Raw genomic sequence first — 52,671 nt, 5'->3', positions numbered from 1 at the left:
GTGCGTGGACCTGAGGGGATTTGAACCCCTGGCCCCCTCGATGCGAACGAGGTGCGCTACCGGACTGCGCCACAGGCCCTTGCAACGAGTGAAACTTTAGCATCCCGATCGGGGTGCTTGGAAATCCGCTCCCTCACTGGTCACAGCGCGGGTTTCCGGAGGGGCGCTCACAGCTCGGGGCGCCCCGGCAAGGGAGGCGAGGTCACTCGTTGGCCGCGCGCGGGCGGTCGCCGTCCTCGTACTGATCGAAGAGGGGCGTGCGTCCACGCTCACGCGCCCGGCGCGCCGCGGCGGCACCAGGGGCTCCTCCGCGCGAGCGGCTCCGCGCGTTGGGCAGCGCGTCACCGCGGCCGTCCTCCCGCTTGCCCCCGGCCGCGGGCGCCTTCTCGTCCGCCCCGGCCTGCGGCGCCCGGCTCGACCCGCGCTCCGGCGCGACCGAGCTGGAGCGCGCCGAACTCCAGGTGTCAGGCGCCCCCAGATCCACATCGGACGTGGCACGCGGCGCGACCGGCGCGGTCACGTACGTCGGCAGCGGCACCGGCACCGGGTCCCAGCTGTCCCCGCCGGGCCGCCGCTGCCGCTCGCGCTGCTGATCGACCCACTCGGCGTGATCCGTCTGCTCGACCAGCGCGCGCCGGTCCGCGGCGAGCGCGGAGAGACCGGTGTCCGTGTGGGCGTCCGACGCCTCCTCCGATTCGTCCGCGCCAGGGCCCGCGTCGAGGGACGCACGCCGACGCGGCTGTCGCTCCCGCAACCTCTGCGCTGCGACCTCGGCACGCCGACGGTCCATCTGGTAGGCGAAGCGACGGCGTTCCTGGGAGCGCAGGTACGCGATGTACGCGCTGAGCAGCACGGCCGGTACTGCGGGCACCCACAGCAACGTAAGTCCGCCGATGGCGGCGGCTACAGCGCCCAGCGTGAAGCCGATGAAGAGCATCACAGTCGTGCGCCTGCGGCGCGCGAGCACCTTCGAGCGCCGAGCGCGCGCTGCCGCCGCCTGTGCCGAGGAGGCACGCCGTGCGGGCGACACCTGCTTCGGCGCGGGCGCGGAGCCGGATGCGGGCACCGGGCCGGATGTAGGCGCCGAGCCGGGTGGAGGCGCGGAACTGGGCGCGGGCGCGGACTTGGGCGCCGGTACGGCGGCCTGTTCGCGTGCCGGTTCCGTCCTCCTCGGCGCCCCGACTTGGTCGTCGGCGTGCACCTGCCGGCGGGTCGGAGGCATGGCAAAGGCTCGGACGTCCACCGAGTCGGTGACGGCGTCCGGATCGCCGGATTCCGGCTCCCCCTCCTGGGTGGAGCGCGCCCGCAGGTCCTTGGCGTACCGGCGCTCCATTCCCGCCTTACCGGACAGCAGCCGGATGGCGGTGCTGAAGCGTTCCGTCGGACGGGCCTCGTTCAGCTCGTCCTGCCTACGGAGCCACATCGGCACCAAGTAGGCGGCCCAGGCCCCGACAATGACTGCGTAGATGAGGCCGCTGCTGCTCACGTCTCACACCGTAGAGGGGTTTGCGTGAGGCCATCCGCCAATTGGGCCGGTGTGTCGCACGATCTGGCTGATATTTCCAGCATTTTTTGCGATCGATGCGATCAGCGAGCCGCCACGGCCGCGAATTTCAATGCCCCGAGACGGTCGACACTCGACCAATTTCGAACATGTATTCAATTTCTGAGGGCTAGGCGGGATTCCCCGGCGTGTTCTGGGGATTGCGCGCCGGGTCGGGTGCGCCCGGCGCCCCCGCAGCACCACCCGCGCCCTCTCCACCGGTCGGGCGCCCGGTGCGCCGCTCCGCCTGAGAGCGTGCCCGCTTCCACCGCGCGAGCAACCCGTCGGGCACCTCTTCCGCAGTGAGCGCGAACACCAGATGGTCGCGCCAGGCCCCGTCGATGTGCAGATAGCGCGGCCGCAGCCCCTCCTCGCGGAATCCGAGTTTCTCCACGACCCGGCGGCTCGGCCGGTTCTCGGGACGAATGCATACCTCGATGCGGTGCAGTCCGACGGTGTGGAAACAGTGATCCACGACGAGCGCCACGGCCGTCGGCATCACCCCGCGCCCGGCCACCGCCTCGTCCACCCAGTAGCCGATGTGCCCCGAGCACATCGAACCCCAGGTGATGCCGGCGACCGTCAACTGCCCGACAAGTCGGCCCTCGTGCTCGATGACGAACGGCAGCATCCGGCCCGCGTTGGCCTCGGAACGCAAGTGCCGGACCATCTGGCGATAGGTCGGGCGGTGCGCGATCGGCCCGCTCGGCGTGGGTGGCGGAATGGTCGCCTCCCAGGGGCGCAGCCAGTCCCGGTTACGCCGGTTCACCTCGCGCCAGGCCCGTTGGTCGCGCAGCCTTATCGGCCGGAGGACGACATCGCCGTCCACCAGCGCGACCGGCCATGATGGGCTGTTCAGCTCGCACCCCCACTACTGGGTCTGGGGTGGTCGCCGCCGCGGATCTGGTCGACGGCATGGACCAGCAAGGGCTCGAGCACGGCGAGACCGTCCTTCACCCCGCCCGTGGAGCCCGGCAGATTGACGATCAGGGTCCGCCCGGCCACTCCGGCCAGGCCTCGCGAGAGGGCCGCGGTCGGCACCTTCCCGCGCCCGAAGGCCCGGATGGCCTCCGCAATGCCCGGCACCTCGCGGTCGATCACCGCACAGGTCGCCTCCGGCGTACGGTCGGTGGGCGAGATCCCGGTGCCACCGGTGGTGACGATGACGTCGTACCCGGCGTCGACTCCTGCACGCAGTGCCGCCTCCACCGGATTCCCGTCCGGCACGACCTCGGGGCCGTCCACGTCGAAACCGAAGCCCTTCAGGCCGTCGGCGATCAGCGGGCCGCCCTTGTCCTCGTAGACACCCGCGGCAGCCCTGTTGGAGGCGGTGACCACCAGCGCGCGGTAGGTCATGCCCGGCTCCAGTCGCCCGACTTGCCGCCCGTCTTCTCTTCCACCCGCACGTCTGTGATGACCGCTCCCTTGTCGACCGCCTTGACCATGTCGATCACGGTGAGCGCGGCGACCGTCACAGCGGTGAGGGCCTCCATCTCGACGCCCGTACGGTCCGTCGTCTTCACGGTGGCCTGGATCTCCACGGCATCGTCCGCAACCGACAGATCCAGTTTCACACCGGACACCGACAACGGGTGGCACAGCGGGATCAGGTCCGGAGTGCGCTTGGCACCCATGATGCCGGCGATACGCGCGGTGGCGAGGGCGTCCCCCTTGGGCACCCCCTCGCCGCGCAGCAGCTCGACCACACGGGGCGAGACGAGGACGCGCCCGCTGGCACGGGCGGTGCGCGCGGTCACGTCCTTCCCGGATACGTCGACCATACGAGCCGCGCCCGCCTCGTCGATGTGTGTCAGTCCGTCCTGCGTACTCATGGTGTGCGCCGCTCCCGGTCCGGGCCCGTCACAGTGCGGTGCGCGGGCCTGTTGTGCGCGACACGGTACCGCCATGTCCGCGCAGGCACCGGCTCAGGACCCCGTGGGACCCGCCGCACACGCACGCGTGCGTGCGTGCCTCAGCCGAGCAGCACGACCTCCACCTCGGCGCCGGGCTCGACGGACTCCACGTCCTCGGGGAGGACGATCAGCGCGTCGGCGTGTGCCAGCGCCGCGATCAGATGCGAGCCGGAGCCGCCGACGGGCGTCACCTCGCCGTCGCCGTACACCCCACGCAGGAACTGCCGGCGCCCCTTGGGGGAGCGCAGCGCCTTGTCCGCCTTCAGGGCGGCCAGGGCCCGGGGCCGGTTCACGTCCGTGAGGCCCATCAGGGCACGGATGGCGGGACGGGCGAACAGCTCGAAGGAGACGTACGACGACACCGGGTTGCCCGGCAGGGCCAGCAGCGGTGTGTGGTCCGGGCCGATGGAGCCGAAGCCCTGGGGCTTGCCGGGCTGCATGGCGAGCTTGCGGAAGTCCACACCGCTGCCCGCCTCGTCCTCGTCACCGGCGTACGACAGCGCCTCCTTGACGACGTCGTACGCCCCCACGCTCACCCCGCCGGTGGTCACCAGCAGGTCGGCGCGGATGAGCTGGTCCTCGATGGTGGCGCGGAGGGTCTCGGCGTCATCGGCGACGGCGCCCACCCGGTAGGCGATGGCGCCGGCGTCCCGCGCGGCGGCGGTGAGGGCGAAGCTGTTGGAGTCGTAGATCTGGCCGTGGGCCAGTTCCTCGCCGGGCTGGACGAGTTCGCTGCCCGTGGACAGGACGACCACGCGCGGGCGCGGGCGCACGCGTACTGTGCCACGGCCGATCGCGGCCAGCAGCGCGATCTGCGGCGGGCCGAGGATCGTGCCGGCCTCCAAGGCGCGGTCGCCGGCCTTGACGTCGCTGCCCTTGGCGCGCACGTGCGCGCGTGCCTCGGCCGGGCGGTGCACGCGCACCTGCCCCTCGGCGCCCTCGGGGGCCAGACTGCGAGCCCGCATGCCGCTCACAGGCCCCTCGCCGAGCCCGCCGTCGGTCCACTCGACGGGGACCACGGCCTCGGCGCCGGGGGGCAGCGGGGCACCGGTCATGATGCGGGCGGCCTGGCCGGGGCCGACTCGGACCGGGTCGACCGCGCCCGCCGCGACGTCGCCCACGACCTCCAGGACGGCCGGGAACTCCTCACTGGCGCCCGCGACGTCCGCGACCCGCACCGCGTACCCATCCATGGAGCTGTTGTCGAACGGCGGCAGGGACACCGGCACCGTGACGTCATCGACGAGGATGCAGCCCTGGGCGTCGAGCAGTTGCAGCTCGATGGGTTCGAGGGGGCGGACGGTCTCGAGGATGTCCTCCAGGTGCTCGTCCACCGACCACAAGTGGTCCGGGCCGGCGGGGCGGGTCGCGGCGCTGCTCAAGATTGCTGCATCTCCTCGGCTACGTAACTGCGAAGCCAGGTCCGGAAGTCCGGGCCCAGGTCTTCACGTTCGCACGCGAGTCTGACAATGGCACGCAGATAGTCGCCGCGGTCGCCGGTGTCATAGCGGCGGCCCTTGAAGACGACGCCGTGCACCGGTCCGCCGACCTTCTCGTCCGTCGCGAGCTGCTGCAGAGCGTCGGTGAGCTGGATCTCGCCGCCGCGGCCCGGCTCGGTCTTACGGAGTATGTCGAAAATGTGCGGGTCCAGAACGTAGCGCCCGATGACCGCGTAGCTCGACGGGGCGTCCGCCGGATCCGGCTTCTCGACCAGTCCGGTCACCTTCACGACATCGGTGTCGCCGGTCTTCTCCACGGCCGCGCAGCCGTAGAGGTGGATCTGCTCGGGCGCGACCTCCATGAGGGCGATCACGCTGCCGCCGTGCTGCTCCTGGACCTCGATCATGCGCTGGAGGAGCGGGTCGCGCGGGTCGATCAGGTCGTCACCCAGGAGTACCGCGAAAGGCTCGTGACCGACGTGCGGGGCGGCGCACAGCACGGCGTGTCCGAGACCCTTGGGGTCGCCCTGGCGCACGTAGTGCATGGTCGCCAGGTCGCTGGACTCCTGCACCTTCGCGAGCCGTGCGGCGTCGCCCTTCTTCCCGAGCGCCGACTCGAGCTCGTAGTTGCGGTCGAAGTGGTCCTCAAGGGGACGCTTGTTGCGTCCGGTGACCATGAGGACATCGTCGAGCCCCGCCGACACGGCCTCCTCGACCACGTACTGGATCGCCGGCTTGTCGACGACCGGCAGCATCTCCTTGGGAGTGGCCTTGGTAGCCGGCAGGAACCGGGTGCCGAGGCCGGCCGCGGGAATGACAGCCTTGCTGATCCTGGGGTGCGACTGAGTCATGCCCGCAACCTTATCCGGTGCCTTTGTAGAGAAACTATGGCTCCGGTTGGTTGACCCTTTATGACTGCTTTCAAGAAGGGCGCGAGAACGACCAGTGGTACACGACGGACGCGCGAGCGAGCCTGACAAGCGAATGTTGCGCCGGGAGCTCCTCTCGGTGAGGAACAGGTTGACGGACGATGACGTCGACGAGACGGGCCGCGCGCTGGCGGAGCGAGCCCTGGAGCTGCCCGAGCTGGCGCATGCGCGCACGGTGGCGGCGTATGTCTCCGTGGGGAGCGAGCCCGGCACGCGAGCGCTACTGGACGCGCTGTGCGCGCGGGGCGTACGGGTCCTGCTCCCCGCGCTCCTGCCTGACAACGACCTGGATTGGGGCGAGTACGCGGGCTCGCACTCTCTCGCACGGGTCCAACACCGCGGGAAGATAGCGCTTTTCGAACCGCCCGGCGCACGCCTCGGCCCGGACGCCGTGACGGGCGCGGACGTCGTCCTACTGCCCGGGCTCGCGGTCGACGCGCGCGGGATGCGCCTGGGGCGCGGCGGAGGGTCGTACGACCGCGTGCTGGCTCGCCTGGAGCATGCGGGCGCACACCCCTGGCTCGTGGTGCTGCTGTACGACACGGAGATTGTCGCGCGCGTCCCGGCGGAGGCGCATGACAAACCGGTGCACGCGGTGGTGACGCCCTCGGGCGTGCGCCGCTTCCCGAGCGCTTGAACGGATGCCCCACGCTCCGGTGGGCGACACTGCGTGCCCACCACCAGCACGTCGCTGCCTGATACTGCGCTGCCCCATACAACGAAGCGGCCCTCCACGCGTGCGCGTGGAGGGCCGCTTTCCGTGCCGTGTTGTCAGCGGCTCACGGCTTGAGGACGAGTGAGTCGCTCGTACTTTCGTCGACCGCCTTGTCCGAGAACGACCAGGGCAGCAGCTCACCCTTGGCCCACAGGTTCGTCTGGTCCGTGTAGTGCGCGCTGAAGGCGTGCCCGGAGGCGCCGGTCAGGTTGATCCACTTGGACTTGTCGAGATCGGCCAGGTTGACGACCATCCGCATGGACGGCACCCAGACGACGCCGTAGCCGCCGGCTGCGTTCCAACCCGTCGCGTTCACCGTGGCCTCGCCGCCGCTGAGCTTCCAGGGGCCGCGGTTGAGGATGTACTGCAGCGCCTTGGGGCCGTCGGTGCCGAGCGTCTGGTTCTTCAGGAACAGGCGGTGCAGCCGGCCCCAGCTCCAGGTGTCGATGTCCTTGCCGAGCTTGGCGGTCAGCTCCCAGCGGGCGTCGATCATGGCGCGTGCGAACAGCTGGTCCATGTTGTTCGCCGCGGGACGGGTCCCCGACTTCGGCGTCTTCCACCAGTCGCTGTTCGGCTTGTCCATCAGGGTGCGCACGACCTCGAACCAGCGGTCCCCGCCGTCCGGCTGCGCCTGGTCGGCATCACGCTGGCCGCACTCGCGCACCTTGGCGTCGTCGTCGACCGGGCCGGTGCTGTCGATCTTGTCGACCGACAGGCACTGTCCCTTGACGCGCAATTCCTTGGGGAGCTTGTTGCCGAAGGCGAGCTTGAGAACATTGCGCCAGACGGCGTTGAAGTAGGCGGCCGCCGCGGAGTCGGCGTCCTGGGTGTAGTCCCAACCCTCAAGCAGCTTCTGCGCCTCGCGCACGTTCTTGTCGTCGAGGTTGATCTTCAGCAGCTTGGGCACCAGGAGCTTGGCGATCTCGCTGCTGTTGTCCAGCTGCATCTGCCGCATGTCGTCGGTGGAGATCTTGCCACCGTTCTTGATCTTGGACTCGATCAGGTCGGTGATGCGCTGGCTGCGCGTGCCGTAGCCCCAGTCGGTGGTGAGCGTGTACGGGTACTTGGCCTTGTCGACCACGGCCTGGTTGGCGGTGACGATGTAGCCGCGCTTGGGGTCGAACTCGTAGGGCAGCTCGTTCTGCTTGATGAAGCCGGTCCAGCGGTACTTCGAGTCCCAGCCGGGGGCCGGGATGGAGCCGTCGTCGACGGAGGAGCGTGTGGGGATCTTGCCGGGCAGGGTGTAGCCGATGTGGTCGTCGGTGTCGGCGTAGATCAGGTTCTGCGACGGCACGTCGAACAGGGCGGCAGCCTGCCGGAAGTCATTCCAGTCCGCCGCCCTGTCGATGGCGAAGATGGCGTCCATGGAGGTGCCCGGGTCGAGCGCGGTCCACCTCAGGGCGATGCCGTAGCCGTCACCGCGGTCGGGCGCGGCGGTGTTGACCGCAGCCTTCTTGCCGACCTGGACGAGTTCGTCGTCACGGTCGGACAGCAGTGGCATCCCGTCCTGGGTCTGGCGCACGACGATCGTCTTGGAGGCGCCGCCGGCGACCTTGATGGTCTCCTCGCGGGTCTTGAACGGCCGGACCTTGCCGTCGTACAGGTAGCCGTTCGCGCTCACCTTCTCCAGGTAGAGGTCGGTGACGTCCACCCCGGAGTTGGTCATGCCCCAGGCAATGTTGGCGTTGTGACCGATGATCACACCGGGCATTCCGGCAAAGGTGTAGCCGGTCACGTCGTACTGGCACTTACTGGAGACGCTGCGGCAGTGCAGGCCCATCTGGTACCAGACGGACGGCAGTGACGCCGACAGGTGTGGGTCGTTGGCGAGCAGCGGCTTCTTGGTGATCGTGTACTTCCCGGACACGACCCACGAGTTGGAGCCGATGCCCTGGCCGTTCACGCCGACGGCGGTCGGGACGTTGTCCAGAACCTTGTTGAGACCCGCCAGCTGGCTCGTGAGCGACGATCCGGTCGCGGAGGAGGTGGAGGAGCCAGTCGCGCCCGTCGTGCCCCCAGAGGCGCCTGCAGAGCCCGTGGCGCCGCCGGTCGTACCGGACGTGCCGGTGATGCCGGCGCCCTGAGAGGCGCCGGTGCCGCCGCCCTGTTGGAAGGACTTGGTCAGCTCGCTGTACTGGCCTTCCTGCACGATCGGCTTGTTACGGCTGTACGGGTACTCCGGGTACAGGTCCTGGATCTGCTGCGGGCCGAGCCGGCTGGTCATCAGGGCGCGGTCGATCTCGTCCTGCATGTTGCCGCGCAGGTCCCAGGCCATCGCCTTCAGCCAGGAGACGGAGTCGACGGGGGTCCACTTCTCCGGCTTGTAGTCGTTGCTGAAGCTCAGAGCGGCGTACTCCAGGGAGATGTCCTTGCCGTCCTTGCCCTGGAGGTAGGCGTTGACACCCTTGGCGTACGCCTGGAGGTACTTCTTCGTGGAGGCCGACAGCTTGGTGTCGTACTCCTGCTTGGCGACCCGGTCCCAGCCGAGGGTGCGCAGGAACTCGTCGTTCTTGACCTGGCCCTTGCCGAACATCTCCGACAAGCGCCCGGACGTCATGTGCCGGCGCACGTCCATCTCGTAGAACCGGTCCTGCGCCTGGACGTAGCCCTGCGCCATGAACAGGTCCTCGTCGGAGGACGCGTAGATCTGCGGAATGCCGTTGCCGTCCCGCTTGACGTCGACCGGCCCGGACAGGCCTTCGAGCGTGATCGTTCCCTTGGTCTGCGGGAAGGAGGCGCGGACGGTGCTGATCGACCAGTACGCCCCGTAGGCGATGCCTCCGATGATGGCCAGTACCAGCACCAGCACGATCAGTCGGGCTTTGCGCCCCTTCTTCCTGCCGGACTTGGCGGGCTTGTCACCCGTTGTGGCGGTGGTGTTGGGGGGCATCGCTGTCCTTGCTGTCCTAACGCGAGCGGCAGGTCGGGCTGTGACTTTGAATGAGCGCTGGAGCAACCATAGGCGCAGGGCCCTGTGCCGCTTGACGCGGAGTCGGGAACAAGCGCGTACGGGCGTTCGATCTTGACTCTATAAGCGTCAAGAAAGCGTCAAGAGTTAGGTAAAGTAACGAAGTACTTGGGTGCGGTGCGCCGCAGCCTCGGGTCTTGTGTACGTGAGCTCGCGCCCCCGGAGCGCGGGCCAAGGAAGGGAACCGCCGCTGACTGTTCACCATCTCAACCAGCTCTTGCTCGTCTGCTCCGTGGTCCTGCTCGTCGCCGTCGCGGCCGTTCGGATCTCCTCCCGCAGCGGGCTCCCCAGCCTGCTCGTCTACCTGGCGATCGGCATCCTCATGGGCCAGGACGGCATCGGCGGGATCCACTTCAACAGCGCCGCAGTGACCCAGGTCATGGGGTACGCGGCCCTGGTCGTGATCCTCGCCGAGGGCGGTCTCGGCACGAAGTGGAAGGAGATCAGGCCAGCCCTGCCGTCGGCCTCGGTCCTGGCGACCTTCGGCGTCGCCCTCAGCGTGGGTGTCACCGCGGCCGGCGCGCACTATCTGATCGGGCTGGAGTGGCGGCAGGCGCTCATCATCGGCGCGGTGGTGTCCTCGACGGACGCGGCGGCGGTCTTCTCGGTACTGCGCAGAGTTCCCCTCCCCGCGCGCGTGACGGGCACGCTGGAGGCGGAGTCCGGCTTCAACGACGCCCCGGTGGTCATCCTGGTCGTCGCCTTCTCCACGGCGGGCCCGGTCGAGCACTGGTACGTCCTGCTGGGCGAGATTGCTCTGGAGCTGGCCATCGGCGCCGCCATAGGGCTCGCGGTCGGCTGGATCGGCTCCTGGGGGCTCAGGCACGTGGCCCTGCCCGCGTCCGGCCTCTACCCGATCGCGGTCATGGCTATCGCCGTCACGGCGTACGCCGCCGGCGCCCTGGCGCACGGCAGCGGCTTCCTGGCCGTCTACCTGGCCTCGATGATGCTCGGCAACGCCAAGCTCCCGCACTGGCCGGCCACGCGCGGCTTCGCCGAGGGGCTCGGCTGGATCGCCCAGATCGGCATGTTCGTCCTGCTCGGCCTGCTCGTCACTCCGCATGAGCTGGGCGACGACATCTGGCCGGCTCTGGTCATCGGGCTGGTCCTGACCATGGTGGCCCGCCCGCTGAGCGTGATGCTCAGCCTGGCGCCGTTCCGTGTGCCGTGGCAGGAGCAGACGCTGATGTCGTGGGCGGGACTGCGCGGCGCCGTGCCCATCATCCTGGCCACCATCCCCATGGTGAACGGCGTCAGCGGCAGTCATCGCATCTTCAACATCGTCTTCGTGCTGGTCGTGGTCTACACCCTCGTCCAGGGGCCGACCCTGCCCTGGCTCGCGCGCAAGCTGCGCCTGGGCGAGCAGGGCGAGGCGTCCGACCTCGGCATCGAGTCGGCGCCCCTGGAGCGGCTGCGCGGGCATCTGCTGTCCATCTCGATCCCCGAGGGCTCCCGGATGCACGGGGTGGAGGTCAATGAGCTGCGCCTGCCGCCAGGAGCCGCCGTCACCCTTGTCGTCCGCGATGAAAAATCGTTCGTTCCGCTCCCCACGACCGTGCTGCGCCGAGGCGACGAGCTGCTCGTCGTCGCGACCGATCCGGTGCGCGACGCGGCGGAACGGCGCCTGCGCGCGGTCGCCCACGGCGGCAAGTTGGCAAGTTGGCTCGGCGCGAACGGAGCGAGCAGCGCGCGTTAAGAGAGCGTTCACCAGGTTCACATTCCGTGAAATCCCAGGTGTCCACCCCCGTGGTGCTCGCTTTCACAGACAGGGCCAGCAATGTTCCCTGTACCATGAAGGCGCACGTTGATCGAACCAACTCTGCCTGACGCAGAGCTGGCGCGACCGTATGGCGGCCGCGTCGCCCCCACCCGCAGTGGGCGCCGGCATCTACCGCAGTCCGCGCAAGAGGACAGCTCTCGGCGCCTCGGCCCACCCGTGAGGCCCGCGCTACCAGGCGGCAGAAAGGCACGGGCCGTGGGATCCACGGTCTCCACCACCGAACCGGAGAAGAACTCGCCGGCTTCGTCCCGCCCGGGATACGGACAGCTGCTGCGCACCCGCGGGGCCTGGACGTTCCTGCTCCCCGGCTTCGCCGCGCGCCAGCCGTTCGCGATGCTCACCCTCTCCATCGTGCTGCTGGTGCAGCACACCACCGGCTCGTACGGCGCCGCGGGCGCCACCGCTGCCGTCACCGGTGTCTCCATGGCGCTGTTCGCGCCGTACAGCGGCCGCCTCGCAGACCGCTACGGCCAGCGCGTCGTGCTGATACCCGGTGTTCTGGTGCACACGCTGGCGGGCCTGTCGCTGACGGCTCTCGCGCTGGCGCACGCGCCCCTGTGGGTGCTGTTCCTGGCGGCCGTCCCGACCGGCGCCTCGGTGCCGCAGGTCGGCCCCATGGTGCGTGCGCGCTGGGGCGTGAAGCTCCAGGACTCACCTCTGATGACGACCGCGGCGGCGTTCGAGTCGGTCACGGACGAGCTGACCTTCGTCGTCGGTCCGCTGCTGGCGACCGCGCTGTGCACCACCGTGGCACCGGCGGCCGGCCTGATCACCGAGGGCGCACTGACCCTCGTCGGCGGCCTGCTGTTCGCCGCGCAGAAGGGCACGCAACCGCCGGTGAGCGGTGCGAATGGGCACGCGCGCGTGGAGCACGCCTCCGCGCTGCGCATACCGGGTGTGCGCGTGCTGGTCGTGACCTTCCTGGGCATCGGTTCCGTCTTCGGCGGCATGCAGGTGTCGCTGGCGGCGTTCACGGAGTCGATCGGCGATCCCGGCTTGAACGGTGTCCTGTACGGCGTCTTCGCCGCCGGAAACATGCTGTCCGGCATCGTCTGCGGCGCGATCGCCTGGAAGGCCGCCCCCCAGCGCCGCCTGGTCGCCGGCTACACGGCGCTCGCGATCACCGCGTCGGCCCTGTGGACGGCGCACTCGGTGCTGCTGCTCGCCGGGCTGGGCCTGCTGGTCGGCATGTGCATCGCGCCGGCGCTGATCACGGGCTACACGCTGGTCGACAGCCTGGTCCCGGCCGGTGCCCGCACGGAGGCCTTCACCTGGCTGACCGGCGCGGTCGCGCTGGGGCAGGCGGCCGCCGTCACGGTCGCCGGACAGCTGGAGGACCGGCTGTGGGGCGGCGCGGGATTCCTGGTGCCGATGGCCGGCACCGTGCTCGCGCTGGCGACCCTGCTGGCGCTGCGGTCGAGGCTGGTCACGCGGCAGCAGAACCGTACCGTCGCACGTGGCGTCGGTCACCGCGTGCCGGTGACGGTGGACTGATCCCCGGGAATACGTCACTATGGACCGTCGTTAGCACTCATTGAGTCAGAGTGCCAGGAGGAAGACAGTGCCGACCTACCAGTACCAGTGCACCGAGTGCGGCGAGGGCCTTGAGGCGGTGCAGAAGTTCACCGATGACGCCCTGACCGAGTGCCCCAACTGTGGTGGACGCCTGAAGAAGGTGTTCTCCGCGGTCGGTATCGTCTTCAAGGGTTCCGGTTTCTACCGCAACGATTCCCGTGGCTCCACGTCGAGCAGCAGCCCGGCGTCGAAGTCCTCGAGCACGTCGTCGACCGGCTCCTCCTCGTCCGACTCGAAGTCGTCCTCCGACTCGAAGCCGTCCTCGTCGAGTTCTGCCAGCAGCTCCGCGGCCTGACATCTCTTCCCCGGACCCTGCCGTCGCACGACGGCGGGGTCTTCGGCGCCTCCCGGCACCGGCTCCCCTGCTGTTTCATCGCCCGCTAGTGTGCTGGTCATGGCGAACGCAGAGATCGGCGTAATCGGCGGTTCAGGCTTCTACTCGTTCCTCGACAACGTGACCGAGGTCCAGGTGGACACCCCCTACGGGCCGCCCAGCGACTCCCTCTTCCTCGGTGAGATCGCCGGTCGGCGGGTCGCTTTCCTGCCCCGGCACGGCCGTGGCCACCATCTGCCCCCGCACCGCATCAACTACCGCGCGAACCTGTGGGCGCTGCGCTCGATCGGCGTGCGGCAGGTTCTCGGCCCCTGCGCGGTCGGGGGGCTGCGGCCCGAGTACGGCCCCGGCACTCTGCTGGTGCCGGACCAGTTCGTGGACCGTACGAAGTCCCGGGTGCAGACGTACTTCGACGGGATGCCGCTGCCCGACGGCACCGTGCCGAACGTCGTACACGTGTCGATGGCCGACCCATACTGCCCCGCTGGACGGACCGTCGCCCTCAAGGCCGCCCGAGGGCGGGACTGGGAACCGGTGGACGGCGGCACGGTGGTCGTGGTCGAGGGGCCGCGCTTCTCGACACGCGCCGAATCGTTGTGGCACCAGGCGCAGGGCTGGTCGGTCGTGGGCATGACCGGCCATCCCGAGGCGGCGCTCGCCCGGGAGCTGGAGCTGTGTTACACGTCACTGACCCTGGTCACCGACCTGGACGCCGGCGCCGAGACCGGCGAGGGCGTCTCGCACGAAGAGGTGCTGCAGGTCTTCGCGGCAAACGTGGACCGGCTGCGCGGCGTGCTGTTCGACGCGGTCGCCTCACTGCCGGAGACCGGGGCGCGGGACTGCCTGTGCGCGAACGCGCTCGGCGGAATGGATCCGGGCTTCGAGCTGCCGTAGCGCACCAGCGGGACGTTCCTCGGGGCTGTGGACGGCCTCCCTGTGGACAAACAGAGGACGAGCCGGTGCGCGATCGCGCGGAACTGTCCGTTCGGGTGGGCGAGTTATCCACAATCCGTCCGTGATCCACCGGCTCCGGCGGGATTCGGCGCGAAGCCTCATCGTGGCACCGCAAGCTGAATTCCTCGTCGCAGGCGGTGATTCCCATGCCTCGGTCCTCGTCGTCCTCGGGTCAGTCCCCGACTTCGCCCTGGCCCTCTCCCTCTTTCCCACCCTCCACGCGTTCCCGCCCTTCTCCCTCGCCCGCCCGCTCTCCATTCCCACCTCCCCTCCGGCTCCCGCGCCCGCTGGGCACGGACGCCCCCGCGATCTGTGAGGTCCCGCAGTTCCCTCCGGTGCGTGTGCGCGGCGGGCGATATCAACTGCAGCGGCTCGTCCGGCACCGCAGGCGGGCCATCGCGGCCGGGCTCGCGGTGACCGCGGCCGCGCTCGTCGCCGCGGGGCCGCGCACCGCGGCAGAGCCGCACCGGGCGGAACAGGGCCGCGGTCACCCGGTAATGGAACCCGCACGCCGACATGCGGCTGTGCAGACGGTGACCGCACCCGTACGGATCGCTGACGCAGCCTCGGTTCGGCTCCTACAGCCCGGCGACCGCGTCGACGTCGTCGCCGCCGAGGACGCCTCTGCCGGGGGCGTCGCCCGGGTGCTCGCGCGCGGTGTGCGGGTGACCGACGTGCCCGAGCCTCTGGAGGGCGCGGCCGAGAGCGGGGCGCTGGTCGTGTTGTCCGCGCCACGTGCCACGGCGGCACGGCTCGTCGGCGCGAGCGCCACGGCTCGGCTGGCGGTGACGCTGTGCTGAACCGATTCGGACGCTTTCTAGGCGACCTGCTGTCAAGTCGCTCGATCGGGCAAAGGGATTGGGCACAATGGCCTCAGCGTGCCGTAGGTTGCGGAGCGTTTCATTCCACAACCTGTGCACACGAGGAGAGTCCCCTAGGTGAGCGCGAAGAAGGATCCGAACGTCTGGCAGGGCTTCAAGGCCTTCCTGATGCGCGGCAACGTCGTCGATCTGGCAGTCGCGGTGGTCATCGGCGCCGCGTTCTCGAACATCGTGAACTCAATGGTGAAGGGGATCATCAACCCGCTGGTCGGCGCGATCGGCACGCAGAACCTGGACAACTACAGCACGTGTCTGAGCCCCGCGTGCAAGGGGACGCACGGCATCCAGCTGATGTGGGGCTCTGTGCTCGGTGCCACCCTGACCTTCCTGATCACGGCGACGGTGGTGTACTTCCTGATGGTCCTGCCGATGTCGAAGTACCTGGCCCGGCAGGAGGCCCGCAAGAAGGCGCGCGAGGGCACACAGGAGGTCATCGAGGTGACCGAATTGGAGGTGCTCAAGGAGATCCGCGACGCCTTGGTCGCGCAGCGCGGGTCCGGGCACGACGAGCGTTAGCCGCGCTTCTGCGGACGGCTCAGAGGTGGTGGGGCGGCTTCTCGTCCAGGAAGCGTTTCAGGTCCGCGGCGCTGTCACCGTCCGTGCGGTCGCCCCATCCGCGGTCGGTGTCGTCCGAGGACTGCTGGTCCATCGGATCGTCGAAGACCAGCGCGGGCTTCGGGTCGCGCGGCTCGGATGCGGGGGCGGTGCTCATGTCTCAAGGGTACGGCCCGGCCGAGACGCCCGGGCATACTGCTCGCCCCGAGCGCGGGCCGAACGCTCAGCGGTACAGTCCGGGAGCGTCGGCGAGGAGGCCGGCTCACGCCGCGCGGAGGCCGTGGGCGGTGAAGACGTTGCGAGCCAGGGCGGTCTCGTCGGCCGTAGGGCTGGGAGTTTCGGCGAGGGTGCACGGCATGCCGAGGGCCTGCCACTTGGCCTGGCCCAGCTTGTGGAAGGGCAGCACGTCGACGCGAGAGACGTGGCCGAGTCCTGCGGCGAACGCGGCGACGCCTTCGATGTTCGCCCGTTCGTCGGTGAGACCGGGCACCAACACGAACGTCGCGGTAGGTCGGATGCCGGCGGATCTTCTCCATGAACTCGTGGACGATCCAGCGGGCGAGGTCGTCGGCCCGGTCGTCGTTGTTGCCGTACGCCGGGTAGTCGCCCTCGATCACGTAGTCGACGGCGAGGCCGCTGTTGTCGCGGATCACCTTCACGCGTGCGTGCTTGATGGCGGACAGCGAGTCGGCGGCGACGGACAGGCCTGCGATGCCGCACGCCATGGTGCGCAGGATCTCCCGATCGTGCAGGGCCATCTCCAGGCGCTCGTAGGCGTACTTGTCGTGCATGTAGTGGATGATGTTGAGCGCGTGAACGTAGGTCTTCGCGAGCCACCCGAGCATGGCGTCATAGGCGGTGAGGACGGTGTCGTAGTCGAGGTGCTCGTCGGTGATCGGTGCAAAGCCCTCGACGACATGCTTGCCGGAGAACTCGTCGCGACCGCCGTTGATGGCGTACAGCAGAGCCTTGGCGACGTTGACGCGGGCGCCGAAGAACTGCATCTGACGGCCCATGGCCATGGCGGAGACGCAGCAGGCGATGGCGGTGTCGTCTCCGTACTTGGGCCGCATCAGGTCGTCGGACTCGAACTGCAGGGCGCTGGTGTCGACGGCGACCTGGGAGGCGAACGCCTTGAAAGCCTCAGGCAGGCGCGGGGACCAGAAGACGGTCAGGTTGGGTTCGGGCGCCGGGCCGAGGTTGTAGAGGGTGTTGAGGGCGCGGAAAGTGGTTCGGGTGACCAGCGGGCGCCCGTCCTCACCGAGGCCGGCCATGGACCAGGTGACCCAGGTGGGATCGCCGGAGTACAGCACGTTGTACTCGGGGGTGCGCAGGAAGCGCACGATGCGGAGCTTGATGACGAAGTCGTCGATGAGTTCCTGGGCCTGGGACTCGGTGAGCAGGCCGCGTTCGATGTCGCGCTGGAGGTAGATGTCGAGGAAGGCGTCGATCCGTCCGATGGACATGGCGGCGCCGTTCTGCTCCTTGACCGCGCCGAGGTAGGCGAAGTATGTCCACTGGACGGCCTCGCGGCTGGTGCGGGCGGGTCCGGAGACGTCGTAGCCGTAGGAGAGAGCCATGGACCTGAGTTCTTCGAGTGCACGGATCTGCTCACTGGTTTCCTCGCGTTCCTGAATGAGCTGAGCCGTGAGGGGTTCAGCGCCGAGGAGAACCATGACCGCCTTTTTGGCCGCTATGAGGCGGTCGACGCCGTAGAGGGCGACGCGGCGGTAGTCGCCGATGATGCGTCCGCGGCCGTAGGCGTCGGGCAGGCCGGTGATGATGCCGGAGGAGCGACAGGCGCGGATCTCGGGGGTGTAGGCGTCGAAGACTCCGTCGTTGTGGGTCTTGCGGAGCTTCGTGTAGATCTCCCGGACTGCGGGATCGGGTTCGTAGCCGTAGGCCTTCAGGGCGCCCTCGACCATCCGCCAGCCGCCGTTGGGCATGATGGCGCGCTTGAGCGGGGCGTCGGTCTGCAGGCCCACGATGAGGTCGAGGTCGGGATCGATGTAGCCGGGGGCGAAGGCGTCGATGCGGGACGGGGTGCTGACGTCGACGTCGTGGATGCCACGCTCGATCTCCTCGGGGAACATCGCGAGGAGTCTGTCCCAGACGCGGGTCGTGCGTTCGGTGGGGCCGCTGAGGAAGGAGGCGTCGCCCTCGTAGGGGGTGTAGTTGCTCTGGATGAAGTCACGGACGTCGATCGTGCCCCGCCAGTGGCCGCCCCGGAAGCCGGTCCAGGCGTCCCCAACCGCCGGAGCGGTTCCCGCCTGCTCTTCCGCGAGGGTGGACGTGGTGATTTCCGCAGGCGTGGCGGTCATGATCCGCACCTTCCGCATCGGGGGGTCGCTACGAGTCCATTGCACGCCGGTGCGGGACGGCCCGGACGCTGCGTTGGTCCCGGATCCATGCCCGAAGGTCCTGATGCTCGTCGGCCCAGAACGAAGAAGCGTGCTCTGGCCTGGGCATTCGATCGAGACTTTGAACCCTCGCCCTCTTGTGAAAGCGTTCACAAGATTTTGAGGCGGTTTTCTGCTGTCCTGGGAGGCATGACGTCGAGTTCCACTCCGGCGCCCGCCTCCCCGGGCGCGTCACAGTCCTCCGGACCGCTGCGGCGCCTCACCGCGCGCGGACGCGACGAGGCACACCGGGTCTCCTCACCGCTAGAGCTCTTCTTCGATCTGTGCTTCGTCGTGGCGATCGCGCAGGCGGGCGTGCAACTGGTGCATGCCGTCGCCGAGGGGCACGCGGGCGATGGCATCCTCAACTACGCCATGCAGTTCTTCGCCATCTGGTGGGCGTGGATGAACTTCACGTGGTTCGCCTCGGCGTACGACAACGACGACGCGCTCTACCGGGTCGTCACCCTGGTGCAGATCGCCGGCGTCCTGGTGCTGGCCGCGGGAATCTCCCAGGCCTTCCAGCATCACGACTACCTGGTGGTCTGGATCGGCTACGTGATCATGCGGCTGGCGATGGCCGCGCAGTGGCTGAGAGCCGCGAGATCGACCGAGGGTGCCGAGAGAACCATGGCGTTGCGGTACGCGTGCGGCGTGCTGCTCTGCCAGGTGGGCTGGCTCGGGCTGGTGCTGTTGCCCGGGCCTGCGCGGCCCTGGGTGTTCCTCGTGATGGCGATCGCAGAGATGTGCGTACCGCTGTTCGCCGAGAGGAGCTACGAGACGTCCTGGCATCCCCACCACATCGCCGAGCGGTACGGCCTGTTCACCATCATCGTGCTCGGTGAGACGATCGCCGCGGCGACCGTCGCCGTGAAGTCGGCCGTGGACGAGCACGAGGCACTGGGCGAACTGCTGCCGATCGCGGCGGGCGGTCTCCTGATCGTCTTCTCAGCGTGGTGGATCTACTTCGTGGTGCCCATCCACGGCCATCTGCGGGCCAGCGGACAGGCGTTCCTGTGGGGGTACGGCCACTATCTGATCTTCGCCTCCGTCGCGGCGATCGGAGCCGGTCTGGAGGTGGCCGTGGAACACGCGGTCGGCAAGACCCACATCTCCACGCTGTCCGCGTCGGCGGCGGTGACGCTGCCCACGGCGCTGTACCTGCTGACCGTCTGGGCACTCCACTCCCGGCACTTCAAGGTCGGCATCGCCCAGCAGGTGGTGCTGCCGGTGACGGCTCTGCTCGTGATCTGCTGCACCCTCCTCGGCGACTGGGCGGTGCTCGCGGCGGGCCTCGTGTCCGCGGCCGCGGTCGCGACCGGAGCGGCACTGACGGCGCGCATGGTCGGCCGGGAGCGCGCGGCGGACGCCACCGCACCGGCCGGCTGAGGCTTCAAAGGCGCCTGGAAGGGCGAGACTGACGTCCATGACAGTTGACGCAATCACGGACGTCGCCGGTGTGCGGGTGGGGCACGCCACCCGCAGCGGGGACGGCTGGCTCACCGGCACCACGGTCGTCCTCGCTCCGAACGGCGGCGCAGTCGTCGCTGTGGACGTACGCGGCGGCGGCCCGGGCACCAAGGAGACCGACGCGCTCGACCCGCGCAACATCGTGAACCAAGTCGACGCGGTGGTGCTGACCGGTGGCAGCGCATACGGGCTCGACGCGGCGTCCGGCGTGATGGCCTGGCTGGAGGAGCAGCGGCGCGGAGTTCGGGTGGGGACGGACCCGGCGCACGTCGTGCCGGTCGTGCCCGCCGCGTGCGTGTTCGATCTGGGGCGCGGCGGAAACTTCCGCGCTCGGCCGGACGCGGACACGGGACGCGCAGCGGTGGAGGCCGCGGCGATCACCGCGCCGGGGGCCCGGGTGGCGGAAGGGTGTGTCGGGGCGGGCACGGGCGCCGTGGTGGGGCGGATCAAGGGGGGAGTGGGAACCACGAGCATGACGCTCGACTCGGGTATCACCGTGGCCGCGCTGGCTGTCGTGAACGCTGCGGGGTCGGCCATCGAACCCGAGACGGGGGCTCTGTACGGAGAGTTGTGCCAGGGGCGGGTGAAGTATCCCGAGGAACGCGTGCACGAGGCTGCGCGCCGGCGCCTCGATGAAGCCGCCGCCAGGAACGGGCGGCCCCCGCTCAACACGACGCTGGCCGTGGTCGCGACTGATGCGAAGCTCTCCAAGGCGCAGGCGCAGAAGCTGGCGAGCACGGCGCACGACGGAATCGCGCGCGCCGTGCGGCCGGTGCACCTCATGAACGACGGGGACACGGTGTTCGCGCTCGCAACCGGTGCACGCCCGCTCGACGACCATCCGTTGGCGCTCAATGAGATTCTCGCCGCCGGCGCAGATGTCGTGACACACGCGATCGTGCGAGGGGTGCACGCTGCCGAGTCGGTGGACGGGCCGGGCGGGGCGTGGCCGTCGTACGGGGAGTTGTACGGGGCGCGATAGGGGTGGTGGGGGCACAGGGCTGCGCCCCCACCCATGCTCACGTCGCCGGTGCACCGTCCAACGGTCCGAGCTGGGCGCCACGTTGAGGCGGAGGTCTCTGAGGGGCGAGGACCCGCCCTCTGGGCTGTAATTGTCCCGGTTCTGTCACGTGATGGCGTTCACGGAAGCGCGAGGGAACCTTCCCCGGCTCCAGTGCCCTCTTTCCTCACACACTGGAATGGATCACGCACATCACATGAACCTGGAGCAGCCCGTGACAACGCCGGACATTGCAGCGCGGCGCGCACTGGGGGCCTGTGCCGCCCTGATGGTCGGCGCCCTCACCCTGACCGCTTGTGGTGGCAGTGCCAATGCCACCAGCGACGGCAAGGGCGGCAAGGACTCCCCCAAGACGTCGACGGCGAAGATCGCGATCTCGGCCAAGGACGGTTCGACCGGCGCGTCCATCAACGCGACCGGCGTGAAGGTCAGCAGCGGCAAGCTGACCGACGTGAAGATGAACGTGGCGGGGACGGGTCAGGCCGTGGCCGGGACGATATCGGCGGACGGCAGCAGCTGGAAGCCGAAGCAGCAGCTGGAGCGCGGGACGAAGTACCAGATAGGCGCGACCGCGAAGGACGCCGACGGGCGCACCGCGGCGGCCAACTCCATCTTCACCACCGTTTCGTCGGCGAACAGCTTCATCGGCACCTACACGCCGGACAACGGTGCCACCGTCGGGGCGGGCATGCCCGTGTCGTTCACATTCGACAAGTCGATCACCGACAAGAAGGCCGTGCAGTCGCACATCACGGTCAACTCCAGCAGTGGCCAGCAGGTGGTCGGGCACTGGTTCGGGGACCGGCGGCTGGACTTCCGGCCGCAGGATTACTGGAAGGCCGGCTCCAAGGTCACGATGAAGATCGACCTGGACGGGGTCGAGGGCGCCAAGGGCGTCTACGGGGTGCAGAAGAAGGCCGTCTCCTTCACCGTCGGGCGATCGCAGGTCTCCACGATCGACGTCAACACGCAGACGATGACGGTGGTGCGGGACGGCAAGACGATCAAGTCGGTGCCGATCTCCGCAGGCAGCGCGCAGCACACCACGTACAACGGGCAGATGGTGATCTCCGAGAAGTTCGTGCAGACCCGCATGAACGGCTCGACGGTCGGCTTCGGTGGCGAGTACGACATCCCGGACGTGCCGCACGCGATGCGGCTGACCTCGTCGGGAACGTTCATCCACGGCAACTACTGGTACAGCAAGGGCAACCCGCCCTTCGGCCGGCAGGGCACGAGCCACGGCTGCATCGGGCTCGCGGACGTGCAGGGCGCCCAGGGGGATACGTCGGCCAAGTGGTTCTTCGACAACTCGCTCGTCGGCGATGTCGTGATCGTGAAGAACTCCCCCGACACCACGGTCTCCCCAGACAACGGCCTCAACGGCTGGAACATGTCCTGGAGCGCCTGGACCGCCGGAAGTGTCGGCTGAACGGCAATTCTTACGGCAGCATTTGATGCCACATGGGGCCGCGCGGGAACTTTTCGCGCGGCCCGCGCGTTTTCCCGGCGTACGTTTTCTCGGTTCCCGGACATGATGTCCGACCGAGGGGCTACGGTATGCACCCACAAGGTGACATGCAGCAACGCCGGGAGATGCCTTGAGCGTTCCGTACGAGACAGCAGCGTACGAACCAGCCGAGTCGCCCGAGTCTCCGGAGGAGCATCTCGCGCGACTCCTCGGCCGTGCCCTGAACTCCTTCGAGCTGCCCGACGAAGTGATACGGCAGCTCGACTGCGCGCTGGCGCACGACAGTTCGCTGCACTCGGCGTACCACAGCGCGGGGCTGCACCGGGAGACGTACCGGCACACCTGGCTCCTCGCCGACGGCGGTGCGGTCACACTGTGGGAGCTGGTGCACAACCCCGCGCCGGGCAGCGCCCCGGAGCACGAGGTGTACGCCGACGAAGAGGAGCTGCAGACGGCGACTGCGCGGCTCGGGCTGCCGCCGGACACAGCGGAGTTCGAGCTGCCCGCGTTGATGCGGCTGTGGGCGATCCCGGAGCCCCGGCACGTGTTCGCCTCGGACGACTCGGCGGACCATGCGCGTCGGCTTCTGCGCCGTGCAGAGAATCCGGACCGGCCCGACGCGGAGACGGCGACACTGCTGGCGACGGCGACCGCGCACGAGATCACGCAGGCGTTCGGGCGCCCGGGGCGTGCCGGACGGGCGGGGCTGAGCTACGCGCTGTACGAGCACGCGTTCCTGTTGCCGGACGACAGTGAGGTCTCCCTGTGGGAGGTCGAGCACACGGCGACTCCCGACGGACGGCACATGTGCGAGGTGTACATGTCGGAGGACGCGGCGCGGGACGCCATGGAGCGGCGCGCGGCGCGGCAGGGGTAGCGCGCGCAGGGGCGTGCGCCCGGCGCGGAGGGCGCTTGGGCACTTCGGGCGTTGCTTTTTCGGCTCAGCCGTTGGCCAGTTGCCGTGCCAGGCCTGCGAAAGCGTCCTTTTCGGCAGGGGTCAGCTCGACGGACTCCAGTGCGGGGCCGACCCGCCGCTGGCGCGGCAGGGCCGGGAGCGCGGGGGTGGTGCGCCGCGCGGGGGCCTGGAGGCCTGTGCGGCGTAGCAGGCGCATCAGGACGACGGCCCAGGCGACGGTGGCCACAGCGAGAACGGCCACGCCGATCAGCTGGAGGGTCGAGGCATGCTCAGGCATGCGTCCCAGTACACACCACGGTCCGGGACTTTGGTCCCGGACCGTGACGTATCTCGCAGGTGGCGTGAACAACTCACAGAGAACTAAAGGGACAAGGTGTGCGGCGGGGCGGTGCGCCGGTCAGGCCGCCACGGGCTGCTTGGGCTCCTTGGTCGTGGTGGCCGCGTTCGCGGTGGGGCCGGTGGCCAGGCTGTCGAGGGTCTGCTTGCGCATGCCCTTGAGGAGGACGACCAGGGCCGTGGTGGCGCAGACGCCGGCCGCGATGGCGACGAGGTACAGGAGCGGGTTCCCGATCAGTGGGACGACGAAGATGCCGCCGTGCGGGGCGCGCAGGGTGGCGCCGAAGGCCATCGACAGGGCGCCGGTGAGCGCGCCGCCCACCATGGCTGACGGGATGACCCGCAGCGGGTCCGCCGCGGCGAACGGGATCGCGCCCTCGGAGATGAAGGAGGCGCCGAGGACCCAGGCGGCCTTGCCGTTCTCGCGCTCGGTCTGCGTGAACAGCCTGCCGCGCACGGTCGTGGCCAGGGCCATCGCCAGCGGCGGGACCATGCCGGCCGCCATCACGGCAGCCATGATCTTCATCGCGGAGTCACTGGGGTTCGAGACCGCGATGCCGGCGGTGGCGAAGGTGTAGGCGACCTTGTTGACCGGGCCGCCCAGGTCGAAGCACATCATCAGGCCGAGCAGGGCGCCGAGCAGGATCGCGTTGGTGCCGGTGAGACCGTTCAGCCAGTCGGTGAGGCCCTTCTGGGCGCTGGCGATGGGTTTGCCGATGACGACGAACATCAGGAATCCGACGATCGCCGAGGAGATCAGCGGGATCACCACCACGGGCATGATGCCCCGCAGCGCCGCCGGGATCTCGACCTTCTGGATGGCCATCACCACACCACCGGCGATCAGACCGGCCGCGAGACCGCCGAGGAAGCCCGCGTTGATGGTCAGCGAGATCGCGCCGCCCACGAATCCGGGGACCAGGCCGGGCCGGTCGGCCATGCCGTAGGCGATGTAGCCGGCCAGGACCGGGACCAGGAAGCCGAAGGCCACGCCGCCGATCTGGAACAGCAGGGCACCCCAGCTGTCTGCCTGGGTCCACATGAAGTGGTCCATCACCGACGGCGCCTTGTTGATCTTGTAGCCGCCGATCGCGAAGCCCAGGGCGATGAGGAGGCCGCCCGCGGCGACGAACGGGACCATGTAGCTCACGCCGCTCATCAGCCACTTGCGGAGCTTGGTGCCGTATCCCTCGGTGGAGTCGCCCGCGCGCTCCACGGGCGTGCCGCCCGATGCGGCCGCCGGAGCGCTCGCCGCGCCGCGCGCCGCCTTCTCACGCACCTCCGTGATGAGTTCGGCGGGGCGGTTGATGCCTGCCTTCACGCCGACGTCGACAGTCGGCTTGCCGGCGAAGCGGTCCTTGTCGCGTACGGGGACGTCGTGCGCGAAGATCACGCCGTCCGCCGCCTCGATCACCTCCGGGTCCAGCCGGGTGAAGCCGGCCGACCCCTGTGTCTCGACGACGAGTTCGACGCCCGCCTCACGGCCCGCGTTCTCCAGGGACTCGGCTGCCATGTAGGTGTGCGCGATGCCGGTCGGGCAGGAGGTGACGGCGACGATACGGAAGGGGCGCTCGCCGGGGTGCGAGCCGGAGTCCGAGGCCGAGTCGGCGCCCGCGGAGGTTGCCCGCGCCGGGGCGGAGGCCCTCGGCGCCGGCGCCGTACTACCCGCTGCGGCGTCGGCGGAGGCCGCCGCCGGCGCCGCAGCGGTGTCTTCGGAGGCGACCGTCGCGCCCGGCGCACTTGCCGCGCCTGCCGCGCCCACGGCGCTTTGGGCAGCGCTCACATCCGCCTTCGCGCCCTCCCCCGGCGCCTGCGCCGCACTCCGTGTCCCGTCGCCGCGGATCAGCGCCGCCGCCGCCTCCGCGTCCGGCGCCGCGCGCAGCGCCGAGGTGAAGTCGGTGTTCATCAGCTGGCGGGCCAGTGAGGAGAGGATCGTGAGGTGGGCGTCGTCGGCGCCTGCCGGTGCCGCGATCAGGAAGATCAGGTCGGCCGGGCCGTCGGCGGCGCCGAAGTCGATGCCGGTGGCGCTGCGGCCGAAGGCGAGGGTCGGCTCGGTGACGTGGGCGCTGCGACAGTGCGGGATGCCGATGCCGCCGTCGAGGCCGGTCGGCATCTGGGCTTCCCGGGCGGCCACATCGGCGAGGAAGCCCGTCAGGTCGGTCACCCGGCCCTGGGCCACCATGCGTTCGGCGAGGGCGCGTGCCGCCGCTTCCTTGGTGTCGGCGGACAGGTCGAGGTCGACCAGGTCCGCGCTGATCATGTCGCTCATCGCGGGCTCCTATGCACGCGTATCGCCCGGGGGGAACGGGGCGGAGAGGGGGACGGGGGTGCGGTGGGAGCGGGAGGCGGGGTGGGGGAAACCCCGCCTCCCGGGGGCGGCGGGCCGGCGCGGCCGGTGGTGCCGCCCGGTGGCCGCGGCGAGTAACGGGGATTGCCGCCGCTTCGGGGCCGGTCGGGTGGGTGCGCTCGGGGGTGTGGGCCTGGGGCGTGCGCCCAGTCGGCGGGTGCCGGGGCGTCCGCCATGGAGCGCGATCCGGTTCATGACGCCGGCTCCGTCAGTTCGCGGTCGAGAGGGATCTCGGCCTTCACGGTCACCGCTGCCGGGTCCAGGTCGGCGGGGGTCGGCATGACGCTGCCGGGCCGCTGGACGGCGGCGGCGCCGTGGGCGACGGCGGAGGCGAGGGCCTCGGGGCCGCTGCCGCCGGCGATCAGGAAGCCGGCGAGGGAGGAGTCGCCGGCGCCGACGTTGCTGCGCACGGTGTCCACCCGGGCGGTGGCGAACCAGGAGCCCGTGTCCTCGACGAGGAGTTGTCCGTCGGCGCCCAGGCTGGCGAGCACGGCGCGTGCGCCCATGCCGCGCACCTCCTCGGCCGCCTTCAGCGCGTCGCCCACGGTCACCAGGGGGCGCCCGACGGCTTCCGCGAGCTCCTCGGCGTTGGGCTTCACCACGTCGGGCCGTGCGCGCAGCGCCTCCAGCAGCGCACGCCCCGAGGTGTCCAGCGCGATGCGCGCACCCCCGGCGTGCGCCCGCGTGACGACTTCGGCGTACCACGAGGGCGCGAGCCCCCGGGGCAGGCTGCCGCAGCATGCGATCCAGTCGGCGTTCCGCGAGTGCTCGCGGACCGTGTCCAGGAGGAGTTCCTGTTCTGCGGGCGACAGCTCCGGACCCGGCGCGTTGATCTTGGTGAGGATCCCGTCGGACTCGGCGAGCGCGATGTTGGAGCGGGTGGCTCCGGCGATCGGGACCGGCGCGACCTCGATGCCTTGTGCGTCGAGCAGATCGGCGACGAGCGCCCCCGGCGCACCACCCAGGGGCAGAACGGCGACCGTGCGCCGCCCGGCGGCCGCGACGGCGCGCGAGACGTTCACGCCCTTGCCGCCGGGGTCCATGCGCTCGCCGGTGGCGCGGATGACCTCGCCGCGCTCCAGGGAGGGGACCTCATAGGTGCGGTCGAGGGAGGGGTTGGGGGTGACGGTGAGGATCATGCGCGCACTACTTCCGTGCCGCCGCGCTCGATGGCGGCGGCGTCTTCGGGGCTCAGCCCGCTGTCGGTGATCAGCAGGTCCACGTCGCTCAGGGCGCCGAACCGGGCGAAGTGCTCCTGACCGTGCTTGGCGGAGTCGGCCAGCAGCACCACGCGGCGGGCTGCGGTGACCGCGGCCCGCTTGACCGCGGCCTCGGCGAGGTCCGGGGTGGTCAGGCCGTGCTCGGTGGAGAAGCCGTTCGCCGCCACGAACAGCACGTCGGCGCGGATCTCGCTGTATGCGCGGAGCGCCCAGGCGTCCACGGCGGCGCGCGTGCGGTGTCGTACGCGCCCCCCGACCAGGTGGAGCTGGATGCCCGGGTGGTCGGCGAGGCGGGCGGCGATGGGCAGGCTGTGCGTGACGACGGTCAGCGAGGCCTCCAGCGGGATCGCGGCGGCGAGGCGGGCGACCGTCGTACCGGCGTCGAGGATCACCGTGCCCTCGGTGGGGAGTTCGGTGAGGGCGGCCTTGGCGATGCGGTCCTTCTCGTCGGCGGCGGTGGACTCGCGCTCGGTGAGGTCCGGTTCGAAGTCGAGGCGGCCGACCGGGATGGCACCACCGTGCACCCGGCGGACGAGTCCGGCGCGGTCGAGGGCCTTCAGATCCCGACGGATCGTTTCCGCGGTGACCTGGAACTCCTCGGCGAGCGACAGTACGTCGACCCGACCGCCGTCACGCGCGAGCCGGAGGATCTCCTGCTGCCGTTCCGGTGCGTACATGTCGCTGGCCTCCGCCTCGCTGTCCCGGTGTCCGTTCACTTCCGAGTAATGCCCGAACGTGTGGTTTCAGTGCGAGGCTACGCGCGGTTTTCCGGAAAGTAAACGGGTTCGGATTCCAATCGGACATGAACGGACTTTCGGCCCGGGGTGGGGCGGGACGGCCCAGGACGCGCGAGGGCCCGGCACCTGGTCGGTGCCGGGCCCTCGCCGCGCCTGGTCAGGAGACCAGCTCGGGTTCCTTCTCCACCATCGGCGGCTCGGCGTCCGCCGCCCCCTCGACATGCTGTGCGGGCCGCTTCGGCAGGGCGGACATCAGCAGGAAGATCGCGCCCATGATCCCGGCGACCCACCACAGCGCGTGCTGGAAGGCGTGTACGAAGGCCGGGCCGACCTGCGCCGGGGACAGCCGGTCGCCGATCTCGCCGAAGAAGACCACCGACACGAGCCCCAGGCCGAGCGCGTTGCCCATCTGCTGCACCGTGTTGATCAGGCCGGACGCGGAGCCCGCGTGCTCGCGCGGCACCTCCGAGAGCACCGCGTCGGTCAGCGGGGCGACGATCAGCCCCATGCCGACACCCATCACGACCAGCGGCAGGGCCATCTGCCAGGAGGCGATGGCGAGGCCGTACCGGTGCGCCTCCCACAGGTAGAGCAGCACGCCCGCACCCATCACCAGCGCACCCGCCTGGAGCACCTTCCGGCCGAACCTCGGGACCAGCTTCTGCACCGACATGCCGGCCGCCGTCGAGACCGCGAGGGAGAACGGCACACCGGTGAGCCCGGCCCGCAGCGGGCTCCAGCCCAGGCCGATCTGCATGTAGAGCGTCCAGACCAGGAAGAAGATGCCGAGCGCGACACCGAACACGGTCTGCACGGCGATGCCCGCGGCGAAGCTCTTCACCCGGAAGAGGGACAGTTCGATGAGCGGGGAACCGTCCCTCGCCGCCTTCCGTTTTTCGTACGACACCAGCCCGACGAAGACGACGAGCGCGCCGGCCATGCAGACGTACCCCCACAGCGGCCAGCCCAGCTCGCGGCCGCGCGTGAGCGGGTACAGCAGCATCAGCAGACCCAGCGAGACCAGCGAGACACCGACGAGGTCGAGCTTCAGCGCCTTCGGGGCCTTCGACTCGGAGATGAAGCGGCGGCCCAGGATCCAGGCCAGTACGCCGACAGGGAGGTTGATGAGGAAGATGGGCCGCCATTCGAGGCCGAACAGGTTCCACTCCGTCAGCAGCGCGCCCAGCAGCGGGCCGGAGACCGCGCCCAGACCGACGACGGCACCGAACATTCCGAACACCTTGCCGCGCTCGTGGGCCGGGAAGGTGGCGTGCACGATCGACAGCACCTGCGGCACCATCAGCGCCGCCATACCGCCCTGCAGGATGCGGGACGCGACCAGCATCTCCGGGTTCGCGGCGAAGCCGCACAGGGCCGAGGCGAGGGTGAAGCCGCCGACACCGACCAGGAACAACCGCTTGCGGCCGTGGATGTCGCCGAGTCGGCCACCGGTGATGAGACCGGCGGCGAAGGCCAGGGCGTAGCCGGCGGTTATCCACTGGATCTGGCTGACGGAGGCGCCCGCGTTGCGCTGGATGGACGGGATGGCGATGTTGACGATCGTCACGTCGACCAGGTCCATGAAGGCCGCGGTCATCACGATGGCCAGGGCCAGCCAACGGGCGCGGTCGGGGGAAGGTGCGGCGAGCGCCGTCGAGGTGGCTGCGGTTGTCCGGCTGTCCGTCGTCCGCGCCCGGCTGTCTGTCGTCTGTGGCTGGTCGTGCCCGGCGGCGGAGCCGCTGGTGGACATGGTCCCGCGCCCCTTCAAGGAGTTTCGGTCGTTCGAGGTCATGAGGTGAAGGTAGAGCCCTATTAGGTCAGATCGTGTCCTAGTCGTACGGCATTCTCGTCTTCATGACTACCGACACACCGGCCCGGCTGCTCCAACTGCTCTCGCTCCTCCAGACGCCCCGCGAGTGGCCCGGCGGGGAGCTGGCGGACCGGCTCGGGGTGTCGCGTCGTACCGTGCGGCGGGACATCGACCGGCTGCGGGAGCTGGGCTATCCGGTGCAGGCCACGAAGGGTGCGGACGGCGGATACCGGCTGGTCGCGGGCAAGGCCATGCCGCCGCTGGTGCTGGACGACGAGGAGGCGGTGGCGATCGCGGTGGGCCTGCGGGCCGGTGCCGGGCATGCGGTGGAGGGCCTGGAGGAGGCGTCCGTACGGGCCCTGGCCAAGCTGGAGCAGGTGCTGCCGACCCGGCTGCGCCACCGGGTGTCCACGCTGCAGGCCGCGACCACACCGCTGACCAGCGGGGACGGACCGAGCATCGCACCGGAGACGCTGACCGTGATGGCCTCCACGGTGGCGGGGCACGAGCGGCTGCGGTTCGCCTACCGCGACAAGGACGGCGGCGCGTCGCGTCGGCTGACCGAGCCGTACCGGCTGGTGTCGACCGGGCGCCGGTGGTATCTCGTCGCCTACGACCTCGACCGCGCCGACTGGCGCACCTTCCGGGTGGACCGGGTGAGCGAGCCGTTCGCGACCGGAGTCCGGTTCGCGCCACGCGAGTTGCCGACGGGGAGCGCCGCCGAGTATCTACGGCGTTCCATCCAGCGGCGGCAGGAGACGTACGAGTTCGTGGTGCGGTTCGCCGTGCCGGCGGCGCAGGTCGCCATGCGGGTGCCGGCATGGCTCGGGGTGCCGGAGGACGACGGCGAGGGCGGTTGTGTCCTGCGAGGCACCTGCGGCGATCCCGTGGAGTGGCTGGCGGTGCGACTGGGGATGACCGGGTGCGAGTTCACGGTGCGGGGGCCGGGTGAACTGGCGGAATGTGTGCGGGAGTTGGGCGGGCGGCTGAGTCGGGCGGGGGCGGCCGGCCTCGGGACGCCCAGGTCGTGAAGGGCCCGGCTGCGAGGGTTCCGCTGCTGTGAGGCCCCGCGGCAGTGGCGGACCGGGGTGGTGCCAGGGCCTGTCCGATGGGTCCGGCCGGGTGTCGGGGCGGTGCCTTCTCGGCGCGGCTGAGCGGGGTCTGGGCCGAGGAGGGCGTCGACGGTGGGGGTCCCCCCGCGCGAGCGCAGTCGAGCGTGGGGGAGCGTCGGCGAGTGACGACAACGCGGCTGGGGGCACCCCCTCTGGAGGAGTGCGTGCCAGACCCCGCGTGCCCGGCAGGACCCATCGGACAGGCGCTAGCCTTCCCCGCCCCATGCGAAGCCCCGCAAGGAGCCGAGGTTGCGCAGCGCCAGGGCCGCGGGGCCTTCGGGGCCGCTGGGCGGGGAGGTCGTGGCGGCCCAGGACTCCACAGCCACGCGGACGGCGGCGCCGGCGACGGCCGCGGCGAAGCGGAGATCAGGGGAGACCTGAGTGACTGGGGTGGGGAATGCGGGGTGCGGGGCAGCGTTGTCGTTCCCTGCGCGTTCGTCGCGTTCATCGCGTTCATCGCGCCCCTCACTGTCCCCGCCGTCGGTCGATGCCGTTCGGGCCGTCAGGATCTCGGCGAGGGTCTGGTCCGATGCCTGGCACACCTCGGCCCAGACCTTGCGCAGGGCGGGGCTCGCGTCGGCCAGGTGGATCAGGGTGCGGACCCATTCCCAGGACGCCGCCGAGACACCGAGACCGGGAGTGAGGGTGTGGTGGACGGCGTACTCCAGGGCCTCCGGGACGGTGAGGTGAGCCGGGGCCGAGCGGACCGCTTCCGCCCAGCGCTGGGCGCCCGCCGCGTAGAGGGGGGCGACCGCTTCCTCCTTGGTGGCGAAGTAGCGGTAGAACGTACGCGGTGCGATGCCCGCGGCCTGCGCGATGTCCTCGGCTCGGGTGGCCCGCAGGCCCCGGCGGACGAACAGGGCCGCCGCCGCGCGGGCGATCTCCGTCCGGGTCTCGGCCTTCCGGCGCTCGGTCAGCGAGAGCGGTGCGGAAGCGGAAAACCGCTGGTGGGCGGGGCTGGGGGTGGTGCTCATCCGGGCAGGTTATGCCCATGTGGCAGAATCTGCCATCCGACGGTCCACCCCGGGGTTCAGGTACGGGGTGGGCCGTCGTTCCAGGTCACGGCACCGCCCCGCACCCACGGACTCCAGCGATCACCAGAGGCCGTCGGTGATCGCCCACACAGGCTTGAGTCTCCCGCAGGGGGAGACCGGAAGGTGGGGTTCATGCACGGCGACACCCCTCCTTCCCGCACCTCGTACTCGATCGGCGAGCTGGCCCGGCGTACCGGGCTGTCGGTCAAGACGATCCGTTTCTACTCGGATCAGGGCCTTGTGGTGCCGGTGAGCCGTACCGCGGCCGGATACCGCCGGTACGGCCCCGATGCCGTCGCCCGGCTCGCGCTCGTACGGACGCTGCGCGAACTCGGCCTCGGCCTGGAAGTGATCCGGCGGATCGTGGACCGACCGCTCGATCTCGGCCGGGTCGCGGCCGAGCAGGCCGCCGCGCTGGACGTGCAGATCAGTGTGCTGCGCCTGCGCCGGGCGGTGCTGTCGACCGTGGCGGCCAGGCGTGAGCCGAGCTTCGAGGAGATGGAACTCATGCACCGGTTGGCGACCCTGTCCGAGGTGGAGCGGCGACGCCTGATCGACGCTTTCCTGGACTCCGTCTTCGCCGCGCCCGACCCGGCGCTGCCCCATACAACCGACCCGGCGCAGCCTCACACAACCGACCCGTCGCCGCCCCACACAACCGAGTCGTCGCGGGTCGACGCAGTCGCCCCGGCGCAGTTCGGCGTGGACCGCCCGGCACAGGTCGGCATGCCCCGCCCCCTTGAGGCCGCTCTTCGGCGTTCGCTCACCCCCGAGTTGCCGGACGACGCGACCGAGGAGCAGCTGGCGGCGTGGGTGGAGCTGGCCGAGTTGTCGCTCGACGACGGGTTCCGGGCCGCCGTACGACGTCTGGTCCGGGACCATGCCGGGAATCGGCCCGAGCGGGTGGGCGGCACCGGCGGGCCGCCCGTTCCGGACGTCGTCGCGATCGCCCGGGACGTCGTGGACATCGCCCTGGCGTCCGGCACCAGGCCCGAGGCGCCGGAAGCGGATCGCATCGTTGCGGACCTCGTCGCCCGGTGCGGTCTTGCCTCCGGGCACCCCGGCCATGCCCTCGGACGCCGGAACCACTCCTCGGCCTCGGGGCACGCCGCGCCGCACGGATGGCTGCTCCAGCGTCTGGAGGCCGCGCGCGAACCCCGCAGGGACACCTATCTCCGTCTGCTCGCCCTCATCAACGGCTGGCCGGCCCCAAAGCCGCTGACCCCGGCGATCGACTGGGCGGCCACGGCGCTGCGGGCACGGGCGGCTGCCTGACGTGAAAGAGTCGGTGACGGCCGCCGGCAACGGTCAATCAGGATCGGGGAGTTGGGCGACACCCACCCTCTGACGGACCCGCAGGGACCTCACGGACGCGGACACCAGACACAGACACAGACACAGGCACAGATCCAGGGCGTCGGCCGCAAAGGAAGCCGGGCTTCGGCACCCGGGGGGACAGGTGCCGAAGCCCGACTCTGGAAGGTCCCGGCGCCGGGGGGGATGTGCGTCGGGACGTGGCTGTGGGGGTGGATCGAGCGGGTGGGTGCGTGGGTCGGCCGGTCTGTGCGGTGGGTGGGGAGTGCGGTTCCGGGCCTGGCTGCTGGTGGACCCGGAAGGTTTGTTCCCGTGGGCCCGGGACTTGAAGCGATGGGACCACGCCATGTTTGCGCCGTCTTTCGCCACCGGCGTGCGCGGCCCCCAGGCACCGTACGCCCACAGGCACCACCCGCCTCCGAGCACCGTACCCACGCACCGTCGGCCCCCGGGCGCCCCAGGCCTCCGGGCCCGACACATCGGACGCACCGCAGGCCGCGGGGCGCACCACGCCGGACCCGGCCCAGGCCGCGGCACGCCGGGCGCACCGCAGGCCGCCACGGGTGGCAGGCCCGACGCGCCGTACACCGCCGGGCGCCGCACCGCACATTCCGCGCCCCCGCCGTAGGGCCGACGGCCGTAGGCCGGCGATCATGCCGTCGGCCGACGGCCGAAACGTGTCACGCCGCCGCGTCGAACCCGGTGCCCTTCGCCAGCTTCTTCAGTTCGAGCAGCGCGTGCTTCTCGATCTGACGGATGCGCTCGCGGGTCAGACCGTGCTCCTTGCCGACCTCGGTCAGGGTGCGCTCGCGGCCGTCCTCGATGCCGTACCGCATCTTGATGATGGAGGCCGTGCGCTGGTCCAGGCGGCCGATCAGGCCGTCCAGTTCCTCGCTGCGCAGCAGCGTGAGGACCGACTGCTCGGGCGACACCGCGGAGGTGTCCTCCAGCAGGTCGCCGAACTGGGTCTCGCCCGCGTCGTCCACCGCCATGTTCAGCGAGACCGGGTCGCGGGCCCAGTCGAGGACGTCCGTGACGCGCTCCGGTGTCGAGGCCAGCTCCGCGGCGATCTCCGCGGGCTCCGGGTCGCGGCCGTGCTCACGGTTGAACTCGCGCTGCACGCGGCGGATGCGGCCCAGCTCCTCCACCAGGTGGACGGGGAGCCGGATCGTGCGGGACTGGTCGGCGATGGAGCGGGTGATGGCCTGGCGGATCCACCAGGTGGCGTACGTCGAGAACTTGAAGCCCTTGCGGTAGTCGAACTTCTCGACGGCGCGCACCAGGCCGGCGTTGCCCTCCTGGATCAGGTCGAGCAGGGGCAGGCCGCTGCGCGGGTAGCGCCGGGCCACGGCGACGACCAGGCGGAGGTTGGAGCGGATGAAGACGTCCTTGGCCCGCTCGCCGGCGTCGACCAGCGACTGGAGTTCCTCGCGGGTGGCGTCCGTCTTGGACTCCTCCTCGCCGTCGAGGACCTGCTGCGCGTAGACACCCGCCTCGATGGTCTGGGACAGCTCGACCTCCTTCGCGGCGTCGAGCAGGGGCGTGCGCGCGATCTCGTCCAGATACATGCCGACCAGGTCGCGGTCTGCGATCTCGCCGCCACGAGCGCGGACGCTGCTTGCCGAGTCGGCCGTCTCTCGCCCAGAGCCGAAAGCCTTGGAGGTGCCCCCACGGGCGGACTGACGACGGGCGACGGCACGGGTTGCCATGCGTGCTCCCTTGCGATGGTGGGCTGGCGGGTGGTCTGACGAACGCTCGGCACCGGGGGGAGTGTCTCTGGGACTCTCTCCGAGCACCCTGCATCCGTGGGAAACAACGACTGGAATCCGGACAGAATTCCCAACCCGCCCCCCGATTTTTCTGATCATGCAGTACCCTGTCCGCCACGCGGGGAGGCGGGATGCCGACAGAGTGCACAGAGGTGCAGGTCAGGCCGGGAGCCGAGGGAGACCTCGATGCCCTCACGGCGATCTACAACCACTATGTACGTGAGACGGCCATCACATTCGATACCGCGATCTTCACTTCGGAGGAGCGCCGTCCTTGGCTGCTCTCCCACCCGGAAGACGGCCCGCACCGCCTGATGGTTGCCACGGAAGCGGAATCACGGCGAATCCTGGGGTACGCCACATCCAGCCCTTACCGACCGAAGCCCGCGTACGTGACATCGGTGGAGGTTTCGGTCTACGTCGCACCCGAGGCCGGCCGGCGCACCATCGGCACACTGCTCTACGACGCCCTGTTCAAGGCGCTGGCCGGCGAGGACGTGCACCGCGCCTACGCCGGGATCGCCCAGCCCAACGAGGCCTCCGAGCGGCTGCACGCCCGCTTCGGCTTCCGGCACATCGGCACCTACCGCGAGGTCGGCCGCAAGTTCGGCCGCTACTGGGACGTGGCCTGGTACGAGAAGGAGCTGTAGGTCAGCCGAACTGCACCGACCGCTTCGCCATGCCCATCCAGAACCCGTCGATCACCGACTTCTGCGCGTCCAGCTCGCCGCCCGCCTCGGCCGCGCCCATGGTGACGAAGAGCGGGGCGAAGTGTTCGGTGCGCGGATGGGCGTAGCGGCCGGCCGGGGCCTTGTCCAGGAAGTCCAGCAGGGCGTCCCAGTCGCGGGCCGCCAGGGCGCGCCGGCCCCAGTCGTCGAACTCCGAGGACCAGCTGGGCACGCCGCCGCCGGTGTGGCGCAGGGCGGCGAGGTTGTGGGTGAAGAAGCCGGAGCCGACGATCAGTACGCCCTCGTCCCGCAGCGGGGCGAGCCTGCGGCCGATGTCCATCAGGCGCCGGGGGTCAAGGGTGGGCAGGGAGATCTGCAGGACGGGGACGTCGGCGTCCGGGAACATCTCGACGAGGGGGACGTAGGCGCCGTGGTCGAGGCCGCGGTCGGGGATGTCCTGGACGGGGGTTCCGGGGGCGCGCAGCAGCTTGCGGACGGACTCGGCCAGTTCGGGGGCGCCGGGGGCGGGGTAGCGCACCCGGTAGTAGTGCTCGGGGAAGCCCCAGAAGTCGTAGACGAGCGGGACGGTCTCCACCGAGCCGAGCGCGAGCGGGGCCTCCTCCCAGTGGGCGGAGACCATGAGGATCGCCTTGGGGCGCGGCAGTCCGGCGGACCAGGCGGCGAGCTGACCGGGCCAGACGGGATCGTCGGCGAGCGGTGGCGCGCCGTGGCTGAGGTACAGGGCGGGCATCCGCCCCGCGCCGGCGGCGGGTATCCCTTGTGCGGTGGTGGACATGACGGCGGCTCCCATGGATCCGATCCGGAGGCGGTGGCAGTGACCGTGGCCGTGGCCGCCGCGACGGCGGCCGTGACGATGGCCGTGGCCGTGACGATGGCCGTGACGGTGCGACCGGGCCTCGATGCTTTAACTCTCAAGTTCTTCGTCGAACCGTACGCCTCACTTGTTCAAGTTTCAAGGAGCCGACTCGTACAGTGGGACACATGAACACGGCATCCGACTCCGCCGCGCAGCCGCGCTGGCTCACCGACGAGGAACAGCGCGTCTGGCGCGCCTATGTGCACGCCACCACCCTGCTGGAGGACCACCTCGACCGGCAGTTGCAGCGTGATGCGGGCATGCCGCACATCTACTACGGCCTTCTCGTCGGCCTCGCCGAGGCCCCGCGCCGCCGGCTGCGGATGACCGAGCTGGCGATGAAGGCGAAGATCACCCGCTCCCGGCTGTCGCACGCGATCGCGCGGCTGGAGAAGAGCGGCTGGGTGCGCCGCGAGGACTGCCCCTCCGACAAGCGGGGCCAGTTCGCGGTGCTCACCGACGAGGGCCTCGGGGTGCTCGAACGCACCGCGCCGGGCCATGTGAACGCCGTACGGCAGGCGATGTTCGACCGGCTCACCCCGGAACAGCAGAAGGCCCTCGGCGAGATCATGGAGATCGTCGCCGAGGGCCTCCAGCCCAACGAAGCGGGTGCGGACCTGCCCTGGCTCCGCTAAATCACCGGGCGGTCACCGTGCGGGGGCTCAGTGGGCCACCACCGGCACCGGCACCTCGTCCTCCACACCGTCGCCGGAGGCCACCGTGGTGGTGCCCGGACGGCCGGCGTTGACGAAGGTGAAGGCGATCAGGGAGGCGAGCCCGAGGATGCCGACGGCGAACCAGATCGCGGTGCTGTAGCCGTGCACCATGGCCTGCAGCCCGACCAGCTGCTGCTGCGGCTTGGTGGCCGCACCGGCGATGTGGTCCTTGAAGTACGACGTCTTCGCGGACGCGGCGATGGTGTTCAGCAGGGCGGTGCCGATCGCGCCGCCCACCTGCTGCGAGGTGTTCACCATCGCGGAGGCGACACCGGCGTCCCGGGGCTCGACGCCCTGGGTGGCCAGGGACATGGCCGGCATGAACGCCGTACCCATGCCGAGGCCGAGCAGCAGCATCGCGGGCAGCAGGAGCATGCCGTACGAGGAGTCGACCTTCAGCTGGGTCAGCAGCAGCATGCCGAGGCCGGCGACCAGGAAGCCGGGGCCCATGAGCAGCCGGGGCGCGACCCGGGTCATCAGGCGGGTGCCGATCTGGGTGGAGCCCGTGATCATGCCGGCGATCATCGGCAGGAACGCGAAGCCGGTCTTGACCGGCGAGTAGCCCTTCACGACCTGGAGGTAGTAGGTCAGGAAGAGGAACAGGCCGAACATGCCGATGATCGCGAGGCCGAGGGAGAGGTAGATGCCGCCGCGGTTGCGGTTGCTGACCACGCGCAGCGGCAGCAGCGGAGCCTTGAGGCGGGACTCGACGACCACGAACGCGAGCAGCAGCACCGCGGACGCGACGAACATCGAGACGGTCACGGTGTCGCCCCAGCCGTCGGACTCGGCGCGGGTGAAGCCGTAGACGAGCGCGATCAGGCCGAGGGAGGACAGGATCACGCCGGGGATGTCGAGCGGGGCGCGGTTGCGGCCGCCCTCCGGCTCACGGATGACGAACCAGGCGCCGAGCGCGGCGACGACGGCGAACGGGACGTTCACGAAGAAGGTCCAGCGCCAGTTCAGGTACTGGGTGAGGAAACCGCCGAGGATCAGGCCGACGGCGCCGCCACCGCCCGCGATGGCGCCGTAGATGCCGAAGGCCTTGGCGCGCTCCTTGGCGTCGGTGAACATCACCGCGAGCAGGGAGAGCGCGGCCGGGGCGAGCAGGGCGCCGAAGACGCCCTGGAGGGCGCGGGCGCCGAACATCATCGGGCCGGTGGTGGCGGCGCCGCCGAGCGCGGAGGCGAGGGCGAAGCCGGCCAGGCCGGTGACGAAGGCGCGCTTGCGGCCCCACTTGTCGGCGATACGGCCGCCGAAGAGCAGCAGACCACCGAAGGCGAGGGCGTAGGCCGTGACGACCCACTGCCGGTTGCCGTCGGATATGCCGAGGTCGGTCTGGGCGTGGGGCAGGGCGATGTTCACGATGGTGGCGTCGAGGACGACCATCAGCTGGGCGAGCGCGATGAAGACGAGCGCTTTCCAGCGGTTTGCGTCGCCGGCCGGTGCGGCGGCGCGAGCCTTGAGGGCTGTTTCGGACATGGGGATACCCACTTCGGGACTTCGTGACGGAAACGTGCGTGAAAGTACGAGAAAGATCTCGAACGATCTTGAAAAGAGGGAGTAGAGCGAAAAATCGGAAGACGGTGGACGTGAGCCGTCAACGGTGACGGGCGGCGGACGGACGTTCTGGTGGACTGTGGTGCGGGGCCGAACTCATCGGTCAGGAAGCGCGCAGCTCCTCGATGGTCACGGCCGTGCCCGGCAGGACGGAGCGGGCGGGTGCCCGCAACCCGTCGAGGAACAGCTGAAGGTGACGGTGGATGAAACGGTCGCCGTGCAGGCAGTCCGTACCGGCCGGGGGCCGGCTCAGCTGGGCCACGACGATCATCAGGTCGCCGACCCCGACGTCGGACCGGAGCTGCCCGGCCTCCTCGGCCCGGCCCATGACCTCCTCGATCAGGCGCTCGACGCGCTCACGCGAGGCCTGCAGGTCGGGGTGGTTCTGGTCGAAGCTGCTGGAGATCATCGGGCACAGCGCACTGATCCGCTCGTCGGCGGAGGCGTGCACGAAGCGCTCCAGCGCGGCGAAGGCGTCCCCGGTCTCGGCGAGGGCCACTTCGGCCGCCTCGGCCGTGCGGTCCATGACGTAGCAGACGACCTCGCGGACGAGGGCCTCGCGGTCGGGGAAGTTGCGGTACACCGTGGCGTTGCCGACGCCGGCCCGGCGGGCGATCTCGTCGAGCGGCACATCCGGGCCGTGCTCGACGAACATCTCGCGGGCGGCGGTGACGATCCGCTCCCGGTTGCGCACGGCGTCGGCCCGGGGCCGGAGCACCTTGCGCGGTGCGGGGGTGATCGCGGTCGACACGGTGGACTCCTCGGAAGTGGTGAGTCGGAAGCGGTGAGGGCGATCCGGGGAGCCAGTCCCCGTTTCGCTCGGACACAGGTCCAAACGGGGAGGGGCTCCCCGGTTATTTCCCGCCCGCGAAAAGAATCCCTGTGACCTGAGACACACTCATCTCCCGCCGGGATTCACCCGCGTGCAGGCCCGCTTTCCCACGATCGGTCTCTTCCAGCGCGCGCCGCTCACCCCACAGACACAGGGTGATCGCAACGGAGCAGCCGGAGACTGGGCTGCCGTGGAGCGAGAGGTCCATGCATGCAGCCGGAGCCGGAGCCGCCTCGCCCGATATCCCAGTCCACGGTCCTCGCGCGCCGGCCCATACGCCCGCGCCGGGTGGCCGCTCTCGCCGTGGTGACCGCGCTGACCCTCACGGTCAGCACCTCGGCCGGGACCGGGCATCTGCCGGCGCCCACCGCCGCCGGGTCCATCGGCCTGGCCCGCTCCTCCGCCCTCGCCCCCTGCACCGTGCACAGCGGTCTCGACGTGCAGATGACCGAGGGCCTGCCCACCCCGCTCGGCTACGCCCGCTCCACCGGCACGGTCCACGCCCTGACCCTGATGGTCGACTTCTCCGACGCCCCCGGCGAGGGCAAGGCGATGGACCGCTTCCACGAGTTCTTTCCCCAGACCCAGCAGTGGTTTCGCACCGCGTCGTACGGCCGCCTGGACTACCGGCCGCAGGCGCCGATCACCGGCTGGCTGCGGATGCCGAAGCCGTTCAAGGCGTACGGCATAGAGCGCGGCGCCCCCTTCGACCCCGGCTACCGGGGGCTGGTGAAGGACATCGTGGCCGCGGCCGACCCGAAGGTGGACTTCCACGCGTACGACCTGCTGAACGTCCTGGTCACCCCGAACGCCGGCCCCTCCGCGCTGGACACCGTCCTGTCCGTGACCTTCGCCGGCAACGGCGACGCCCCGGTCGCCGACGGGGTCCCCGTCGCCAACGCGTCGTTCATCTACTCCCGGCAGGACGACGGCTCCGGCTCCTACTCCCGCACCGGCTACCGGGTGCTGCCGCACGAGAACGGCCACACCTTCGGACTGCCCGACCTGTACACGCAGGAGGGCGGGGGTGCGGTCGGGCACTGGGACATCATGAGCGAGGACTGGGGGGCCGGCAACGATCTGCTCGGCTGGCACAAGTGGAAGCTGGGCTGGCTGGACGGCTCCCAGGTGGGCTGCGCGGCGACGCGGGGCAAGACCGAGTACCTGCTGACCCCGCTGTACAAGCCCGGCGGCGGGAAGCTGGTCCTCGTGCCCGTCACCGCGCAGAACGCCTACGCGCTGGAGGTGCGCGCCCAGGGCGGCAACGACGAGGCGGTGTGCCAGCCGGGCGTGCTGATCTACAAGGTGGACGGCACGATCGACACCGGACGCGGTCCGGTCACCGTCCTCGACGCCCACACGGGCAGCGGCGGCTGCACCCGCAGCCCCAACGTCCAGGCGGAACTCTCCGACGCCACCTACACCTCCGGCGAGACCTTCAAGGACCCGCGCCACGGCATCACCGTGGAGGTGCTCGACACGGACGGGGACGGGAACTGCCGGGTGCGGGTGACGCGCAAGTAGCGGCGAGGCGCCCGCGGGCGCGGGGCGCCGGGGCAGTCTGCGGGCGGACGGCGGGGGTTTACCGTAGGCGTGCCCGTATGCCGTACCGGAGGGACGATGCCCGCGAAGACCGCACTGGATGCCGAGGCCCGTGGTGAAGCGGGGGAAGCGGTCGGGCCGTTGGTGCGTGGGGTCGCAGTGCTGCGGCGGCTGACCGAGGCGGGCGGCGCGCTGAGCCCGAGCGCGCTGGAGCGGGCCACCGGGCTCGCCCGGTCCACGGTCGACCGGATCACCGCGACCCTGGCCCGCATGGGCTACGTCCGCCTCGACGACCGGGACGTCGTCCTCACCCCCGGCGTGATGGAACTGGGCAATGCCTATCTGGCCGCACTGCGGCTGCCCGCGCTGCTCGGCGGCCGGGCCGACGCCCTCGCCGACGAGCTGGACGAGTCGGTGTCGCTCGCGGTCCCCGACCTGGACGGCATCCGCTTCGTCCACCAGGCCACCCGCCGCCGCGCGATGTCGGTGAGCTTCCGCATCGGCGACCTGCTGCCGGCCGAACGCACGGCGCCCGGCCCGCTGTTCGCGACCGGGTGGGCCGAGGAAGACTGGGCGCGGTGGCGGGCGCGCCGGGCGGCGGACCCGGCGGGCGCGGCCTTCCCCGCCGCACCGCCCCGGCCCGCGTCCGCCGACGACGCCGCCTTCGCGCACCGGGTGGAGCGGGCCCGCCGGGACGGCTGGGCGGTGGACGACCAACTGATCGAACCGGGCCTGGTGGCCGTGTCCGTACCGGTGCGGGATCCCGGCACCGGCCGTCCGGCCTGCGTGGCGAGCGTGGTCAGCCACACCAGCCGGCACTCCGCGGCCGACCTCGGCACCAGCCTTCTGCCGCGCCTTCGTACGGCGGTGGCGGCGATGGAGGCCGAACTGCGCACGGCACCGCCGCCCGAGCCGGGGCCGGCGCCGTCGGGCCTCGCGACCTGGACGGCGGCCTCCAAGCACGAACTGGGCCGGGACTTCGTGGAGTCCCTGGCCCGCGGCCTGACCGTACTGACCGCCTTCGGTACGGGCCGCTCGGCACCGGCGCTGACGGAGGTGGCGCGGGCGACCGGCCTCAGCCGGGCCACCGCCCGGCGCGCCCTGCTCACCCACGAGCACCTGGGCCTGGTGACCGCGCACCCCGACCGCACCTTCACCCTCACCCCGCGCGTCCTGGACCTCGGCTTCCCGCCCCTGTCCCGCACCACGCTCGCCCGCCTCGCCGGGCCCCGGCTGCGCGCCCTCGCGGACCGGGTGCACGAACCGGCCGCGCTCGCGGTGCTGACGGCCGACGGCGGGGAGATCCAGTACACGGCCGGAGCGGGCACGAGCCGGGTGCTCACCGTGGACGTCACCGTGGGCGCGCGCCTGCCCGCCGCCGCGACCTCGCTCGGCCGGGTGCTCCTCGCCGACGCCGATCCGCCGTCCCCTGCGCTCGCCGAGGTGCGCGCCCGGGGCTACGCCCTCGTCGACGAGGAGCTGGAGTCCGGGCTGCGGTCGATCGCGGTTCCGGTGCGCGACCGGACGGGCCGCACGGTGGCCGCGCTGAACGTGGCGACCCACCCGGCCCGCCGCACCCTGGAGGACTGCGTCCACGCCCTCCTGCCCGAACTGCGCTCCACCGCCGGTGAGATCGAGCGGGACCTGCACACGGCGTCGCGGTTCACGCGGGTGGCGACGAGGTGAGCGAAGCGGACTGCCGGCTTCGGGTCTCCGCCCGGTCGGCGGGGTCCCCGGAGTCGACCGGGGCTGCGGTGGGCCGGTCCGGGCGGGCGGCGAGGACCGCCACGGCGATCAGCAGCGCGATGAGGGCGCAGGTCACCGGGTCGAGGGTGCCGCCGAACACGGCCTGGCTCAGATAGACCAGTCCGGGCAGGGTGCTGAGCAGGACCATCGCCGACAGGGGCTCCGCGCGCTGCAGTCCGAACTGCAGCAGGAGCAGCGGCAGGGCCACCGCGCCGAGGGCCGTCAGCGCCATGAGGGGCAGCGGGGGCCCGGCGGAGGCGGTGCCGCCCGCGCCGAGGAGCAGCAGGGCGCCCGCACAGACGTAGGTCAGGTGGAAGCGGTGGGTCATGACCCATGTCGGCTCCGCACCGGCCTGCCCCAACTGCCGGGACAGCCGCGCCAGGAGCGCCGCCGAGACACCCGACAGCGCGACCAGGGCCGTACCGCCGAGCGTGGCGCCGTCGAGGGCGCCGGCCCGGCCGTCCAGCCGCAGGGCGATCGCCCCCGACAGGACCAGCAGGCCGAGCGCCGCGGCCACCCTCCCCGGTCCCGGCCGTCCCTCGCCGCGCACCAGGCCGGTGCAGATCACCGCGAGGGGACCCACCCCGGACTGCACGCTGCTGGCGAGCGCGGCCGGGACCCAGGCCAGCGAGATGTAGAAGCCCAGGAACGTGACGGCGGTGGCCAGGTTCATCAGCGCCATGAGCCGGACGGTCCCGGGCCCGCGCGGCGCCGTGCGCCGGGCCGTGCGGGTGCGGCGCGCCGCGTGGAGCGCGCCGCAGGCCACGGTGGCGGTGACGAAGGCGATGCAGGAGAACTGCAGGCTGCCGCCGAAGCCCAGCCGCCCGGAGAGGAAGCCGTCGGCGAGTGCCTGGAGCAGGACCGAGACCAGGATGAGGGCGGTCGGCACGTCAGCTCACACCCTCCGGTACGGGCTGCGCCGCCTCCGCCTCGGCGAGCCGGAAGAAGCGGCCCTCGTCCTCGAGGGCGTGCAGCGCGGCCAGCGAGTCGAGCAGCACCGACTCGTCCTCGTGGACCAGGAAGGCGATCCCGGAGGTGCCGGTGGTCAGATACCGGTCGCGCACCGGCTCGCCGATGACGGGTGCCCGGTCCAGGCTGTGGAAGCCGGGCAGCCGGCGCAGCACGCGCAAGCCGTCCACCGCCTTCAGGACCCCCTCGCGGTGGGGGCGCAGAAACGCCTTGGCGACCGTGCGCGGCGGGGCGTAGGGCAGGCCGAAGCGGGCCTCGAACTCGGCGGGCCGCAGATAGCGCTCCACCACCAGGTGCTGCTGGCTGTAGGAGAGCGCCGAGAAGTACGGGTCGGGCGCCAGGGAGGGGCCCATGACACGGGAGTTGACCTCGATCAGCCGGGGTCCGCGGGGGGTCAGCATGACCTCGGTGTGGGCGGCGCCCTCGCGGATGCCGAGTGCGTCGAGGCAGTCGAGGACGTAGGCGGCCAGCTCCTGTTCGGCCTCGGTCAGGGCGGGCCGGGAGATGATGTGCCGGAGCACCGGGGCGCCCTCGACGTGGTCGATGCGCTCGCGGTAGACCTCGGTGAGCAGATGACGTCCGTGCAGGCTCACGGTGTTGACGATGTACTGGGTGCCGGCCAGGAACTCCTGGACCAGTACCTCGTCGTTGACCTCGCCCATCAGGTTCCGCTCGGCGGCGATCGCCCGGAACGCCTCCTCGGCCTCCTCGCGGCTGTGGCAGATCCGGCAGCCGTCGCTGCCCGCGCTGTTGCGCGGCTTGATCATCAGCGGATAGCCCTCCTGCCATGTGCCGAGCGTGGTGCGCAGCTCCTCGCCGGTGCGCACGGAGACGGTGCGCGCGGCCGGGACGCCGGCGGCCTCGAGCGCCTGGACCATCAGCTGCTTGTCGCGGCGGGCCTCGATCAGTTCGGGGCGGTGGTGGTCCAGGCCCAGTGCGGCGGCGAGGGTGTCGGCGAGGATGACGCCGTACTCGCTGGCCGCGACGACCGCGGTGGGGCCGAGGGTGCGCAGGTGCGCGAGGGTGGTCGGCAGGTCCTGGTGGAGCAGCGTGGGCGGGCCGGTGCGGTCGGTCTCCCAGGCGTCGCGCAGCTCGGGTTCGTACAGGTGCAGGCAGTCGGCGCCCTCCTCGCGGAAGGCGCGGGCCAGTTCGGCGCCGGTGGAGACGGGGTTGACGAGAACGATCACGGGATTTCTGCTTTCGGAGTTCGGGCGGGTGTCAGGCGGCGAGCGCGCTCGGCGCGGCGGGCACCGCGGGTACGGCGGGCGCGGTGAACTGGGCGGCCACCCGCTGGGCCTGTTTGGCGGCCGTGTTCAGGTAGTTGACGATGGCGGTGCGCGAGTGCGCGGCGGCGCCCAGCACCCAGATCCGCTCGGTGGATCCGCGGTGCGGATCGACGAGCCGCAGGTCCTCGGTGATCTCCGGGGCGGCGTCGTGGACGACGGACGGGCCGATCCGGTAGACCCCCGGGGCCGCCGCGTCGAGCTGCGGGGTGTGGAATCCGGTTCCGCACACCACATGGGTGAAGCGCTCGTGGCGGCCGTCCGGCCACTCCACCTCCCAGCCGTCGTCGTCCGCGACGGGCTCGATGCCGACGGGGTAGCCGGGTGCGAGCGACAGCCGGCCGGAGTCCAGATGGCCGCTGATCAGACGGGCGTTGCGGGCCGGGATCGAGGAGATGTACCGGGACATCAGTCCCCGGTAGCGGCCCAGCACCTCGGCGCGCAGGGCCGGGTCCCACGGTGCGGTCCAGTCGTTGATGGCGTCGATGACCTCGGCGATCACGTCCTGCCAGGGCACCCGGCCGGCCGCGGCCAGGGCGAGTTCCTGGCGCAGCCGTTCCTCCGGTACGGCGGCCGACGAGGTCTGCGCCCGCAGTCCCAGCCCGGCTCCGGCGCGGCCGATCGCCCGCAGCAGCAGCCGGGTCAGCTCCCGGTCGAGGTCCTCGGCGCGCGGGTCGAGCCGCTGCCAGCGGCGGGAGTCGAGCAGCGGCCGGTCGGGGCGGCACAGCCGGGTGCGGACGGCGGGGAGCCGTCCGGAGGGGGAGGTCATCACCGTCCGGCGGCCGTCGGCACACAGCACCAGGGCGGCGTCGACGGCCGACAGCTTGGACCCGAGGACCAGCACCTCGGCCTTGTCCGGCAGGGCGCGGAGGCGGCCGGTGGGGTAGGGCTGGGGCAGCAGGCGCGGATGGCCGTCGTAGGGGCGCAGCAGCTCGGGCAGCCGGGGCCGGTCGAGGCCGAGGCAGACCAGCACATCGGTGGCGGCGAGCCGGCGGCCGTCGTCGAGTTCCACGCGGTAGCCGTCCGCCGTGGCACGGACGGTGGTGGCCCGTGCCCGGTGGTGGGCGACGGCGGTGCCGTGCCGCTCGGCCTCGCACCTGCCGCTCAGATAGCGCTCGCGGCAGTAGTGGCCGACGAGATAGCGCGGCACGAAGTCCTCGGGCCGGGCGGCCCAGCCGCGCGCGCTCAGATAGTCGAGCAGGTCGGAGGGGCCGTCAGGCCGGAGGGAGGTGACGTCCACCGAGGTGTTGCACAGCAGCAGCGGATCGCTGACACCGAACGCATGGCCCAGGCCCACGGGATTCGGGTCGACCGTGGTGACGGAGGCGATGCCCGGCGTCCGTACGACCTGGGTGAAGGCAGCGACCGCGGTGGCCCCGCCGCCGATGATGACGATGTCGCGATGCATGGGAGAACCATTCGTGGGACTCGTAGGACTCATGGGGCTCGTGGGACTCATGGGGGGACACTCGGACTCCAGAAGACCGCCTGACGTCGCGTCAGGCTCCTACGGGGTGACGGGCGGGGCGGTCCGGGGCGACGGCCGCGTGCAGCGCCAGCGCGTCCTCGGCCCGGTTGAGGGTGATGAAGTGCAGACCGGGCGCGCCCTCGGCGACCAGGCGCGCGCACATCTCGTGCGCGTGCTCCATGCCGATCCGGCGTACGGCGGCCGGGTCGTCCCGGTGCCGTTCCAGCCGGCCGGCGAGCGCGGTCGGCAGGGGGGCGTCGCTGAGCGCGGCGAAGCGGCGCAGCTGCCGGTGGTCGGTGATCGGAATGATCTCCGGGACGATCGGGGTCGTGCAGCCGGCGGCGGCGACGCGGTCGCGCAGCCGCAGGTAGGCCTCGACGCGGAAGAACATCTGGGTGATCGCGTAGTCGGCGCCGGCCCGGCACTTGTCCACGAAGTGGCGCAGCTCGGCCTCCGGGCCGGCGGACCGGGGGTGTCCCTCCGGGAAGGCGGCCACGCCGATGGAGAACTCGCCGCAGGACCTGACCATCTCCACCAGCTCCGCCGCGTGCCGGAAGCCCTGCGGGTGGGGGATCCACGTTCCGTTCGGGTCGCCCGGCGGGTCGCCGCGCAGCGCGAGCACGTTGGTGATGCCGGACTCGGCGTACTGGCCGATGATGTTGCGCAGTTCGGCCCGCGAGTGGCCGACGGCCGTCAGGTGCGCGACGGGGGTGAGCGTGGTCTCGGCGGCGATCCGTTCGGCGATGCGCACCGTGCTGTCCCGGGAGGTGCCCCCGGCTCCGTAGGTGATGGAGACGAAGGCCGGCGAGACCGTCTCCACCCGGCGCAGCGCCTTCCAGAAACGGCGCTCGGCCAGTTCGTTGCGGGGCGGGAAGAACTCGAAGGAGTACGAGGTGTCTCCGGCGGCGATCACCTCGCCGAGCTTCGGCTGGTGCCGGACCATGGTGGTGTCCCCTCTCTGTGCTGTCGGCTCAGCGGGCGTTGAAGTACTTGGCTTCGGGGTGGTGGAGGACGAAGGCGTCGGTGGACTGCTCCGGGTCCAGCTGGAACTCCTCCGACAGGCGGACGCCGATCCGCTCCGGCCGCAGCAGGTCCACGATCTTGGCGCGGTCCTCCAGGTCGGGGCAGGCGCCGTAGCCGAGGGAGAAGCGCGCTCCGCGGTACCGGAGCGCGAACATGTCCTTCATGTCCTGGGGGTCCTCGCCCGAGAAGCCCAGCTCGGCGCGGACCCGGGCGTGCCAGTACTCGGCGAGGGCCTCGGCCAACTGCACGGACAGCCCGTGCAGTTCGACGTACTCGCGGTAGGAGTCGGCGGCGAACAGCTCGGCCGCCGCCGTGGAGACACGGGCGCCCATGGTCACCACCTGGAAGGCGACGACGTCCTTCTCCCCCGACTCCTGCGGGCGGAAGTAGTCGGCGAGGCACAGCCGCCGGCCGCGGCGCTGGCGGGGGAAGGTGAAGCGGGTGTGCTCGCCGCCGTCGTCACCGAGGACCAGCAGGTCGTTGCCGCTGGACACCGCCGGGAAGTAGCCGTAGACGACACCGGGTTCCAGCCAGCCCTCGGTCTGCAGCCGGTCCAGCCACATCCGCAGCCGTGGCCGGCCCTCGGTCTCCACCAGCTCCTCGTAGGAGGGGCCGCCGCCGCGGGCCGCCTTGAGTCCCCACTGGCCCTTGAACAGGGCGTCCTCGTCCAGCCAGGAGGCGTAGTCGGCGAGGGAGAGCCCCTTGACGACGCGGTCGCCCCAGAACGGCGGGACGGGCACCGGGTTGTCCGTCCTCACGTCCGAGCGCCGGGTGGACTCCGCCGGCTCGGCGACCTCGACGCGGGCGTGCCGCCGCTGTTTCAGCTCGGGCAGCGCGGCGCCGGGCACCCCGCGTTTGACGGCCATCAGGGCGTCCATCAGACGCAGGCCCTCGAAGGCGTCGCGGGCGTAGCGGACCTCGCCCCGGTAGATCTCGTGCAGGTCCTGCTCGACGTAGGCGCGGGTGAGGGCGGCACCGCCGAGGATCACCGGGAAGTCGGCGGCCAGGCCGCGCTGGTTCAGTTCCTGAAGGTTCTCCTTCATGATCACCGTGGACTTCACCAGCAGCCCCGACATGCCGATGACGTCCGCCCGGTGCTCCTGGGCCGCCTCCACGATGGCCGAGACCGGCTGCTTGATGCCGATGTTGACCACGTCGTAGCCGTTGTTGGACAGGATGATGTCGACGAGGTTCTTGCCGATGTCGTGCACGTCGCCCTTGACTGTGGCCAGCACGATGGTGCCCTTGCCCGACCCGCCCCGGCCGTCCTCGGCCTTCTCCATGTGCGGTTCGAGGTGGGCCACCGCGGCCTTCATGACCTCGGCGGACTGCAGCACGAACGGCAGCTGCATCTGGCCGGAGCCGAACAGCTCGCCGACCGTCTTCATGCCCTCCAGCAGCACCTCGTTGACGATCTCCAGCGCCGGGCGGACCGTCAGCGCCTCGTCCAGGTCGGCCTCCAGACCGGTGCGCTCGCCGTCGACGACGCGCCGCTGCAGCCGCTCCTGGAGCGGCAGCGCGGCCAGCTCCTCGGCCTTGCCCGCCCTCAGGGAGGTGGCGGTGGCGCCCTCGAACAGGGCGAGGAACCGCTGCAGCGGGTCGTAGCCCTCCCGGCGCCGGTCGTGGATCAGGTCGAGGGCGGCCTCGCGCTGCTCGGCGGGGATCCGGGCCATCGGCAGGATCTTGGCCGCGTGCACGATCGCCGAGTCCAGTCCGGCCGCCACGCACTCGTCGAGGAACACCGAGTTCAGCACGATCCGCGCGGCCGGGCCGAGGCCGAAGGAGATGTTGGACAGGCCCAGCGTGGTCTGCACGTCCGGGTGGCGCCGCTTCAGCTCGCGGATCGCCTCGATGGTCTCCACGCCGTCGCGGCGCGACTCCTCCTGCCCGGTGCCCAGCGTGAACGCGAGGCAGTCCACCAGGATGTCGTGCTCGGCGATGCCATGGCGGCTGCCCAGGGTCTCGATCAGCCGCTCGGCGACCGCGACCTTCTTCTCGGCGGTACGGGCCTGGCCCTCCTCGTCGATGGTCAGCGCGATCAGCGCGGCGCCGTACTCCCGCGCCAGCTCGGCGATCCGGGTGAACCGGGAGTCCTCGCCGTCGCCGTCCTCGAAGTTGACCGAGTTCAGCACCGCCCGCCCGCCGAGCATCTGCAGCCCGGCCTCCAGCACCTTCGGCTCGGTCGAGTCCAGCACGATCGGCAGCGTGGAGGCGGTGGCCAGCCGGCCGGCCAGCTCCCGCATGTCCTCCGTGCCGTCCCGGCCGACGTAGTCCACGCACAGGTCCAGCAGATGCGCGCCCTCCCGGATCTGCTCCCGGGCGATCTCCACGCAGGTCTGCCAGTCGGCCGCGAGCATCGCCTCGCGGAACTTCTTCGAGCCGTTGGCGTTGGTGCGCTCGCCGATGGCCAGATAGGAGGTGTCCTGCCGGAACGGCACCGACTGGTACAGCGAGGCCGCCGACGCCTCGGGCCGCGGGCTGCGCGGGGTGAGGGCGCGCCCGCGCACCCGGTCCACCACCGCCTTCAGGTGTGTCGGGGTGGTGCCGCAGCAGCCGCCGACCAGGGCGAGGCCGTAGTCCCGGACGAACACCTCGATCGCGTCGGCCAGTTCGGCCGGGGCCAGCGGGTAGTGCGCCCCGTCGGACGTGAGCACGGGGAGCCCCGCGTTGGGCATGCAGGACAGCCCGATCCGGGCGTTGCGGGCCAGGTGGCGCAGGTGCTCGCTCATCTCCGCCGGGCCGGTCGCGCAGTTCAGGCCGATGTGGTCGATGCCGAGCGGCTCCAGCGCGGTCAGGGCCGCGCCGATCTCCGAGCCGACCAGCATCGTCCCGGTCGTCTCGACGGTCACGTGGACGAGCAGCGGCAGCACGAGACCGGCCTCGGCCATGGCCCGTTTCGCCCCGAGGACGGCCGCCTTCGCCTGCAGCAGGTCCTGGCTGGTCTCCACCAGCAGCGCGTCCGCGCCGCCCGCGATCAGCCCCGCCGTGTTCAGCCGATAGCCGTCGTGGAGCGCCCCGTAGGGCACATGGCCCAGGGTGGGCAGCTTGGTGCCGGGGCCGATGGAGCCGAGCACCCAGCGGGTGCGGCCGTCCCGCGCGGTGAACGCGTCGGCGGCCTCCCGGGCGATCCGCGCGCCCGCCTCGGCCAGTTCGAGGATCCGGTCCTCGATCTCGTACTCCCCGAGGGCGGAGAGATTGGTGCCGAAGGTGTTGGTCTCCACGCAGTCGACACCGGCCGCGAAGTACTCCTCGTGGACCGAGCGGACGATGTCGGGGCGGGTCACGTTGAGGATCTCGTTGCACCCCTCCAGCTCCTGGAAGTCCGCGAGCGTCGGGTTCTGCTCCTGCAGCATGGTCCCCATGGCGCCGTCGCCGACCACGACCCGGGTGGCGAGCGCCTCGCGCAGCGCGGCCACCCGGGCCAGGCGGGCGTCGGTGCTCATACCGCCACCGCCAGGCGCTCCTCCAGGCGCGCGGCCACCGACTCTCCGTAGGCCGTGTGCAGGCGGTCGAGCACGGCGGCCGGGGCGAGGCTCAGGTCCTGCGAGCCCACCGCCTCCAGCACCAGCGTCGCGCAGGCGCTGCCCAGCCGGGCGGCGTCCTCGTCGCCGAGCCCGCGGCTGACGGCCGCGAGGAACCCCGCGCGGAAGGCGTCGCCGATACCGGTGGGGTCGGCGACGGCCTCGGCGGGTACGGCGTCCACGGCCACCGTCGGCCCGGCCACCCGCTGGATGCGGGCACCGCGCGGGCCGAGCGTGGTGACCCAGGCCCCCACCCGCTCCAGCACCTCCGCCTCGCTCCAGCCGGTGCGCTCGCGGAGCAGCTCGGCCTCGTACTCGTTGGTGAAGAGGTAGCGGGCGCCGTCCACCAGGGTGCGGGCCTGCTCCCGGGTGAGCCGGGGCAGCTGCTGCGAGGGGTCGGCGAGGAAGGGTACGGCGAGTTCCCGGGCCTCCTCGGTGTGCCGGACCATCGCCTCCGGCGCGTTGGGCGAGACCACGACCAGGTCGAGCCCCTCGGCGGCCTCGGCGACCGCGCGCAGCGAGATGCGGTCGGCCTCGGCCATCGCCCCGGCGTAGAAGGAGGCGATCTGGTTCTGGTCGAGGTCGGTGGTGCACATGAAGCGGGCGGTCTGGGCGGTGGCGGAGACATGGACACATCCGGTGTCCACGCCGTGCTCCTCCAGCCAGGCCCGGTAGGGGTCGAAGTCGCTTCCGACGGCGCCCACCAGCAGCGGGCGCAGCCCGAGCCGGCCGAGGCCGAAGGCGATGTTGGCGGCGACCCCTCCCCGGCGCACCTCCAGATGGTCCACCAGGAAGGACAGCGAGACCGTGTCGAGGCGGTCGGCTATCAGCTGATCGGTGAACCGGCCGGGGAACTGCATGAGGTGGTCGGTGGCGATCGAACCCGTGACGGCGATGCGCACGGTCTGCTCCTTGTCTCGTCGAAGTGTCGCGTCGAAGTGGTCTCGTGCGAAGCGGTCTCGCGTGAGGCGGTCTCGTATGACGTGGTCTCGTATGACGTGGTCTCGCGCGCGGCGGCGGTGGCGGGGCGGCCGGGCGGTTCAGGACTGGGCGGCGGCGCGCAGGTCGTCGGCGCGGTCGGTGCGCTCCCAGGTGAAGTCGGGCAGTTCGCGGCCGAAGTGGCCGTAGGCGGCCGTCTGGGCGTAGATCGGGCGCAGCAGGTCGAGGTCCCGGATGATCGCGGCCGGACGCAGGTCGAAGACCTTGGACACGGCCTCCTGGATGCGCGCCACCGGCACGGTCTCCGTGCCGAACGTCTCGACGAACAGACCGACCGGCTCGGCCTTGCCGATCGCGTAGGCGACCTGGACCTCGCAGCGCGCGGCGAGGCCGGCGGCGACGACGTTCTTGGCGACCCAGCGCATGGCATAGGCGGCCGAGCGGTCCACCTTGGACGGGTCCTTGCCGGAGAAGGCGCCGCCACCGTGGCGGGCCATGCCGCCGTAGGTGTCGATGATGATCTTGCGGCCGGTCAGGCCGGCGTCACCCATCGGACCGCCGACCTCGAAACGGCCGGTGGGGTTGACCAGGAGGCGGTAGCCCTCGGTGCGAAGGGTGATCCCGCTCTCGGCGAGGGCCTTCAGCTCCGGCTCCACCACGAACTCGCGGATGTCGGGCGCCAGCAGCGCCTCCAGGTCGATGTCGGCGGCGTGCTGCGAGGAGACGACCACCGTGTCCAGGCGTACGGCCTTGTCGCCGTCGTACTCGATGGTGACCTGGGTCTTGCCGTCCGGGCGCAGGTAGGGGACGGTGCCGTTCTTGCGGACCGCGGCCAGCCGGCGCGAGAGCCGGTGGGCCAGATGGATCGGCAGCGGCATCAGCTCGGGGGTGTCGTCGCAGGCGTAGCCGAACATCAGGCCCTGGTCGCCGGCGCCCTGCTGGTCCAGCTCGTCGTCATCGCCCTCGACACGGGTCTCGTACGCCG

At 71.0% G+C, this 52,671-nt stretch carries 41 protein-coding genes, 1 tRNA gene and 1 pseudogene; 17 read left to right on the top strand and 26 right to left on the bottom strand.

Annotation, left to right across the window (positions count from 1 at the left end):
- Positions 1-5: 5 nt before the first annotated feature.
- The 7 genes from AQI95_RS11945 to galU all read right to left on the bottom strand — a co-directional run bounded on the left by AQI95_RS11945 (position 6) and on the right by galU (position 5,746).
- Positions 6-79: transfer RNA gene (locus tag AQI95_RS11945), tRNA-Ala, on the bottom strand.
- A 123-nt stretch (positions 80-202) separates the two neighbouring features.
- Positions 203-1,486, bottom strand: a complete 1,284-nt coding sequence (gene sepX, locus AQI95_RS11940; protein ID WP_208614145.1) for a divisome protein SepX/GlpR — start codon at positions 1,484-1,486, stop codon at positions 203-205.
- Between the two features lie 187 nt (positions 1,487-1,673).
- Entirely contained in the window at positions 1,674-2,372 is a 699-nt protein-coding gene (locus tag AQI95_RS11935; RefSeq protein WP_244188711.1) for a GNAT family N-acetyltransferase, read from the bottom strand.
- Positions 2,373-2,398: 26 nt separating this feature from the next.
- On the bottom strand, positions 2,399-2,899 hold the full coding sequence (locus AQI95_RS11930) for a MogA/MoaB family molybdenum cofactor biosynthesis protein (RefSeq protein WP_067121196.1): 501 nt from the start codon (positions 2,897-2,899) through the stop codon (positions 2,399-2,401).
- Positions 2,896-3,375 (bottom strand): cyclic pyranopterin monophosphate synthase MoaC, encoded by a 480-nt coding sequence (gene moaC / locus AQI95_RS11925; RefSeq protein ID WP_067121194.1) that lies wholly within the window; start codon positions 3,373-3,375, stop codon positions 2,896-2,898. Before moaC ends, AQI95_RS11930 begins: the two co-directional genes overlap by 4 nt.
- Before the next feature lie 140 nt (positions 3,376-3,515).
- Positions 3,516-4,838, bottom strand: a complete 1,323-nt coding sequence (glp, locus tag AQI95_RS11920; RefSeq protein WP_067121192.1) for a molybdotransferase-like divisome protein Glp — start codon at positions 4,836-4,838, stop codon at positions 3,516-3,518.
- Positions 4,835-5,746, bottom strand: coding sequence for a UTP--glucose-1-phosphate uridylyltransferase GalU (gene galU / locus AQI95_RS11915; protein ID WP_067121190.1), 912 nt, complete (start codon positions 5,744-5,746; stop codon positions 4,835-4,837). The genes glp and galU overlap by 4 nt, the downstream gene beginning before the upstream one ends.
- Before the next feature lie 133 nt (positions 5,747-5,879).
- Between galU and AQI95_RS11910 the strand changes: the two genes are divergently transcribed.
- Positions 5,880-6,461, top strand: a complete 582-nt coding sequence (locus AQI95_RS11910; protein WP_079071210.1) for a 5-formyltetrahydrofolate cyclo-ligase — start codon at positions 5,880-5,882, stop codon at positions 6,459-6,461.
- A gap of 142 nt (positions 6,462-6,603) precedes the next feature.
- Here the strand turns inward: AQI95_RS11910 and AQI95_RS11905 are convergent, their stop codons facing one another.
- The gene (locus AQI95_RS11905; RefSeq protein ID WP_067121188.1) at positions 6,604-9,429 is read right to left on the bottom strand and encodes a penicillin acylase family protein; all 2,826 of its coding nucleotides are present in this window, start codon (positions 9,427-9,429) and stop codon (positions 6,604-6,606) included.
- A gap of 217 nt (positions 9,430-9,646) precedes the next feature.
- On the opposite strand from AQI95_RS11905, the gene AQI95_RS11900 reads away from it, so the two are divergent.
- From AQI95_RS11900 to mscL, 6 genes are all read left to right on the top strand, one after another.
- On the top strand, positions 9,647-11,203 hold the full coding sequence (locus tag AQI95_RS11900) for a potassium/proton antiporter (protein WP_067121186.1): 1,557 nt from the start codon (positions 9,647-9,649) through the stop codon (positions 11,201-11,203).
- A 279-nt stretch (positions 11,204-11,482) separates the two neighbouring features.
- Complete coding sequence (locus AQI95_RS11895; RefSeq protein ID WP_067121184.1) at positions 11,483-12,781, top strand: MFS transporter; 1,299 nt, start codon at positions 11,483-11,485, stop codon at positions 12,779-12,781.
- A 67-nt stretch (positions 12,782-12,848) separates the two neighbouring features.
- Positions 12,849-13,157, top strand: coding sequence for an FmdB family zinc ribbon protein (locus AQI95_RS44750; RefSeq protein ID WP_079071209.1), 309 nt, complete (start codon positions 12,849-12,851; stop codon positions 13,155-13,157).
- Between the two features lie 99 nt (positions 13,158-13,256).
- The gene (locus AQI95_RS11885; protein ID WP_067121180.1) at positions 13,257-14,090 is read left to right on the top strand and encodes an S-methyl-5'-thioadenosine phosphorylase; all 834 of its coding nucleotides are present in this window, start codon (positions 13,257-13,259) and stop codon (positions 14,088-14,090) included.
- 206 nt (positions 14,091-14,296) lie between these two features.
- The gene (locus AQI95_RS11880) at positions 14,297-14,950 is read left to right on the top strand and encodes a CpaB family protein (RefSeq protein ID WP_244188710.1); all 654 of its coding nucleotides are present in this window, start codon (positions 14,297-14,299) and stop codon (positions 14,948-14,950) included.
- A 138-nt stretch (positions 14,951-15,088) separates the two neighbouring features.
- Positions 15,089-15,547: a large conductance mechanosensitive channel protein MscL gene (gene mscL, locus AQI95_RS11875; protein ID WP_067121178.1), complete on the top strand. Its 459-nt coding sequence runs from the start codon at positions 15,089-15,091 to the stop codon at positions 15,545-15,547.
- Between the two features lie 539 nt (positions 15,548-16,086).
- On the opposite strand, the pseudogene AQI95_RS11870 reads toward mscL, so the two are convergent.
- Positions 16,087-17,907 (bottom strand): annotated as a pseudogene (locus AQI95_RS11870) (pyruvate formate lyase family protein); the annotation flags it as partial.
- A gap of 228 nt (positions 17,908-18,135) precedes the next feature.
- Between AQI95_RS11870 and AQI95_RS11865 the strand changes: the two are divergent.
- From AQI95_RS11865 to AQI95_RS11850, 4 genes are all read left to right on the top strand, one after another.
- Entirely contained in the window at positions 18,136-19,374 is a 1,239-nt protein-coding gene (locus AQI95_RS11865; RefSeq protein ID WP_067121176.1) for a low temperature requirement protein A, read from the top strand.
- A gap of 37 nt (positions 19,375-19,411) precedes the next feature.
- On the top strand, positions 19,412-20,437 hold the full coding sequence (locus AQI95_RS11860) for a P1 family peptidase (RefSeq protein ID WP_107121609.1): 1,026 nt from the start codon (positions 19,412-19,414) through the stop codon (positions 20,435-20,437).
- A gap of 253 nt (positions 20,438-20,690) precedes the next feature.
- On the top strand, positions 20,691-21,908 hold the full coding sequence (locus AQI95_RS11855) for a L,D-transpeptidase (protein WP_244188709.1): 1,218 nt from the start codon (positions 20,691-20,693) through the stop codon (positions 21,906-21,908).
- A gap of 169 nt (positions 21,909-22,077) precedes the next feature.
- Positions 22,078-22,824, top strand: a complete 747-nt coding sequence (locus AQI95_RS11850; protein WP_067121174.1) for a DUF6227 family protein — start codon at positions 22,078-22,080, stop codon at positions 22,822-22,824.
- A 64-nt stretch (positions 22,825-22,888) separates the two neighbouring features.
- Here the strand turns inward: AQI95_RS11850 and AQI95_RS11845 are convergent, their stop codons facing one another.
- The 5 genes from AQI95_RS11845 to AQI95_RS11825 all read right to left on the bottom strand — a co-directional run bounded on the left by AQI95_RS11845 (position 22,889) and on the right by AQI95_RS11825 (position 29,253).
- Positions 22,889-23,140 (bottom strand): hypothetical protein, encoded by a 252-nt coding sequence (locus AQI95_RS11845; RefSeq protein WP_067121172.1) that lies wholly within the window; start codon positions 23,138-23,140, stop codon positions 22,889-22,891.
- Between the two features lie 120 nt (positions 23,141-23,260).
- The gene (locus AQI95_RS11840; RefSeq protein ID WP_067121170.1) at positions 23,261-25,468 is read right to left on the bottom strand and encodes a PTS fructose transporter subunit IIABC; all 2,208 of its coding nucleotides are present in this window, start codon (positions 25,466-25,468) and stop codon (positions 23,261-23,263) included.
- Positions 25,469-25,737: 269 nt separating this feature from the next.
- Positions 25,738-26,685 (bottom strand): 1-phosphofructokinase, encoded by a 948-nt coding sequence (pfkB, locus tag AQI95_RS11835; protein WP_067121168.1) that lies wholly within the window; start codon positions 26,683-26,685, stop codon positions 25,738-25,740.
- Positions 26,682-27,443, bottom strand: coding sequence for a DeoR/GlpR family DNA-binding transcription regulator (locus AQI95_RS11830; protein WP_067121577.1), 762 nt, complete (start codon positions 27,441-27,443; stop codon positions 26,682-26,684). The genes pfkB and AQI95_RS11830 overlap by 4 nt, the downstream gene beginning before the upstream one ends.
- Before the next feature lie 217 nt (positions 27,444-27,660).
- Complete coding sequence (locus AQI95_RS11825) at positions 27,661-29,253, bottom strand: MFS transporter (protein WP_067121575.1); 1,593 nt, start codon at positions 29,251-29,253, stop codon at positions 27,661-27,663.
- A gap of 104 nt (positions 29,254-29,357) precedes the next feature.
- On the opposite strand from AQI95_RS11825, the gene AQI95_RS11820 reads away from it, so the two are divergent.
- Positions 29,358-30,344 carry a helix-turn-helix transcriptional regulator gene (locus AQI95_RS11820; RefSeq protein ID WP_107121608.1) on the top strand — a complete coding sequence of 329 codons (987 nt, stop codon included), beginning with the start codon at positions 29,358-29,360 and terminating at the stop codon, positions 30,342-30,344.
- A gap of 287 nt (positions 30,345-30,631) precedes the next feature.
- On the opposite strand, the gene AQI95_RS11815 is transcribed toward AQI95_RS11820, so the two are convergent.
- A complete protein-coding gene (locus tag AQI95_RS11815) occupies positions 30,632-31,399 on the bottom strand; it encodes a TetR/AcrR family transcriptional regulator (protein ID WP_079071208.1) in 768 nt (255 codons plus the stop codon).
- A 192-nt stretch (positions 31,400-31,591) separates the two neighbouring features.
- On the opposite strand from AQI95_RS11815, the gene AQI95_RS44740 reads away from it, so the two are divergent.
- Positions 31,592-32,734 (top strand): MerR family transcriptional regulator, encoded by a 1,143-nt coding sequence (locus AQI95_RS44740; RefSeq protein WP_079071207.1) that lies wholly within the window; start codon positions 31,592-31,594, stop codon positions 32,732-32,734.
- A 719-nt stretch (positions 32,735-33,453) separates the two neighbouring features.
- Here the strand turns inward: AQI95_RS44740 and AQI95_RS11805 are convergent.
- Complete coding sequence (locus AQI95_RS11805; RefSeq protein WP_067121164.1) at positions 33,454-34,482, bottom strand: sigma-70 family RNA polymerase sigma factor; 1,029 nt, start codon at positions 34,480-34,482, stop codon at positions 33,454-33,456.
- 191 nt (positions 34,483-34,673) lie between these two features.
- Between AQI95_RS11805 and AQI95_RS11800 the strand changes: the two genes are divergently transcribed.
- Positions 34,674-35,192, top strand: a complete 519-nt coding sequence (locus AQI95_RS11800) for a GNAT family N-acetyltransferase (RefSeq protein WP_067121162.1) — start codon at positions 34,674-34,676, stop codon at positions 35,190-35,192.
- Between the two features lies 1 nt (position 35,193).
- On the opposite strand, the gene AQI95_RS11795 is transcribed toward AQI95_RS11800, so the two are convergent.
- Positions 35,194-35,961 (bottom strand): dioxygenase family protein, encoded by a 768-nt coding sequence (locus AQI95_RS11795; RefSeq protein WP_107121623.1) that lies wholly within the window; start codon positions 35,959-35,961, stop codon positions 35,194-35,196.
- Positions 35,962-36,212: 251 nt separating this feature from the next.
- On the opposite strand from AQI95_RS11795, the gene AQI95_RS11790 reads away from it, so the two are divergent.
- Complete coding sequence (locus AQI95_RS11790) at positions 36,213-36,722, top strand: MarR family winged helix-turn-helix transcriptional regulator (protein WP_067121160.1); 510 nt, start codon at positions 36,213-36,215, stop codon at positions 36,720-36,722.
- 27 nt (positions 36,723-36,749) lie between these two features.
- Here AQI95_RS11790 and AQI95_RS11785 read toward each other — a convergent pair whose 3' ends face one another.
- The gene (locus AQI95_RS11785; RefSeq protein WP_208614143.1) at positions 36,750-38,285 is read right to left on the bottom strand and encodes an MFS transporter; all 1,536 of its coding nucleotides are present in this window, start codon (positions 38,283-38,285) and stop codon (positions 36,750-36,752) included.
- A gap of 181 nt (positions 38,286-38,466) precedes the next feature.
- Complete coding sequence (locus AQI95_RS11780; RefSeq protein WP_067121156.1) at positions 38,467-39,114, bottom strand: TetR/AcrR family transcriptional regulator; 648 nt, start codon at positions 39,112-39,114, stop codon at positions 38,467-38,469.
- Positions 39,115-39,405: 291 nt separating this feature from the next.
- On the opposite strand from AQI95_RS11780, the gene AQI95_RS11775 reads away from it, so the two are divergent.
- Both AQI95_RS11775 and AQI95_RS11770 read left to right on the top strand, forming a co-directional pair.
- On the top strand, positions 39,406-40,719 hold the full coding sequence (locus AQI95_RS11775) for a M6 family metalloprotease domain-containing protein (RefSeq protein ID WP_067121154.1): 1,314 nt from the start codon (positions 39,406-39,408) through the stop codon (positions 40,717-40,719).
- Positions 40,720-40,815: 96 nt separating this feature from the next.
- Complete coding sequence (locus tag AQI95_RS11770; RefSeq protein WP_067121152.1) at positions 40,816-42,423, top strand: IclR family transcriptional regulator domain-containing protein; 1,608 nt, start codon at positions 40,816-40,818, stop codon at positions 42,421-42,423.
- Here the strand turns inward: AQI95_RS11770 and AQI95_RS11765 are convergent.
- The 7 genes from AQI95_RS11765 to metK all read right to left on the bottom strand — a co-directional run.
- Positions 42,401-43,372, bottom strand: coding sequence for a hypothetical protein (locus AQI95_RS11765; protein WP_067121150.1), 972 nt, complete (start codon positions 43,370-43,372; stop codon positions 42,401-42,403). The two genes, AQI95_RS11770 and AQI95_RS11765, sit on opposite strands and share 23 nt — an antisense overlap.
- A gap of 1 nt (position 43,373) precedes the next feature.
- Complete coding sequence (locus tag AQI95_RS11760) at positions 43,374-44,639, bottom strand: ATP-grasp domain-containing protein (protein ID WP_067121147.1); 1,266 nt, start codon at positions 44,637-44,639, stop codon at positions 43,374-43,376.
- A gap of 31 nt (positions 44,640-44,670) precedes the next feature.
- Positions 44,671-46,143, bottom strand: a complete 1,473-nt coding sequence (locus AQI95_RS11755) for an FAD/NAD(P)-binding protein (RefSeq protein ID WP_067121145.1) — start codon at positions 46,141-46,143, stop codon at positions 44,671-44,673.
- Between the two features lie 91 nt (positions 46,144-46,234).
- The gene (gene metF, locus AQI95_RS11750) at positions 46,235-47,146 is read right to left on the bottom strand and encodes a methylenetetrahydrofolate reductase [NAD(P)H] (RefSeq protein WP_067121143.1); all 912 of its coding nucleotides are present in this window, start codon (positions 47,144-47,146) and stop codon (positions 46,235-46,237) included.
- Between the two features lie 28 nt (positions 47,147-47,174).
- Entirely contained in the window at positions 47,175-50,669 is a 3,495-nt protein-coding gene (metH, locus tag AQI95_RS11745; protein ID WP_067121140.1) for a methionine synthase, read from the bottom strand.
- Positions 50,666-51,649 carry a carbohydrate kinase family protein gene (locus AQI95_RS11740; RefSeq protein WP_067121138.1) on the bottom strand — a complete coding sequence of 328 codons (984 nt, stop codon included), beginning with the start codon at positions 51,647-51,649 and terminating at the stop codon, positions 50,666-50,668. Before AQI95_RS11740 ends, metH begins: the two co-directional genes overlap by 4 nt.
- Positions 51,650-51,787: 138 nt before the next feature.
- The coding region (gene metK / locus AQI95_RS11735; RefSeq protein ID WP_067121136.1) for a methionine adenosyltransferase at positions 51,788-52,671 on the bottom strand (884 nt) is incomplete at its 5' end.

Origin of the sequence: Streptomyces yokosukanensis, assembly GCF_001514035.1 — a bacterium.
Lineage (GTDB): Bacteria > Actinomycetota > Actinomycetes > Streptomycetales > Streptomycetaceae > Streptomyces > Streptomyces yokosukanensis.
This window is presented reverse-complemented; position numbering and strand designations above follow the sequence as displayed.

Coding starts and splice junctions, on each gene's coding strand:
- AQI95_RS11815 (WP_079071208.1), bottom strand. CDS start 31,399: ATGAGCACCACCCCCAGCCCCGCCCACCAGCGGTTTTCCGCTTCCGCA.
- AQI95_RS11820 (WP_107121608.1), top strand. CDS start 29,358: ATGACTACCGACACACCGGCCCGGCTGCTCCAACTGCTCTCGCTCCTC.
- galU (WP_067121190.1), bottom strand. CDS start 5,746: ATGACTCAGTCGCACCCCAGGATCAGCAAGGCTGTCATTCCCGCGGCC.
- AQI95_RS11795 (WP_107121623.1), bottom strand. CDS start 35,961: ATGCCCGCCCTGTACCTCAGCCACGGCGCGCCACCGCTCGCCGACGAT.
- AQI95_RS11805 (WP_067121164.1), bottom strand. CDS start 34,482: ATGGCAACCCGTGCCGTCGCCCGTCGTCAGTCCGCCCGTGGGGGCACC.
- moaC (WP_067121194.1), bottom strand. CDS start 3,375: ATGAGTACGCAGGACGGACTGACACACATCGACGAGGCGGGCGCGGCT.
- AQI95_RS44740 (WP_079071207.1), top strand. CDS start 31,592: ATGCACGGCGACACCCCTCCTTCCCGCACCTCGTACTCGATCGGCGAG.
- AQI95_RS11770 (WP_067121152.1), top strand. CDS start 40,816: ATGCCCGCGAAGACCGCACTGGATGCCGAGGCCCGTGGTGAAGCGGGG.
- metF (WP_067121143.1), bottom strand. CDS start 47,146: ATGGTCCGGCACCAGCCGAAGCTCGGCGAGGTGATCGCCGCCGGAGAC.
- AQI95_RS11840 (WP_067121170.1), bottom strand. CDS start 25,468: ATGAGCGACATGATCAGCGCGGACCTGGTCGACCTCGACCTGTCCGCC.
- AQI95_RS11830 (WP_067121577.1), bottom strand. CDS start 27,443: ATGTACGCACCGGAACGGCAGCAGGAGATCCTCCGGCTCGCGCGTGAC.
- AQI95_RS11885 (WP_067121180.1), top strand. CDS start 13,257: ATGGCGAACGCAGAGATCGGCGTAATCGGCGGTTCAGGCTTCTACTCG.
- AQI95_RS11930 (WP_067121196.1), bottom strand. CDS start 2,899: ATGACCTACCGCGCGCTGGTGGTCACCGCCTCCAACAGGGCTGCCGCG.
- AQI95_RS11825 (WP_067121575.1), bottom strand. CDS start 29,253: ATGTCCACCAGCGGCTCCGCCGCCGGGCACGACCAGCCACAGACGACA.
- AQI95_RS11790 (WP_067121160.1), top strand. CDS start 36,213: ATGAACACGGCATCCGACTCCGCCGCGCAGCCGCGCTGGCTCACCGAC.
- AQI95_RS11845 (WP_067121172.1), bottom strand. CDS start 23,140: ATGCCTGAGCATGCCTCGACCCTCCAGCTGATCGGCGTGGCCGTTCTC.
- AQI95_RS11905 (WP_067121188.1), bottom strand. CDS start 9,429: ATGCCCCCCAACACCACCGCCACAACGGGTGACAAGCCCGCCAAGTCC.
- AQI95_RS11860 (WP_107121609.1), top strand. CDS start 19,412: ATGACAGTTGACGCAATCACGGACGTCGCCGGTGTGCGGGTGGGGCAC.
- AQI95_RS11755 (WP_067121145.1), bottom strand. CDS start 46,143: ATGCATCGCGACATCGTCATCATCGGCGGCGGGGCCACCGCGGTCGCT.
- AQI95_RS11880 (WP_244188710.1), top strand. CDS start 14,297: ATGCCTCGGTCCTCGTCGTCCTCGGGTCAGTCCCCGACTTCGCCCTGG.
- AQI95_RS11785 (WP_208614143.1), bottom strand. CDS start 38,285: ATGTCCGAAACAGCCCTCAAGGCTCGCGCCGCCGCACCGGCCGGCGAC.
- metH (WP_067121140.1), bottom strand. CDS start 50,669: ATGAGCACCGACGCCCGCCTGGCCCGGGTGGCCGCGCTGCGCGAGGCG.
- pfkB (WP_067121168.1), bottom strand. CDS start 26,685: ATGATCCTCACCGTCACCCCCAACCCCTCCCTCGACCGCACCTATGAG.
- AQI95_RS11800 (WP_067121162.1), top strand. CDS start 34,674: ATGCCGACAGAGTGCACAGAGGTGCAGGTCAGGCCGGGAGCCGAGGGA.
- AQI95_RS11865 (WP_067121176.1), top strand. CDS start 18,136: ATGACGTCGAGTTCCACTCCGGCGCCCGCCTCCCCGGGCGCGTCACAG.
- AQI95_RS11775 (WP_067121154.1), top strand. CDS start 39,406: ATGCAGCCGGAGCCGGAGCCGCCTCGCCCGATATCCCAGTCCACGGTC.
- AQI95_RS11910 (WP_079071210.1), top strand. CDS start 5,880: ATGTTGCGCCGGGAGCTCCTCTCGGTGAGGAACAGGTTGACGGACGAT.